The 57671-nt window shown below is 70.6% G+C and carries 49 protein-coding genes and 1 pseudogene (2 of these 50 cut by a window edge); 25 read left to right on the top strand and 25 right to left on the bottom strand.

The window, feature by feature from the left end:
* On the top strand, window positions 1-358 hold the final stretch of the coding sequence (locus BW982_RS09260; protein ID WP_076492546.1) for a lactonase family protein. It extends 842 nt beyond the left edge of the window; only the last 358 of its 1200 coding nucleotides appear in the window; the start codon falls outside the window, past its left edge; its stop codon occupies window positions 356-358.
* Between the two features lie 46 nt (window positions 359-404).
* Here BW982_RS09260 and BW982_RS09255 read toward each other — a convergent pair whose 3' ends face one another.
* Genes BW982_RS09255 through BW982_RS09240 form a run of 4 tightly spaced genes read right to left on the bottom strand, consistent with a single transcriptional unit; the run spans window position 405 to window position 5527 of the window.
* On the bottom strand, window positions 405-2357 hold the full coding sequence (locus BW982_RS09255; protein WP_076492543.1) for a glycoside hydrolase family 127 protein: 1953 nt from the start codon (window positions 2355-2357) through the stop codon (window positions 405-407).
* Window positions 2358-2359: 2 nt separating this feature from the next.
* Window positions 2360-3265, bottom strand: a complete 906-nt coding sequence (locus BW982_RS09250) for a carbohydrate ABC transporter permease (protein WP_217693676.1) — start codon at window positions 3263-3265, stop codon at window positions 2360-2362.
* A gap of 1 nt (window position 3266) precedes the next feature.
* Entirely contained in the window at window positions 3267-4172 is a 906-nt protein-coding gene (locus tag BW982_RS09245) for a carbohydrate ABC transporter permease (protein ID WP_076492540.1), read from the bottom strand.
* Window positions 4173-4231: 59 nt separating this feature from the next.
* Window positions 4232-5527: an ABC transporter substrate-binding protein gene (locus BW982_RS09240; protein WP_076492537.1), complete on the bottom strand. Its 1296-nt coding sequence runs from the start codon at window positions 5525-5527 to the stop codon at window positions 4232-4234.
* A 160-nt stretch (window positions 5528-5687) separates the two neighbouring features.
* Here BW982_RS09240 and BW982_RS09235 point away from each other — a divergent pair, with 160 nt between their 5' ends.
* The 3 genes from BW982_RS09235 to BW982_RS18205 all read left to right on the top strand — a co-directional run bounded on the left by BW982_RS09235 (window position 5688) and on the right by BW982_RS18205 (window position 17050).
* Window positions 5688-6710 (top strand): LacI family DNA-binding transcriptional regulator, encoded by a 1023-nt coding sequence (locus BW982_RS09235; RefSeq protein WP_076492535.1) that lies wholly within the window; start codon window positions 5688-5690, stop codon window positions 6708-6710.
* A 114-nt stretch (window positions 6711-6824) separates the two neighbouring features.
* Window positions 6825-13022 carry an OmpL47-type beta-barrel domain-containing protein gene (locus tag BW982_RS09230; protein ID WP_076492532.1) on the top strand — a complete coding sequence of 2066 codons (6198 nt, stop codon included), beginning with the start codon at window positions 6825-6827 and terminating at the stop codon, window positions 13020-13022.
* Between the two features lie 68 nt (window positions 13023-13090).
* On the top strand, window positions 13091-17050 hold the full coding sequence (locus BW982_RS18205; RefSeq protein WP_076492529.1) for an OmpL47-type beta-barrel domain-containing protein: 3960 nt from the start codon (window positions 13091-13093) through the stop codon (window positions 17048-17050).
* Between the two features lie 136 nt (window positions 17051-17186).
* On the opposite strand, the gene BW982_RS09220 is transcribed toward BW982_RS18205, so the two are convergent.
* Complete coding sequence (locus BW982_RS09220; RefSeq protein ID WP_076492526.1) at window positions 17187-17702, bottom strand: NYN domain-containing protein; 516 nt, start codon at window positions 17700-17702, stop codon at window positions 17187-17189.
* 73 nt (window positions 17703-17775) lie between these two features.
* The gene (locus BW982_RS09215) at window positions 17776-18900 is read right to left on the bottom strand and encodes an AI-2E family transporter (RefSeq protein WP_083696673.1); all 1125 of its coding nucleotides are present in this window, start codon (window positions 18898-18900) and stop codon (window positions 17776-17778) included.
* A 65-nt stretch (window positions 18901-18965) separates the two neighbouring features.
* Between BW982_RS09215 and BW982_RS09210 the strand changes: the two genes are divergently transcribed.
* The 4 genes from BW982_RS09210 to BW982_RS09195 all read left to right on the top strand — a co-directional run bounded on the left by BW982_RS09210 (window position 18966) and on the right by BW982_RS09195 (window position 22843).
* Window positions 18966-19271 (top strand): chorismate mutase, encoded by a 306-nt coding sequence (locus tag BW982_RS09210; protein WP_076492524.1) that lies wholly within the window; start codon window positions 18966-18968, stop codon window positions 19269-19271.
* Window positions 19272-19608: 337 nt separating this feature from the next.
* Window positions 19609-20913, top strand: coding sequence for a quaternary amine ABC transporter ATP-binding protein (locus BW982_RS09205; RefSeq protein WP_254845566.1), 1305 nt, complete (start codon window positions 19609-19611; stop codon window positions 20911-20913).
* The gene (locus BW982_RS09200; RefSeq protein WP_076492519.1) at window positions 20913-21884 is read left to right on the top strand and encodes an ABC transporter permease; all 972 of its coding nucleotides are present in this window, start codon (window positions 20913-20915) and stop codon (window positions 21882-21884) included. Before BW982_RS09205 ends, BW982_RS09200 begins: the two co-directional genes overlap by 1 nt.
* Window positions 21885-21937: 53 nt before the next feature.
* Window positions 21938-22843 (top strand): glycine betaine ABC transporter substrate-binding protein, encoded by a 906-nt coding sequence (locus tag BW982_RS09195; RefSeq protein ID WP_076492516.1) that lies wholly within the window; start codon window positions 21938-21940, stop codon window positions 22841-22843.
* Between the two features lie 26 nt (window positions 22844-22869).
* Here BW982_RS09195 and BW982_RS09190 read toward each other — a convergent pair whose 3' ends face one another.
* The gene (locus tag BW982_RS09190) at window positions 22870-23616 is read right to left on the bottom strand and encodes a YqjF family protein (protein WP_254845565.1); all 747 of its coding nucleotides are present in this window, start codon (window positions 23614-23616) and stop codon (window positions 22870-22872) included.
* A 47-nt stretch (window positions 23617-23663) separates the two neighbouring features.
* Between BW982_RS09190 and BW982_RS09185 the strand changes: the two genes are divergently transcribed.
* Window positions 23664-23924, top strand: a complete 261-nt coding sequence (locus tag BW982_RS09185) for a DUF3253 domain-containing protein (RefSeq protein WP_076492514.1) — start codon at window positions 23664-23666, stop codon at window positions 23922-23924.
* Between the two features lie 9 nt (window positions 23925-23933).
* Here BW982_RS09185 and BW982_RS09180 read toward each other — a convergent pair whose 3' ends face one another.
* Both BW982_RS09180 and BW982_RS09175 read right to left on the bottom strand, forming a co-directional pair.
* Window positions 23934-24638: a hypothetical protein gene (locus tag BW982_RS09180; protein ID WP_368483028.1), complete on the bottom strand. Its 705-nt coding sequence runs from the start codon at window positions 24636-24638 to the stop codon at window positions 23934-23936.
* Between the two features lie 18 nt (window positions 24639-24656).
* Entirely contained in the window at window positions 24657-25577 is a 921-nt protein-coding gene (locus BW982_RS09175) for a hypothetical protein (RefSeq protein ID WP_076492510.1), read from the bottom strand.
* A 195-nt stretch (window positions 25578-25772) separates the two neighbouring features.
* Here BW982_RS09175 and BW982_RS09170 point away from each other — a divergent pair, with 195 nt between their 5' ends.
* Both BW982_RS09170 and BW982_RS09165 read left to right on the top strand, forming a co-directional pair.
* Window positions 25773-27047 (top strand): TrkH family potassium uptake protein, encoded by a 1275-nt coding sequence (locus tag BW982_RS09170; RefSeq protein ID WP_368483026.1) that lies wholly within the window; start codon window positions 25773-25775, stop codon window positions 27045-27047.
* Window positions 27040-27735 (top strand): potassium channel family protein, encoded by a 696-nt coding sequence (locus BW982_RS09165; protein ID WP_368483025.1) that lies wholly within the window; start codon window positions 27040-27042, stop codon window positions 27733-27735. Before BW982_RS09170 ends, BW982_RS09165 begins: the two co-directional genes overlap by 8 nt.
* 52 nt (window positions 27736-27787) lie before the next feature.
* Here BW982_RS09165 and BW982_RS18200 read toward each other — a convergent pair whose 3' ends face one another.
* The 3 genes from BW982_RS18200 to BW982_RS09155 form a co-directional block, all read right to left on the bottom strand.
* Window positions 27788-27925 (bottom strand): hypothetical protein, encoded by a 138-nt coding sequence (locus BW982_RS18200; RefSeq protein ID WP_175611072.1) that lies wholly within the window; start codon window positions 27923-27925, stop codon window positions 27788-27790.
* 38 nt (window positions 27926-27963) lie between these two features.
* Window positions 27964-30303 (bottom strand): phosphoribosylformylglycinamidine synthase subunit PurL, encoded by a 2340-nt coding sequence (gene purL, locus BW982_RS09160; protein WP_076492504.1) that lies wholly within the window; start codon window positions 30301-30303, stop codon window positions 27964-27966.
* A 265-nt stretch (window positions 30304-30568) separates the two neighbouring features.
* Complete coding sequence (locus tag BW982_RS09155) at window positions 30569-31582, bottom strand: hypothetical protein (protein WP_139327387.1); 1014 nt, start codon at window positions 31580-31582, stop codon at window positions 30569-30571.
* A 62-nt stretch (window positions 31583-31644) separates the two neighbouring features.
* On the opposite strand from BW982_RS09155, the gene BW982_RS09150 reads away from it, so the two are divergent.
* Window positions 31645-32220 (top strand): TetR/AcrR family transcriptional regulator, encoded by a 576-nt coding sequence (locus BW982_RS09150; protein ID WP_076492500.1) that lies wholly within the window; start codon window positions 31645-31647, stop codon window positions 32218-32220.
* A gap of 37 nt (window positions 32221-32257) precedes the next feature.
* On the opposite strand, the gene BW982_RS09145 is transcribed toward BW982_RS09150, so the two are convergent.
* Window positions 32258-34579: an FdhF/YdeP family oxidoreductase gene (locus BW982_RS09145; protein WP_139327436.1), complete on the bottom strand. Its 2322-nt coding sequence runs from the start codon at window positions 34577-34579 to the stop codon at window positions 32258-32260.
* 60 nt (window positions 34580-34639) lie between these two features.
* Entirely contained in the window at window positions 34640-35518 is an 879-nt protein-coding gene (fdhD, locus tag BW982_RS09140) for a formate dehydrogenase accessory sulfurtransferase FdhD (protein ID WP_076492498.1), read from the bottom strand.
* A 159-nt stretch (window positions 35519-35677) separates the two neighbouring features.
* On the opposite strand from fdhD, the gene BW982_RS09135 reads away from it, so the two are divergent.
* From BW982_RS09135 to BW982_RS18195, 3 genes are all read left to right on the top strand, one after another.
* Window positions 35678-36271, top strand: coding sequence for a hypothetical protein (locus BW982_RS09135; protein WP_076492496.1), 594 nt, complete (start codon window positions 35678-35680; stop codon window positions 36269-36271).
* A 71-nt stretch (window positions 36272-36342) separates the two neighbouring features.
* On the top strand, window positions 36343-37083 hold the full coding sequence (locus BW982_RS09130) for a YcnI family copper-binding membrane protein (protein ID WP_076492494.1): 741 nt from the start codon (window positions 36343-36345) through the stop codon (window positions 37081-37083).
* A 2-nt stretch (window positions 37084-37085) separates the two neighbouring features.
* On the top strand, window positions 37086-37697 hold the full coding sequence (locus BW982_RS18195) for a copper resistance CopC family protein (protein WP_175611071.1): 612 nt from the start codon (window positions 37086-37088) through the stop codon (window positions 37695-37697).
* Between the two features lie 142 nt (window positions 37698-37839).
* On the opposite strand, the gene BW982_RS09120 is transcribed toward BW982_RS18195, so the two are convergent.
* Window positions 37840-38328 (bottom strand): DUF1990 domain-containing protein, encoded by a 489-nt coding sequence (locus BW982_RS09120; protein ID WP_076492491.1) that lies wholly within the window; start codon window positions 38326-38328, stop codon window positions 37840-37842.
* A gap of 140 nt (window positions 38329-38468) precedes the next feature.
* Between BW982_RS09120 and glp the strand changes: the two genes are divergently transcribed.
* The 3 genes from glp to BW982_RS17720 are packed head-to-tail and all read left to right on the top strand — an operon-like array spanning window position 38469 to window position 40536.
* Window positions 38469-39689: a molybdopterin molybdotransferase MoeA gene (glp, locus tag BW982_RS09115; RefSeq protein WP_076492488.1), complete on the top strand. Its 1221-nt coding sequence runs from the start codon at window positions 38469-38471 to the stop codon at window positions 39687-39689.
* Entirely contained in the window at window positions 39686-40270 is a 585-nt protein-coding gene (locus tag BW982_RS09110) for a molybdenum cofactor guanylyltransferase (protein WP_076492486.1), read from the top strand. Before glp ends, BW982_RS09110 begins: the two co-directional genes overlap by 4 nt.
* On the top strand, window positions 40267-40536 hold the full coding sequence (locus BW982_RS17720; RefSeq protein ID WP_076492484.1) for a DUF6457 domain-containing protein: 270 nt from the start codon (window positions 40267-40269) through the stop codon (window positions 40534-40536). The genes BW982_RS09110 and BW982_RS17720 overlap by 4 nt, the downstream gene beginning before the upstream one ends.
* A 13-nt stretch (window positions 40537-40549) precedes the next feature.
* Here BW982_RS17720 and BW982_RS09100 read toward each other — a convergent pair whose 3' ends face one another.
* From BW982_RS09100 to BW982_RS09090, 3 genes are all read right to left on the bottom strand, one after another.
* On the bottom strand, window positions 40550-40945 hold the full coding sequence (locus BW982_RS09100) for a type II toxin-antitoxin system VapC family toxin (protein ID WP_076492481.1): 396 nt from the start codon (window positions 40943-40945) through the stop codon (window positions 40550-40552).
* A complete protein-coding gene (locus BW982_RS09095) occupies window positions 40942-41184 on the bottom strand; it encodes a type II toxin-antitoxin system Phd/YefM family antitoxin (RefSeq protein ID WP_076492479.1) in 243 nt (80 codons plus the stop codon). Before BW982_RS09095 ends, BW982_RS09100 begins: the two co-directional genes overlap by 4 nt.
* Window positions 41185-41257: 73 nt before the next feature.
* Window positions 41258-42436 (bottom strand): citrate/2-methylcitrate synthase, encoded by a 1179-nt coding sequence (locus tag BW982_RS09090; RefSeq protein ID WP_254845564.1) that lies wholly within the window; start codon window positions 42434-42436, stop codon window positions 41258-41260.
* A gap of 52 nt (window positions 42437-42488) precedes the next feature.
* Between BW982_RS09090 and BW982_RS09085 the strand changes: the two genes are divergently transcribed.
* Together BW982_RS09085 and BW982_RS09080 are read left to right on the top strand one after the other, a co-directional pair.
* Window positions 42489-43583 (top strand): citrate synthase, encoded by a 1095-nt coding sequence (locus tag BW982_RS09085; RefSeq protein ID WP_076492473.1) that lies wholly within the window; start codon window positions 42489-42491, stop codon window positions 43581-43583.
* A gap of 209 nt (window positions 43584-43792) precedes the next feature.
* On the top strand, window positions 43793-44992 hold the full coding sequence (locus tag BW982_RS09080; protein WP_076493609.1) for an MFS transporter: 1200 nt from the start codon (window positions 43793-43795) through the stop codon (window positions 44990-44992).
* A 74-nt stretch (window positions 44993-45066) separates the two neighbouring features.
* Here BW982_RS09080 and BW982_RS17450 read toward each other — a convergent pair whose 3' ends face one another.
* Together BW982_RS17450 and BW982_RS09070 are read right to left on the bottom strand one after the other, a co-directional pair.
* Window positions 45067-45933 (bottom strand): helix-turn-helix domain-containing protein, encoded by an 867-nt coding sequence (locus BW982_RS17450; protein ID WP_083696607.1) that lies wholly within the window; start codon window positions 45931-45933, stop codon window positions 45067-45069.
* Window positions 45934-46090: 157 nt separating this feature from the next.
* Window positions 46091-46465: a hypothetical protein gene (locus BW982_RS09070; protein ID WP_076492470.1), complete on the bottom strand. Its 375-nt coding sequence runs from the start codon at window positions 46463-46465 to the stop codon at window positions 46091-46093.
* Window positions 46466-46531: 66 nt separating this feature from the next.
* Between BW982_RS09070 and BW982_RS09065 the strand changes: the two genes are divergently transcribed.
* Complete coding sequence (locus tag BW982_RS09065) at window positions 46532-47278, top strand: DUF429 domain-containing protein (RefSeq protein WP_076492467.1); 747 nt, start codon at window positions 46532-46534, stop codon at window positions 47276-47278.
* Window positions 47279-47313: 35 nt separating this feature from the next.
* Here the strand turns inward: BW982_RS09065 and BW982_RS09060 are convergent, their stop codons facing one another.
* Complete coding sequence (locus tag BW982_RS09060; protein ID WP_076492464.1) at window positions 47314-48066, bottom strand: SDR family NAD(P)-dependent oxidoreductase; 753 nt, start codon at window positions 48064-48066, stop codon at window positions 47314-47316.
* A 234-nt stretch (window positions 48067-48300) separates the two neighbouring features.
* Between BW982_RS09060 and BW982_RS09055 the strand changes: the two genes are divergently transcribed.
* Together BW982_RS09055 and BW982_RS09050 are read left to right on the top strand one after the other, a co-directional pair.
* On the top strand, window positions 48301-48666 hold the full coding sequence (locus BW982_RS09055) for a cupin domain-containing protein (protein ID WP_076492461.1): 366 nt from the start codon (window positions 48301-48303) through the stop codon (window positions 48664-48666).
* A 257-nt stretch (window positions 48667-48923) separates the two neighbouring features.
* On the top strand, window positions 48924-52697 hold the full coding sequence (locus tag BW982_RS09050) for a YobI family P-loop NTPase (RefSeq protein ID WP_076492458.1): 3774 nt from the start codon (window positions 48924-48926) through the stop codon (window positions 52695-52697).
* A gap of 150 nt (window positions 52698-52847) precedes the next feature.
* Here BW982_RS09050 and BW982_RS09045 read toward each other — a convergent pair.
* Window positions 52848-54005, bottom strand: a pseudogene (locus BW982_RS09045) (IS3 family transposase).
* Window positions 54006-54055: 50 nt separating this feature from the next.
* Window positions 54056-54184, bottom strand: coding sequence for a hypothetical protein (locus BW982_RS18590; protein WP_303046678.1), 129 nt, complete (start codon window positions 54182-54184; stop codon window positions 54056-54058).
* A 447-nt stretch (window positions 54185-54631) separates the two neighbouring features.
* Here BW982_RS18590 and BW982_RS09035 point away from each other — a divergent pair, with 447 nt between their 5' ends.
* Together BW982_RS09035 and BW982_RS09030 are read left to right on the top strand one after the other, a co-directional pair.
* Window positions 54632-54997, top strand: coding sequence for an ArsR/SmtB family transcription factor (locus tag BW982_RS09035; RefSeq protein ID WP_076492455.1), 366 nt, complete (start codon window positions 54632-54634; stop codon window positions 54995-54997).
* 18 nt (window positions 54998-55015) lie between these two features.
* Window positions 55016-55993: an SRPBCC family protein gene (locus tag BW982_RS09030; RefSeq protein ID WP_076492453.1), complete on the top strand. Its 978-nt coding sequence runs from the start codon at window positions 55016-55018 to the stop codon at window positions 55991-55993.
* Window positions 55994-56038: 45 nt separating this feature from the next.
* Here the strand turns inward: BW982_RS09030 and fdhA are convergent, their stop codons facing one another.
* Both fdhA and BW982_RS09020 read right to left on the bottom strand, forming a co-directional pair.
* A complete protein-coding gene (fdhA, locus tag BW982_RS09025) occupies window positions 56039-57256 on the bottom strand; it encodes a formaldehyde dehydrogenase, glutathione-independent (RefSeq protein ID WP_076492450.1) in 1218 nt (405 codons plus the stop codon).
* 231 nt (window positions 57257-57487) lie between these two features.
* Window positions 57488-57671 carry the final stretch of a hypothetical protein gene (locus BW982_RS09020; protein ID WP_076492448.1) on the bottom strand. The gene runs 254 nt beyond the window's last position, so 184 of the gene's 438 nt are visible here — the last part of the coding sequence; the start codon falls outside the window, past its right edge — the gene reads right to left on this strand; it ends in the stop codon at window positions 57488-57490.

Here is a 57671-nt window from a genome sequence, read left to right as displayed (position 1 = left end):
GGGGCGGTGGCGTGTCCTGTCGGGCGAGCCTCTGCTCGGCACCCTCGACGGAGACACCGCCGCCGAACTGTGCACGAGTCGTGACGGTGCGACGCTCTACGCCGGAGTGCGCGGCAGCGACACGATCGGCGTCCTGTCGGTCCGTGGCGCGGGCGAGGCGCTGCAGCTGACCGCGCTCGCCGAGGCCGGAACGCATTGGCCGCGACACCACGTCGTGGTGAACGACACGCTGCTGGTGGCCGGTCAGCTCGCCGACGAGATCGTGTCGCTCCCGCTCGACGCCCGCACGGGTGTGCCGGGCCGCGTGCGCCACCGCACGGCGTCCCCTTCGCCGACGCGCCTGCTGCCGATGCGCTGAGACCGACGACGGCGCCCCACCCGAAGGTGAGGCGCCGTCATGCGGGTCACGACGTGGGGATCCACACCCGCATCGTGGAGGGGCCGCGGTTGCCCCAGTCGTGATAGGCCACGAGCGGGACGGCATCGGCGTCCGCGACCTCGGGTGCGGTCGACTCCCGGTAGGGCCAGGTCTCCGACGGGACGACGCGATGGCCGACACGGATCCACACCCGCCCGTCGCGCTCGAACGGAGCGGGCTCCCCGACGAGGCACACGTCGCCGACGTCGTCGATCCCCGAGACGTCCGCGGACTCCAGTGCCAGCACCTCGGGGCCGCGTTCGACGGCGATGCACCCGCGCACCGCGTCGATCCGCGGATCGGGGGCGACGACGCGCGGCGCCATGGGCAGTTCCAGTTCGACGACGTCCCCCGTCCGGAACGCCCGTCGCACGCGGGCGATCCCCGGCGCCACGGCATGCGTGTCGATCAGCTCTCCGCCCGAACGGATGGCGACGTGCGCGCCCTCCGCCCACTGCGGCACACGGAGCGACAGCGTCCACTCGCCCGCCGAATCGTCGTTCACCGTGACGCGGATCGTGCCGTCCGCGGGGTACACGGTCTCGACGTCGAGCGAGACCGGCCTGCCGTCGTCGAGCACCGTCCGGATCTCCGCGGGCGCGTACTGGTGGAGCTGGATGCCGTCGGCATCCGCCGTCGCGATGTACGCGTCGAGGCTCGCGAGGGTGCGCGCGAGGTTCGGCGGGCAGCACGACACCTCGAACCACGGCGCCCGCAGCGACGACGACGCGCGCGGGGAGGTGCCGTCGGGGTCGGCGACCACGCCGGGCACCCGCTGGTGCAGGGTGTTGGCGTAGAAGAAGCTGCGCCCGTCCGCGGCGGGCGAGGTCGCGATCACGTTGTAGAGGGTGCGCTCGATGAGGTCGGCGTACGACGCGTCGCCGTCGTTGAGCAGCAGGCGCCACGAGAACATCACCGAGGCGATCCCCGCACAGGTCTCGGAGTAGGCGCGGTCCGGCGGCAGCTCCCAGTCGACGCCGAACGCCTCGTCCTGGTGGTGCGAGCCCTGACCGCCCGTGATGTACGTCCGGCGGCCGCGCGTCCGCCCCCACTGACGGCGGAGGGACTCGAGCAGCGCGTCGTCGCCGCTGTCGACGGCGACATCCACGGCACCCGCGGCGAGGTAGTTGGCCCGCACCGCGTGGCCGCTGAGCGCCTCGGCGTCGCGCACCGGCACGTCGTCCTGGAAGTAGGTGCGACCCCACTCGATGTCGCGGAGCGTCTCGTGACCGCGGCGCGAGACGAACAGCGCCGCCTGCCGGCCGTAGCGCGGTTCGCCGGTGAGGCGGGAGAGCTCGGCCAGGGCGGTCTCGATCTCGGGGTGGCCGCAGAAGGCCGGGATGCCGTCGGGCCCGAAGACGTCGCACACGAGGTCGGCGGCGCGGCGGGCGATCGTCAGCAGCCCGTCGTCGGCGCCCGGCCGTGTCCGCTCGCGGGCCACGGCCGCCTGGAACAGATGCCCGAGGCAGTACAGCTCGTGCCCCCATTCCAGGTCGGACCAACGGGGTTGCTGACCGGGGCGGCCGAACTCGGTGTTCAGGTACCCGTCGTCCTCCTGCGCGGCGGCCACGCGGGCGACGACGGCGCGGAATGTGCGCTCCAGGTCGGCATCGTCGGAGCGGCCGATCTCCCACGCGGCGGCCTCGAGGAACTTGTAGATCTCGGAGTCCGAGAACTCGCGCCCGCGGCGCCCCTCCGGCAGGCCGCCCGCGGCGGCCAGGTCGAAGTTCGGCAGCCATCCCTCGGATTCGAGCCGGTCGAGGATGTGGGCGAGGGTGTGGGCGGCGTTCACGCGCTGGCGCTCACCCCAGAACCCGCCGGTGATACGGACCTCGCCGAGTCCGAGGGGACGCAGGGCGGAGCGGGGAGGGACGACGGGGGCGATCACGGTGGACGGCGGGGCGACGTCGAGCGGACGGGAGGGGAGGGTGGTGGACATGGTCATCCCTTGAAGGCGCCGGACATGAAGCCGCGCACGTAGTGGCGTTGGAGGATCAGGAACAGGACGATGCACGGCAGCGCGAGGACGACGACGCCGGCTTCGGTGACGCCGTAGTCGATGACGCCCATCGTCTGGCCGCGGAGGTTGGCGACCGCCAACGGCAGCGTGATCTTCGACTGGTCGTTGATGAGGATCAGGGGGGCGATGAAGTCGTTCCACGCGGTGAGGAAGGCGAACAGACCCACCGTGATCAGGCCGGGCTTGACCGCGGGGAGCAGCACGCGGCGCAGGGCGGAGAAGCTCGTGCAGCCGTCGACGAGGGCCGCCTCGTCGAGTTCGCGCGGAACGGACTCGAACGAGATGCGCATCATGAACATCGAGAACGGGAGCTGGAACATCGTCAGCACCAGCGCGACGCCCACGAGCGAGTTCTGCAGTCCCACCGCGTTCAGGATCACGTAGAGCGGGATGAGCAGTGTCGCGTACGGCACCATCAGGATCGCCAGCACCAGCAGGAACAGCAGGTTCTTGCCCGGGAACGAGAAGCGCGCGAACGCGTACCCGCCGAAGAACGAGACCAGCAGGGTGAGCGCGACCGTCAGCAGGGACACGAAGAGCGAGTTGCCGAGGTACACCCAGATACCGGACTGGAAGTTGGCGAGGGTGGCGTAGTTGCCGAAGCCCCAGCCGTCGTTCTGGCTCGTGCCCGCCTGGGGGCTGACGGATGCCACACCCGTCCACACGAGCGGGTACAGGAAGATGATGGCCAGCGCGCCGGTGAAGATCTTCGAGGGCAGCCCCCAGAGCAGGGGTCCCCGCGAGCGGCGACGCCCGGTGGATCCCGGCGCGACGATCGCGCGGGTGCTCAGGGTCGCGGGGCGGGCCGGGGTGTCTGTCAGAGCCACGTCAGGCCTCCTCGGGGCGACGGAACGCGCGCAGCTGCACGACGTTGATGACCACCAGGGCGATCAGGATGATCACCGACAGCGCGGCGGCGATGCCGAGGCTGTTCTGGCCCTGGAAGGCGATGTTGTAGATGAGCTGGACGACCGTCATCGTGCTGTTGTCGGGTCCGCCCTTGGTCAGGATGTAGAACTGGTCGAACGCCAGCAGCGAGCCGGTCACGCACATGACGGTCGTGAGGGCGAAGGTGGGGCGCAGCAGCGGCACCGTGATGTCGCGGAAGATCTGTCCGCGCGACGCTCCGTCGATCCGCGCCGCCTCGTAGAGCTCCTCCGGGATGCCCTGGAGGCCGACGAGCAGCAGGAGCATGTAGAAGCCGGCGAAGCGCCACACGATGAGGAACACCGTCGACCACAGGGCGCCCTCGGGCGAGCCGAGGAAGGTGATCCCCCACGACTGCATGAGACCCGCGAAGGGGCCGGCGATGGGGGAGTAGAGCACGTAGAAGAGCAGGGATGCCGAGGCCAGGCCGAGGGCGCTCGGGAGGAGGAAGGCGGTGCGGAGGAACCCCTTCCAGCGGCTGGATTCCTGGACGAGCAGCGCAAGCCCCAGGCCGAGCCCGATCAACAGGACCGTCGTGATCACCGTGTACAGCAGCGTGAAGCGGATCGACTCCCAGAAGAGTCGGTGGTTCACGGCATCCACGAAGTTCTCGGGGAAGTTCGGGCCCATGTTCCCGCGCAGCAGCGGCCACTCCGAGCCCGACATCTGCAGTACCAGCAGCAGGGGGATGATGAACAGCGCGACGACGAACAGCGCCGTCGGGGCGGCGTAGAGCCAGCCCTGGAGCGGGCCGCCGAGGGCGGAGCGTGCGTAACGCTTCCGCCGGAGGGGTGTGGAGAGGGCCACGTCATTCCTTCCGAAGGGGGGTGTGGGGCGTCGCCGCGTGGACGACGCCCCACCGGGACTCACTGGGCCAGGACCGCAGTGATCTCGTCGTTGTCGGCGTCGACGGTGTTCGTGCCGTTGAGCACGGCGTTGCGCACCAGCGTCAGCCACGGGCTGCCGGGCGCGTTGAACGCCTGCTGGAAGTTGAGCGCGACGGGCGTCTTGCCCTTGCCCGCGACCTCGTTGATCGCGACCTGACGCGGGTCCTTCGCGGAGTACTCGTTGTTCGCGAGGTCGGAGCGTGCGACCGTGCTGCCGCCCTTGGCGAGGACGCCGACCTGAGCGTCCTCGGACGTCAGCCACGACAGGAAGTTCCAGGCCTGTGCGGACTGCTTCGAGTCCTTGGAGATGCCGATGCCGTCACCGCCGACGAACGTGGACTCACCGCCCTCGACGCCCGGGATGCCCGAGACGCCGGCGTCGAACTTCAGGCCCGAGAGGAGCGTGGCGGGGAAGGGCATGATGCCGACCTTGCCCTCCTGGAAGCCCGCGACCCAGGTGGCGCCGGTCTCGTCGGCCGAACCGGGAGCGACGGCGCCCGCGGCGTCGAGGTCCTTCCAGGTGGAGTAGACCTCCTTGGCGGCGTCGTTGTTCAGCAGCGAGGCCGTGCCGTCGGCGTTGAGGACCTCTTCGCCCGAGGCCCAGATCGACGGGAACCAGGTGAAGAGGAGGCAGCCGCCGCAGTTCAGGCCCGTCGACGTGCCGGACACGCCGGGCTTGTTCAGCGCCTGCACGGCCTTGGCGGTCTTGGCGAAGTCGGCGATGGTCGCGGGGGCCTTCTCGGGATCGAGACCGGCCTCCTTCACGAGGTCCTTGTTCCACATCATCACGGACAGGTCGAGCACGAACGGCAGGACGTACTCCTTGCCGTCGAGGGTGCCGGCATCCAGGTGGCCCTTGTTGATCGTGTCCTTGTAGGAGAGGCCGTCGATCTGGGTGGAGATGTCCTGGAACAGCCCTTGCTGCACCCAGTTGGGCACGTAGACGATGTCGGCGGCGAAGAGGTCGGGGAGCCCGCCCGAGCCGGCGGCGGCGCCGACCTTGGCGACGTAGTCGTCGTTGGGGACGACGGTGAGCTCGACCTGGTTCTTGTGGGTGCTGTTGTAGGCCGCCACGAGGTCCTTGGCCTGCTTCTCCAGGGGCGCGCGCGTCCACAGGGTCAGCGTCGCGCCGTCATCCGTGCCGGTGGCCGGAATGTCCTGCGGGGCTGCGGTCGAGCCGCCCCCGGAACAGGCGGCGAGCGAACCCACCAGGACGCCGGCCGCGAGCGCGGCCGTCAGCGTCCGCACCGCGGTGCGGCTTCGGGAAAGCTTCATCGGTTCTCCTCTTGCTCTTCATCGAGTAAGCGCTGCGGCGGGCGCCGCTGTCGCACATGTGATCGGGTCGGGTTCGAAAAGCCGAAACCCATTTCGGGACACTATCCGGCGAAGGCGCTATGGTCAACACATCTCGATAAGGTTTTCGGAAGGGGCGAGCGTGAACGGCAACGGGGCGAACCGCGCGGTGACGCTCGGCGATGTGGCCAAGCGCGCCCAGGTCTCGATCGCGACGGCGTCCAAGGCGCTCAACGGGCGAGAGGATGTGGCCGACGCGACGCGGCGACGTGTGCTCCTCGCCGCGGACGAGCTGTCCTTCACCCCGAACGCGATGGCGCGGGGGCTGGTCGCCGGGCGGACGGGGACGGTGGGCCTGCTCACGAGCGACCTCGAAGGTCGTTTCGTCCTGCCGATCCTGATGGGCGCCGAGGACGCGTTCGGCGCGGGCCAGGTCAACGTCTTCCTATGCGACGCCCGCGGGGACGCCATCCGCGAGCAGCATCACCTGCGCGCGCTGCTGAGTCGGCGCGTCGACGGGATCATCGTGGTCGGCCGCGCGACGGATCCGCGGCCGTCGCTCGGACCCGACATCCCCGTGCCCGTCGTATACGCGTACTCGCCGTCCGACGATCCGCGCGACATGTCCCTCGTGCCGGACAACCGCGCGGGCGGCCGGTTGGCCGTCGAGCACCTCGTCTCGTGCGGGCGCACCCGCATCGCCCACGTGTCCGGAGACCCCACGTACGCGGCCGCGAAGGACCGCCTCGCCGGCGCCCGGGAGGGGCTCGCCGCGGCCGGCCTCGAGCTGGTCGGCGAACCGATGTTCTCGGAGTGGACCGAGAACTGGGGGCGCGACGCGGCGGCGATGCTGTTGTCGCAGCACCCCGACATCGACGGGATCTTCGCGGGTTCCGACCAGATCGCCCGCGGCGTGCTCGACACGGCGCGCGAGCTCGGGCGGACGGTCCCCGACGACCTCGCCGTGGTCGGCTACGACAACTGGGAGATCCTCGCGACGAACTCCCGTCCGGCGCTCACGACGGTGGATGCCAACCTGCAGCGTCTCGGTCGGCTCGCCGCGCAGCGCGTGTTCGAGGCGATCGACGGCGCGCGGCTGGAGTCGGGGACGAGTCAGTTGCCGGTGCGGTTGATCATCCGCGGATCGACCATCGCGCGGCGCTGAGTTTTCGCGTCCTTCGAAATCTTCGAAAAGGATTGAGAAAACGTAAGCGTTTCCTTAGCGTTTCATCCCGCATGTCTCTCTCGGTGAGGAGAGAGACCGAGAGGATGAGACATCGTGGACTCCCCACACCGCACGAGCCGTCGCACCTGCCGCACGGCCATCGGGACGATCGCTTCCGCAGCCGTCGTCGCGACCCTGGTCGCCGCGGCCCCCGCACAGGCGGCCAACACCGACATCGGCTACCCGACGTTCTCGGGCAGCCCCACCCCCGTCCCCGCGACGGGGGTGACCTACACCCCCGGTAACCAACTCCAGAAGATCTTCGACGCCGACGTGGCCGCCGGGGCGGGCACCAGCGTCGACAAGGACTTCTGGATGGACCGGATGCTCGCCCGCACGGGCGACGCCGGCAGCTTCGGCGACAACAACCAGTGGCTGTTCACGCGCGGGCGGGCGGCCTTCATGAAGGAGCACGACCCGTCCGCCCTCGGCTTCGGCGGGCAGCTCGCCTACTGGGAATCGATCGACGGCCGCTCCGGCTACACCATCGCGGCGCGCGTGAACGGCGCCGACGTGCCGCTGACCGAAGACATTGCCCAGCGCAAGCAGACCCCGAGCTACTGGCGCAGCGTGCACCGCGGCGGCGGGCTCGAGATCGTGCAGACGAAGTTCATCACCGACGCCAACGTGCTGGTGACGAACCTCGACGTGCGCTCCACCGGCGGTGCGGTCGACGTCGAGCTCGTGGCATCCTCCCCGTACGCGGTGTCCGCGGAGGGCGACGAGCTGGTCGGTCACGTCGAGGCGCTCAACAACCTCACCAAGATCTCGCCGCGTTTCTCGGGAGACGGCTTCGCGCCCGCGGGCCAGACCCTCACGCGCACGCTGTCGGTGCCCGCCGGCGGCAGCGCGACCGCCAAGGTGCAGCTCGGCCTCGTCACCGACGAGATCGCCGAGTCCCGCAGCGAGTACGACGCCACGCGGGCGCAGTCGCCCGCCGAGGCGTACACCGGCCACGTCACCGCCTACAACCGGTGGTGGGCCCAGAACGTGCCGTACCTGGACACCCCCGAGGACAACATCGACAAGTCGTTGTTCTACCGGTGGTGGCTCATGCGGTTCAACTTCCTCGACGCCGACATGCCCGGCAACACCTACCAGTTCCCGGTCGCCATGGAAGGCGTGCTCGGGTACAACAACTCGATCGTGCTCACCACGGGCATGTTCATCGACGACCTGAAGTACTTCCGCGACCCGATCTACTCGTACGGCCCCTGGGTGTCGACGGGGGAGACGAGCAAGAGCTACAAGTTCGTCGACAACCCGGGCGACCCGGCCAACTGGTCGAACAGCTACACCCAGTACATCTCCGAGGCCGCGTGGCGCTCCTACGAGCTGCACGGCGGACCCAGCGCCATCGCCGGGAACCTCGCCAAGTACGCCGAGGACGACGTCAAGGGCCTGCAGGACGCCTACGACTTCAACAAGAACGGCCTCATCGAATACAACTGGGGCGCGATGACGGGCAACGACGCCGATGCCGTGTCGTTCCACTGGAAGGCCGGCTACCAGGACCGCGCCGAGAACGCCTACCTGTACTCCAACGCGCTCGCCTCGGCCGAGGCCTACCGCACCGCCGGTGACACCGCGAAGGCCGCCGAGATGGAGGCGTTCGCGCAGAACATCAAGGCGCAGGTCATGAAGGTGCTGTGGAACCCCGACCGCAAGCTCCTCGAGCACGCCATGGCGAACAACGGCGAGCACGTGCCGTGGAAGGAGATCAACAACTACTACCCCTTCTCCGTCGGCCTCGTGCCCAAGCCCGGCGACGCCGACTACAACGATGACTACGTCCAGGCGCTGCGGCTCTTCGCGGACGACAAGCAGTACCCGATCTTCCCCTTCTACACCGCGAACCAGGCCGACCAGGCGGCGTACAACGCCACCGGCGGCCAGGGCAGCAACAACTTCTCGGTCATCAACTCCACTGTGATGTTCCGGATGATGTCGAAGGTCCTGCGCGACTACCCGACGGATGCCATCACCGCGGAGTCGTACAAGAAGCTCCTGTACTGGAACGCGTGGGCCCACTATCAGAACGGCGGCGACAACCGTCTGCCCGACCAGAACGAGTTCTGGGCCAACGGCTCGGCGAACCCGCAGAAGATCGACTACCGCTCCTGGATCCACCACACGATCCTCGGCGCGACGAACTTCACGATGATCGAGGACGCGATGGGCGTGCGCACCCGCGACGACGCCAAGATCGAACTCGACCCGATCAACATCGGGTGGGACCACTTCACCGCGAACAACATCCGGTACCGCGATCGTGACCTGACCGTCACGTGGGACGCTCCGGGCGGGACGCGGTACTACGGCGATGACGTGCCCGAGGGCTACTCGGTGTTCCTCGACGGCAAGCTCGCCTTCACCGTCGACAAGCTGTCGCACGTCATCTACGACCCGGCCACCGGAACGGTGCAGGTCGTCAAGGGCGACGCGAAGGTCACCACCGCGACGACCTCGTCGGTCCAGGCGCCGCAGGACGTGCGCTTCGCCGACGACGCCCGCGTGGTCGACCTGTTCGCCAAGGCCGGTGCCGACGTCCGCACCGCCAGCACGGGCAGTGCGAACCTCGCCGCCTCGGCGACGGCCACGTTCTCGGCCGCGGGCCGCGACCCGAAGGGCGCGGTCGACGGCACGACCATCAACGAGCCCTTCTGGGGGACCGCCGGATCGCCGAACGCCAAGGACTCCCTCACCGTCGAGCTCGGCAGCGAGAAGACCTTCGACGACATCCGTCCCTACTTCTACGACAGCTCGTCGTCGGCGACCGCGCCGGGGTACGCCGAGCCGTCGGTCTACACGCTCGAGGTGCGCCGGGGCGGGCAGTGGTCGGTGATCCCGCAGCAGGCCCGCACACCCGCGTACCCCCGCGCGAACTACAACCACGTCCAGTTCCCCGAGGTGACCGGTGACGCCGTGCGCCTGACGGTGACCCACGCCAGCGGCATGAAGACCGGTGTCAAGGAACTGCAGGTGTTCGACACGGGCGTCGCCGCCCCGGCATCCACGAACCAGGCTCCTCTGGTCACGGCGTGGCAGAACCTCCCGGCGTCGGTCGGCGGCGCGGCCGCGCTCGTCGGCACGGTCAAGGACGACGGGCTGCCCGCGGGCACCGTGTCGTCGACCTGGTCGGTGGTGAGCGCGCCCGAGGGGGCGACGGTGCTGTTCGACGACGCCGCGTCCGCCTCGACCACCGCCCGCTTCTCGGACAAGGGGCAGTACGTGCTGCGCCTGACCGCCGACGACGGGGAGAAGACGTCGCAGACCGACGTCACCGTGCAGGGCGAGCCGGTCACCGCCGGCACCAACGTCGCCCCCGAGGCGACCCCGACCGCGGAGTACACCGCGGGCTGGAACAACGTCAAGGCGGTCAACGACGGAAAGGTGTTCTTCACCGGCGGCAGCCAGAGCGACATCTGGGGCACGTGGTCGGGCAACCACCCGGCGACCCGCTGGCTCCAGTACGAGTGGAAGACGCCGCAGCGCATCGCGGGGGCCGAGATCGGCTTCTGGAGCGACCAGACCGACCCGAACTCCAGCAACGGCGTCAACGTCCCGAAGGGGTGGAAGGCGCAGTACTGGACCGGTTCCGACTGGGCCGACGTGGGAAACCCGTCGGACTACACGGTGAAGCGCGACGCGACCAACTCCGTCACCTTCGACGCCGTGACCACCACGCGGCTCCGCGTCGTGCTGCAGGCCGCGGGCAACGGACCGTACGCGGCCGTCGCCGTCAGCGAGCTGAAGGTGTTCGCCGACGCGCCCACCTCGATCGAGCCGATCGACGTGCGCACGGCCGTGGGCACGAAGCCGACGCTCCCCGCGACGGTGGATGCCACGTACTCGGACGGCAGCCACGCCGACCTCCCCGTGACGTGGGCCGCGGTCACCGACGCGCAGGTTGCCGGTGAGGGCAGCTTCCCCGTGTCGGGCATCGTCCCCGGCTCGCCCGTCTCGGCCAAGGCGACCGTGTGGGTCCGCGCGACCGCTCCCGGTCAGATCAACCAGGTGGATGCCGTGACCAGCCGCACCCAGCCGGGTGTCGCGCCGGTGCTGCCGAAGACCGTGGGCGTGCTGTTCAACGACGGCTCGCGCCAGGACCTCCCGGTCACCTGGGACGCGGTCGCCGCGGACTCCTACGCCGCGCCGGGACAGTTCACGGTCGCGGGCACGGTGCAGAGCGACCTGCCCGGCACCACGGCCGCGTCGGCCGCGGTGACGGTCGGGTCCGGCGGTGACGACACGAAGGCGCCCACGGTGGCCTTCCAGGTGTCGCCGGCGGCTCCCGGCTCGGGCTGGTACACGCAGGCGGTCGCCGTCGACGTGACGGCGCGCGACGATCAGGACGCGGCCCCGCGCATCGAGGTGCGCGTGGATGCGGGCGCCTGGGCGGCCTACACCGGCACCGTCTCGGTGACCGGCGACGGAGCCCACGTCGTGCAGGCCCGGGCGACCGACGCGGCGGGCAACACGTCGCCGGTGGCCGAGCAGACCGTGCGCATCGACACGACGGCTCCGGCCGTCGAGGTGACCACCGACGCGGTCTCGCGCACGGTCAAGGCCACCGCGACGGACTCCGGCTCGGGCGTGGCCGCGATCGAGTACCGCCTGGGCGACTCCGGCGAGTGGAAGGCGCTGACGGGCTCCGTGCTCGTCGGAATCGACGAGACGAAGGTGCAGGTGCGCTCGACGGACACGGCGGGCAACGTCTCGCCGGTGGTCGAGCGCACGGTGCCGAAGGCCGACGGGTCGCAGAAGCGCAACGTCGCCCTGCTCGCCACGCCCACGGCATCCGGAACCGCCGCCTGGAACAAGGTCACGGGTCTGAACGACAACGTCCAGCCCACGTCCTCCGGCGACGTCGCCCCCAACGACAACGCGAACGTGTGGGGCGTCTGGCCCGCGGTGACCGACCAGTGGGTGCAGTACGACTGGACCGAGCCGGTGACGGTCGGCGAACTGGGCGTGTACTTCGTGTCGAACATCGATGCGCAGGGACTCGGCATCGACGTCCCCGCGAAGTGGGAGGCCGAGTACTGGGATGCCACGACCAGCGCGTGGGTGCCGGTGAAGAACGCCGGCGCGTACGGCACGGCGAAGGACACCTACAACACGGTGTCGTTCGATCCGGTGACCACGACGAAGCTCCGCCTGACGCTCGACCCCGTCGGGACCGAGCAGGGCAAGGGCAGCGTGGGCATCAAGGAATGGCAGGTGTGGGAGCAGCCGGAGACGCCGGTCCCCGACACGCAGGCGCCTGTCGTCACCCCCTCGGTCGACCCGGTCGCTCCCGCGAGCGGCTGGTACACCGGCACGGTGAAGGTCTCGGCGACCGCCATCGACGACCGTGACGACACTCCCGTCGTCGAGGTCCGCGTGGGCGGCGGCGAGTGGTCGCGGTACACCGCGCCGGTCGAGGTCACGACCGACGGTGCGACCACGGTCTCCTTCCGGGCGAAGGATGCCGCCGGCAACACCTCCGAGCCCGCGGGCGTCGAGGTGAAGCGGGATGCCACCAAGCCGGTCGCCGACGCGGGCTGGAACGCCCCGTCGCGCACCGTGACCCCCGCCGGTACGGATGCCGGTTCGGGCGTGGCCGTCGTGGAGTACCAGCTCGGGGGCGGGGCGTGGACCGCCGCGACCGGCGTCACCGCCGTCGGCGACGCCGCCACGACGGTGCGCGTGCGGGTGACCGACGTCGCGGGCAACGTGTCGGATGTCGTGGAGGTCGCCGTGCCGGCGAAGACCACGGATCCGGGCACCGACCCGGGCACGAACCCCGGCGGGGGTGGCACCGATCCCGGCGCCGAGCCCAGCGGCTCGCTCACCGGCAACGAGGTCATCCGGATCGGCGTCGCGCAGGTGGCGCCGGGCGGGCAGCTGCCCGTCTCGGTCAGCGGGGCAGCGCCGGGCACGGTGTTCGCGGTGGAGTTCCGCTCCACCCCGGCCCGCCTGGGCACCCTGACGGTCGGGGCCGACGGCACCGCGAACGGAGTGTTCACCGTCCCGGCGTACGCCGAGTCGGGGGTGCACACCGTGGCCCTCCTGGTGCCCGGCGGCGAGCTCACCGCGCAGGTGACCGTGGTCGCTCCCGGCGCGACGTCGTCGCAGACGCCGCCGCTGGCGGTCACCGGACAGGATGCCGCGTCGACGCAGGTCGCGATCGGCATCGGCGTGAGCGTGCTGCTGCTCGGGCTGATCGTCCTGGCGATCGCGTACCACCGTCGGCGCCGCTCGGCCTGACGAACCGGGGCCGGGGGCGTTTCGCCCCCGGCCCCTTCCGCACGTCCCCCCGGTCGAAGGAGACCACCGTGATCCGTCCTGCCCCGCGGCGCCTGTGGGCCGCCGCGACCGTCCTGGGCCTCGTGGGAGGAGTGCTGGCGCTGACGCCGGCGAGCCCCGCCGCTGCCCTCCCCAACCCCCTGATCGGCGACGGGTCGGTGTACTCCGCCGATCCGGCCACCCTCGTCGCCGACGACACGCTGTACGTCTACGCGGGCCGTGACGAGGCCGACGCGACGACGAACGACTTCGTCATGAACGAATGGCAGGCGTTCTCGACCACCGACGTCCAGGGCGGCTCCTGGGAGCACCACCCGTCGCTCATGCGCCCCGAGCAGGTCTTCTCCTGGGCGACGCCGGGCCGCGCCTACGCCGGTCAGGTCGTGCAGGGCGGCGACGGCCGCTACTACTGGTACGTGCCCGTGCACGAGGCCGGCAGCAGTTCGCCCGATCCGTTCGGCATCGGCGTCGCGGTCTCCGACACCCCGCTGGGCCCGTGGAAGGACTACGCCGGCGGTCCGATCGTGTCGCAGAAGATCCTGGGCAACAACGCCCACAACATCGATCCCACCGTCTACGTCACCGACGACGGCCGCGTGTGGATGTACTGGGGCAGCTTCGGTCGCCTGCTCGGTGTCGAGCTGGCATCCGACATGAAGACGATGATCGGCACCCCCACCGAGTTCCGCAGCGGGGTCGACGGCTTCTTCGAGGCCGCGTGGCTGTTCGAGCGGAAGGGCACCTACTACCTCGCCTACGCCGCCAACACGGCCGGGCCCGACAGCTGGTGCACCCCCGCGGTCTACCACGCGTGCATCGCCTACTCGACCGCGCCGACCCCGATGGGTCCGTGGACCTCGCAGGGCCGGGTGCTCGCGCCCATCTCGTCGACCACCAGCCACCCCGCCATCACCGAGTACCACGGCGCCTGGTACATGGCGTATCACACGGCGGATGCCGTCGGCGGGAACCACTTTCGGCGCTCGGTGGCCGTGGACGAGGTGCAGTGGGACGACTCCGTGACCCCGGCGCGCATGAAGCCCGTGGTCACCACCCCGGCGCACGACATCAGAACGACCCCCTCGGCGAACGTGGCTCCGTGGGCCACGGTCTCGGCGTCGAACGAACCTGTGCCCGTGCAGTATTGGAAGGCGGCGCTGAACGACGGCATCGTGCGCCCGAACCCGCTTCCGCCGGACATGTGGGGCTCCTACGGCGCCGACCGACCGGCCTCCCAGTGGATCCAGTACGACTGGCCCGAACCCGTGCGCCTCGACCGCTCGTCGATCCAGTTCTGGAGCGACCGCGAGCCGGGCAGCGGCGACGGCGTCTCGGCCCCGTCGTCGTGGAAGCTGCAGTACTGGGCGGGCGGCCGCTGGAACGACGTCGAGAACCCGAGCGGGTATCCGACCTCGACGCGCGAGCTGCACGAGGTGTCGTTCACGCCCGTGACCACGACCCGGCTGCGGGCGACGCTGAACGCCTCCCCGGGCACCGGGGCGTCGTCGAGCTACTCGGCCCTCGCGGTGGAGGAGTGGACCGCGGGTGCCGTCGCTCCGACCGATGTGGAACCGGCCGCCACCAGCACGCTCGTCGGAGAGGTTCCCGAGCTCCCCGACACCGTGGCGCTCGCGTACGGCGACGACCGCGTGGCCGCGCCCGTGACCTGGGATGCCGTCGACCCGGCCTCCTACGCGGCGCCCGGCACCTTCACGGTGAGCGGAACGGCACAGGGATACGCCGCCGGTCGCGTGCAGGCCACCGTCACGGTGATCGGCGCGGACGCCTGGCGCACCAACCTGGCGAAGACCGGCACACCGGTCGCCGACTTCACCGCCGGCTGGAACTCGCTCGCCTCGATCAACGACGGGACCATCGTCTACCAGGGCGGGTCGGCGTCGCAGACGTGGGCCACGTGGGACGGCGTGCGCCCCGCGAGCCGGAACGTCGGCTACACGTGGGAGACGCCCGTCACCGTCGACGCGGTCACGGCGCACTTCTGGAGCGACGTGGCGGGAGCCTCGGGCGCGGGCGACGGCATCGCCGTGCCGGCCTCGTGGCACGTCGAGACGCTCGTCGACGGCGTCTGGACCGAGGTCGCGGGAGCCGGCGGCTACCCGGTCGAGGCGTCGGCACCCAGCCGCGTGTCGTTCACGCCCGTGACGACCACCGGCATCCGTGCCGTGCTCGACGCGCAATCCGACGGCACCACGAACGCCGCCGTCGGCGTCTCCGAACTCGAGGTGCTCGGGCAGACGGCGGATGCCACGGCCCCCGAGGTGTCGCTCGAGGCGCGCGGCCCGCAGGGCGCCGACGGATGGTTCGTCGGACCGGTGACCGCGCGTGCCGATGCGACCGACGACCGCGACGTGCGCGTCGCCCTCTCGGTGGCGGTGGACGGCGCGGCGGCCACGACGACTCCCGACGTGCGCCGCGTCGACACCCTGGTGCGTGAGGACGGCTCGCACACGGTCACCGCCCGCGCCACGGACGCCGCCGGCAACGTCTCGACCGAGGCGACGGCATCCTTCCGCATCGACGCCACCGCTCCTTCGGTCACGGCGACGCTGGACGCGGGCGCCCGGTCGGTCTCGGCGACCGCGACGGATGCCGGCTCGGGCCTGGTCGGCATGGAGTACGCGCTGGACGACCCGCTCACGTGGAAGCCGTACACGGCGGCCGTCGCGGCGCCCGATCTGGAGCGGCACGTGATGTACGTGCGCGCGACGGACGCCGCGGGCAACGTCTCGACCGCGACCGCGGTGACCGTTCCACGGTCGCCCGATGCGCCGCTGACCGGCAACATCGCGCTGTACGCGACCCCGACGGCATCGTCGGCCTCCGGCTGGGCGCCCGTCGGCGGCGTGAACGACGGCAGCGTCACGGGCAGCGCGTGGGGTACCTGGCCGCGCGTCGGCGAGCAGTGGGTGCAGCTGACCTGGGATCGCCCGGTGACGGTGGACCGTGCGAGCGTGCTGTTCGCGCGCGACGCGGCCGACGAGGCCGATGCCGGACTGATCCCTCCACGGTCGTGGGTGCTGCAGTACCGCGACGACGCGGGCGCGTGGGAGGACGTCGCGACCTCGGACACGTACGGCCGGTCGTCGGATGCCGCGAACGAGGTGCACTTCACCGCGGTCGAGACCACGGCGGTGCGCGCGCTGATGCAGTCGTGGGGCGCCGCCGAGGGTCAGGGGTCGGCCGCCATCTCGGAGTTCGAGGTGTGGGCCGCCGCAGATCAGCCGCCGGTCGACACCACGGCGCCGACGCTGGAGTTCCCGGCGGCATCGCCCGTCCCCGCCTCGGGCTGGTACCGCGACGCGGTGCCGGTCACCGCGACCGTCACCGACGACACCGATCCCTCTCCGACCGTGCGCGTGCGCGTGGACGGTGGCGCGTGGGCTGCACTGACCGACGACTTCCGGGTCACCGGTGACGGCACGCACCTCGTCGAGGCCGAGGCGGTCGACGCCGCGGGCAACGTGTCGTCGCGCGTCGCGCTGACGGTGAAGATCGACGGCGTCGCGCCGACGCTGACGACGGCCGTGACGCACGAGGCCTCGGAGCACGTGGTCGAGGTCACCGCCTCGGATGCCCTGTCGGGTGTCGGCACGGTCGAGCGCCGAGTCGACGGCACCTGGATCGCCGTGGTCGATGGGCAGGTGACGCTCGCCTCGGGCGGAGGAACGGTTCCCGTCGTGCTGCGGGCGACCGATCTCGCCGGAAACACCTCCGACGCGCAGACCGTCACGGTCGACACGGGCACGACCGGACCGGTCGACCCGACGCCGACTCCGACGCCGACTCCCTCGCCGTCCTCCTCCGGGGCGAACGCGTCGGTCGACGGATCGACGACGGCCGGAGTCACGGGGTCCGCGACGCTTGCTCGCACCGGCACGGTGTGGCCGCTCTCCGCGCTCGCGCTCGCCGTCGTCCTGCTCTTCGTCGGCACGGTGGTGGCGCGTCGCCCCCGTCGGGATCGCCGGTAGAGGGGCGGTGCGGGGGCTCTCACCGACGCATCTGCTGACTACGTGGCGCGTCCTTGGGCGGCCCTGCAGTTGGTGAATGCAGTGACGGCTGCGGCGTCGCGCTGCTAAACTGACGCGACACCCCCGGACGCTTCGGCTACCGGTTAGAAAGCCCCGCTCCGGCGGGGCTTTCGGTTTTCGGCCGCCATCGCTCGGGCCGACGGAGGGTCTGCCGCCCAGATCGGACCTCTTCGGGCAGTTGGCTCGCCATCAGAGCTTCGGGGGTTACACAGCAGACCAGCGCGGGCCCGGTCTGCTTCAACGCTTTGCTTTGACGCAGAGTCGGCATCGGGCTGATCCAGCCGACCGAGACGCCCACTTCCGCCTGAAGCGTGCGGATCGTCGTCACCTGGTCGGAGTCGTTGGTCAGGAGGCAGTACAGGTCGGCCTCACCTCGGTGAGCGTCGAGCAGCATTCGAACGGCGAGGTTGACGTCCGATCCCTTCTCCTCGGTCTTCCTCACCGAGACACGAACGAGGGAGCCGTCGGCATCGAATTCGGCGGGATGCTTCGGCATGAGCCTTTTCGCCTCCGGGTACTGCTCGAGGCAGCGCCGATAGAGATTGAACCCGTCGACGTAGACGATGGCGGTCGGACGCGCGGGTTCTCGCATGCGGCGCAGTCTACGAGCGGGTGAGGAGGGGCTCGGGCCTCTGTGGAGAACTCGAGGCGCTCGGCGCTGAGCGCTACTTCTTCGCGTCCTGGCGCGGAATGATGATCTGCTTGACGATCAGCAGCAGCGAGGCGGTGACCGGGATCGCGACCAGGGCGCCGAGCAGCCCGAGCAGCGTGCCGCCGACGAGCGCGCCGATGACGACGAGCGATCCCGGGACCGAGATGGTCCGGCTCATCACGCGCGGCGTCAGCACATATGCCTCGACCTGCATGTACACGAGGTAGACCACGGCGAAGATCAGTCCGGCCGTCGGATTCACGATGAGTGTGAACACCGTGGCGGTGCCCCAGAAGAGCACCGACCCGACGAGCGGGATGAGGGTGATCCCGAACGCGAAGGCCGCCAGCAGCGCCGCGAAAGGCTGCCCGACGATCGTCAGCACGATGAAGGCGAACACCGCGTTGATCAGCGCCAGCACGACCATGCCCGACAGGTAGCCACCGACCGAGTCGGTGATCTGGCCCGTCATCTCCGACACCGTCTCGCGGTTGCGCGCCGGGCTGAGGCGCACGAGCGAGTTCTTCATCGACGGGAGGGATGCCAGGAAGTACAGGCTCAGCACGAGCACGATGATCGCGCCGGAGATGCCGGTGGCGATGGTCACGCCGGCCTGCAGCAGACCGCCGCCGATGGCGGTGAGGTTCGCCGGGTTCGTGAAGAACTTCTGCACCTCGTTGAAGATGTCGCCCACGCTGTCGCCGAAGTTCGACTCGATCCACAGCACGAAATCGCTGGTGCGGAGGTCCGAGACGAAGGTCGGGACGTCCTCGATGAACTGCGAGATCTGGCGCACCACCGGCGGGATCAGAAGCCACAGGGCGGCGGCGAGGATGACCGCGAGTCCGCCGAACACGATGACGATGGCCCACGCCCGCGAGATGCCGCGGCGCACCAGACTCCGCACGAGCGGATCGAGCGCGAGCGCGATGAACAGGGCGATCGCGATGTAGATGAGGACCGTGGAGAGGTTCGACAGCGACAGGCCGAGGAGCAGCGCTGTGAGCCCGCCCAGGGTGAGGAAGAAGCCCGCGGCGTAGGGCCGCGCGATCGCCGACCACACGGGCCGGTCGCGCGAGGTGACCTCCCCGGCGTTGGCGCCCTCGGCGGAAGGATCGGGGTGCGACGATCGGCTCATGGTCACACTGTAGGGCTCGCCGCGGCGGACCGCGGGTGCGCGATAGGGTCGGGTCCGGAGGACCCATGACCGACGCCGACCCCACGACGATCCTGCAGGGCCTGCGCGGCAGCATCGACAACATCGACGCCGCGCTCATCTTCCTGCTCGCCGAGCGATTCCGCTGCACCAAGCAGGTCGGTGTGCTCAAGGCGCAGCACGGGATGCCGGCATCCGACCCCTCTCGTGAAGAGCAGCAGATCGCCCGGTTGAAGCGTCTGGCCGCCGAGGCCGACCTCGATCCGGAGTTCGCGGAGAAGTGGTTCAACTTCGTCGTCGCCGAGGTCATCCGTCACCACCGGTCGGCCGCCGGCGCCCCCGCGGACGACTGACCGACACGCCCGGGCGTGCCCCGGGCGACGGGACCGCGCACCTCATCCGCTACGCGCCCGCGTGTGCCACGGTCGTCCCGGAAACGCAAGCCGGCGGTCGGTTTGCCAGCCGATCCATCAGCGTGAAACGGTAGAGGAGGCCCCCAGCGGGCCGCCCACCCGACCAGTCCGCGGTCGCCGGTGCCGGCTCGGGGGAGTCGCGCCGCGAGCGTACGGTCGGCGGCCAGGACCCGGATCCGACATCCGGCGTCGGAGCGTTCGCACCCCCGGTGAACGCCGAGCGGCTGCCACCCGGGCGTGACCGATGCGGCCACCCGAGGCCGCGCAGGTGCACACAGTGACCACTCCGCATGCCATCGCGGCCAGGAACCTCTTCAAGGTCTTCGGCCGCTCCCCGCAGTCCGCCGTCGAGAAGCTCCGCGCCGGTGCCCGGCGCGACCAGCTCGGCGACGCCGGAACCGCCGCCGTCATCGACGCGAGCTTCGACGTCGAACCCGGCGAGATCTTCGTCATCATGGGCCTCTCCGGCTCCGGCAAGTCCACCATCATCCGCATGCTCAACGGCCTGCACGACGCCACGGCCGGCACCGTCGAGGTGCAGGGCGACCCGCTCACGGGTGTGAGCACCGCGCGGCTGCGGAGCCTGCGCCGCGAGCGCATCGCGATGGTGTTCCAGCACTTCGCCCTCCTGCCGCACCGCACGGTTGCCGCGAACGTGGCGTACCCGCTCGAGATCCGCGGCGTCGGCAAGGCCGAACGCCTCGCGAAGGCGGACGAGATCCTCGCCCTGGTGGGCCTCGAGGGGTGGGGCGACAAGCTCCCCTCGGCCCTCTCCGGCGGTATGCAGCAGCGCGTCGGCATCGCCCGCGCCCTCGCCGCCGACACCGACATCCTGCTCATGGACGAGGCGTTCAGTGCGCTCGATCCGCTCATCCGCCGCGAAATGCAGGAGCAGCTGCTCGAACTGCAGCGGACGCTGAAGAAGACGATCGTGTTCATCACCCACGACCTCAACGAGGCGATGTTCCTCGGTGACCGCATCGCGGTCATGCGCGACGGCCGTATCGTCCAGATCGGAACGCCGGAGGACATCCTCACCGACCCCGCGAACGACTACGTCGAGCAGTTCGTGCAGGACGTCGACCGCGCCCGGGTGCTCACGGCGGCGAACGTCATGGAACGTCCCCGCCCCCGCGTGGATGCCGGCGCGGGCCCGCGCACGGCCCTCCGCCAGATGCGCGACGCCTACATGTCGGCCGTGTACGTCACCGATCGCGACCGCAAGCTCCTCGGGATCGTCACCGACCGGGATGCCGTGAAGCTCGTCCGCGCGGGGGAGAGCTCGCTGCTCGGGCGGCTGAAGCCCGTGCCGCACAGCGTCCGCGAGGACGAGGTGCTCATGAACCTGTTCGTGCCCGCCGTCGAGTCGCCGCTGCCGCTGGCGGTCCTGGATGCCGAGGGACGCCTCACCGGCGTCATCCCGCGCGTCACTCTGCTCGCCGCGCTCGGTCCCGGGCCCACCGCCACCGAGGAGATCACCGTGCTCCCGCAGCCCGTGCCCTCGGCCGAGATCGACGCCGTGCTGGCGGACGCGGGTGACGCGCCGGAAGCCGTGGCATCCGGAATCGAGGGGGTGCGCTGATGGACGGGTTCCGTATTCCGGTCGGGACATGGGTCGACGCGGGCGTGGACTGGCTCCGCGACAACCTGTCGGGCCTGTTCGACGTGATCGCCGTGGTGGTCCGCTTCCTCGTCGGGGGACTCAGCGACGTCCTGCTGGCCGCACCGATCATCGTCGTGATCGTCGTCGCCGCCCTGCTGGCGTGGCTCGTGCGTTCGTGGAAGCTCGCGATCGGCACCGTCGTCGGCTTCGCGCTGATCCTCGCCATGGGGCAGTGGGTGACCGCGATGCAGACGCTCGCGCTCGTCGTCGTCGCGGCGGCCGTCGCCGTGGCGATCTCGGTGCCGCTGGGCATCTGGTCGGCGCGCAACCCCGCGGTCCGCGCCGTGATGAAGCCGGTCCTGGACTTCATGCAGACGATGCCGGCGTTCGTGTACCTCATCCCCGCGATCACCTTCTTCAGCATCGGCGTCGTCCCCGGCGTCGTCGCGACGGTGATCTTCGCCCTGCCTCCGGGCGTGCGCCTGACCGAACTCGGCATCCGGGGAGTGGATGCCGAGACCGTCGAGGCCGGACACGCGTTCGGCGCGACGCCCGGGCAGATCCTCCGTGGCATCCAGCTCCCGCTCGCGATGCCGACGATCATGGCGGGCGTCAACCAGGTCATCATGCTCGCGCTGTCGATGGCGGTCGTGGCGGGCATGGTCGGTGCCGACGGTCTCGGCAAGGAGGTCGTGCAGTCGATCTCGACGGTCAACCTCCCCAAGGGCGTCGAGGCGGGGCTCAGCGTGGTCATCCTCGCGGTGTACCTCGACCGCCTGACCGCAGCCCTCGGTACCCGCGCCGCGAACACGTCGTCGCTGCTGGCGGTGCTGGGCCGCCGCCGCGGTCCCGGCGCCCCCGCCTCCGGCGGCCCGGCCGCCGATGCCGCAGGCGAGGCCGAGCGCCAGGTCGCCTCCCCGCGCCGCGCCCCCATCACGACGGGCGCCTGAATCCGCTGCGTCCCCCCTGCACTACGGAAATCACATACGGAACGGAAGATCACATGAACAAGCGACACCTCACCGCAGCACTCGCCCTCGGCACCGTGGCGGCCCTCGGGCTCGCCGGATGCGCGAGCGGCAACCAGGCCGAGGGCGGCGCCGGCGACGGCGGCGACAAGGGCACGATCACGCTGGGCTTCCTGCCCTCGTGGACCGACGGCCTCAGCACCGCCTACCTCCTCGAGGACCAGCTCGGCAAGCTCGGCTACACCGTCAAGATGCAGACGCTGACCGAGGCGGGGCCGCTGTACGCCGGGCTCGCGCAGGGCGACGTCGACATCTACCCGTCGGCCTGGCCCGAGCTGACCCACAAGTCGTACATGGACACCTACGGCGACGCGATCGAAGACCTCGGCGCGTACTACGACAACGCCAAGCTCACGATCGCCGTGCCCAGCTACGTCGACATCGACTCGATCGACCAGCTGCAGGCGAACGCCGCCCGGTTCGACGGCAAGATCTACGGCATCGAGCCCGGGGCGGGCCTGACGAAGCAGACGCAGGAGGTCGCGATGCCCGGCTACGGCCTCGACGGCGGCTTCGAGCTGGTGACCTCGTCGACCGCGGCCATGCTCACCGAGCTCGACAACGCCATCGCGGCGCAGAAGGACATCGCGGTGACGCTGTGGCGTCCGTTCTGGGCGAACGACGCTTACGACGTGAAGGACCTCGCCGACCCGCAGGGCCTGATGGGCGACCCCGAGAAGCTGCACTTCCTGGGCACGGCCGGTTTCGCGGACAAGTATCCGGATGCCGCTGAGCTCATCGCCGGCATCCAGCTCGACGACGCGCAGTACGGCTCGCTCGAAGACCTCGTCGTCAACGAGTACGGCGAGGGCCGTGAGGCCGAGGCCGTCGACGCGTGGCTCGAGCAGAACCCCACCGCGTTCCCGACGCAGCGCGACTGACGCCGCACCCGCGAGCCCCCTCCGTGTCAGGCGGAGGGGGCTTTCGCGATGCTGCGTGCGGGGGTGAAGCGGGTGCGGAACCCGGGATGTCCCGCGGGCATCGCGAGCACCGAGTCGGGCGTGCGTCCGCGCAGCTGCGGGAAGCCGGCATCCACGACGAGGTCGTCGTCGAGGGTCTCGAGCTCGGCGGTCACCAGCGGCCACGGCTCGTGGCTGTTCGCGGCCCAGATCGTGCGACCGAGGTGCCGTTCGTGGAACCCCCAGCGCGCGGTGAGGAACCGCGACAGCGGGGTGTCGACGGGGGCGGTGCCGAGGTGCGCCCGGAGGCGGGTGCCGGCATGCCGTCCGCCGTGCCGCCGCGACCGGTACTCGATGAGCGGCCCGTCGGTGCGCACCCCCGCCCGCGCCCAGCGGTACGGCAGCCCGAACAGCGCGCGCGCCGCGAGCACCGGCGCGAGGTGTTCGGCCTCGAGCGTCCGGAAGACGACCCCGCGGCGACCGGCATCGTCCACGGCGTACGTGCGGACGTTGATCTCGGTGAAGGTGCCGACGAACGGCACCGGCGGCAGCGGGAGGAAGCGGAACTCGCTCAGCACGAACGGCACGAGCCCGACCCACGCCGCGCCGTCGTGCACGTCGGGACGCGTCCCGGCGGGGAGCAGCGGCGCGACCTCGTCGGGATCGACGCGCCAGTGCACGAACACGGCGCGGTTCCACCGCTGCTGGATGACGGCGCGGCCGGGGAGGGCGGGGGCGTGACGTTCCAGGGGCACGGCCCGATTCTCGCCCCGACGCCGTCGTGCGGGGGGACACTGGACACATGCCCCCGTCATCTGCTGCGGATCCCCGGCTCGTGGCATCCATCCGCGAACTCCTCGCGCAGCGGGCCGAGGGCGCGACGATCTGCCCCTCCGAGGCCGCCCGCGCCGTCGGCGGCGACGAGTGGCGCGACCTCATGCAACCGGCGCGGGACGCCGCGCGACACCTCGTCGACGCGGGGGAGGTCGAGGTCACGCAGCGCGGCGAGGCCGTCGACGTGACGACCGCGCGGGGGCCCGTGCGGATCCGCCGCGCGCGCTGAGGCGATGCGTCAGGCGGCCGGCTCCGGCGGCGTGGAAGACGGCAACTCGAGCGCGACCTTCTTCTCGAGGTTCTCGACCGCCTCGTCGCTCAACCAGATGAGGCCGTCGAGCTCCTGCCGCACACGGCGGTAGGCGACCTGCCGCTCGTTCGGCGTCGCGGCCTGGTCGACGGCGACGCCGAGGAGCTGCTGCGCCGTCTCGAGGCGCTTGCGCTCCTCGGGCGTGAACGCGGCCGCCTTGACGCGGCGCGCGTCGCGTTCGGCGAGCTCGAACGCGACCTCGTAGTCGGTCACGGCGTCGCGGTACTCCCTCAGGCGCTCGGGAGTCGGAGTCTCGCCCACAGCCGGGCGCAGCGTGTCGGCGACCTTCTTCGCGCGCAGGAACGCGGCGGTCAGAGGCTGCCGCCCGTCGCTCATCGCCGGGTACGAGATGAGCTTCGACACATCGAGCTCGTAGTCCAGCCAACGGTGCGTGATGTCGTCGTGCCGGGCTTCCACGCGCCCGAGGTCGTCGCCCGCGGCGGGCGTCGCGGCGACCGGGGCGGGGGTGGATGCCACGGCCCCGCCGCCCTGCACGCGGAGCAGTTCGAGCTGCTCGCGGTGGCGCCGGCGGGCCGTGAGCTCCCGCTGCTTCGAGATGCGGCCGACCGCGGCCATCGTCATGCCGAAGAGCGGGAAGACGAGCCACCAGTAGTTTCCGGCGAACTCCATCATGTTGTTCACGGGGACACGCTACGCGCCCGGGTCGCTCTTTCGCCCGCGCTTGGCCTGGCGCTCGGTCCACGACTTGGATGCCGCCCGCCCCATGTTCTCCACGGACCAGGCCAGTGCACGCTGCGCCTGCTCGGCCCAGTCCGACGCGACCCGCCCCCAGGCGTCGGTCGGATCGGTATCGGTGCGATCGTCGCGGCCGTGGCGCGCGGCGCGTTCGGCCCGTTCGAACGCGTGGTGCAGAGCGCGGACGGCATCGCGATACGCGAGGAAGTCGGCGGGCTCGAGTCGCGCGGTCGTCGACGAGGGACGCAGCCATTGCGCCCGCTCCTGCGCACGGAGGAACTCGGCCAGTAGGGGCGAGCGCGGGTCGCTCATGGCCGGGTAGTCGATGCGCAGCGCGGGGTCGGTCTCGTACGCCATCCAGCGCTGCAGGATCGCGTCGTGCTCGGCGAACAACCGGGCCACGGGGAGCGGGGCGCTGCCGGCGCGAATGGCGGGCAGCATGCTCTTCGCCGCCCGCACGGCGGCACGTCGGGCGCGGATCTCCGCCGAGGCCGCGCGCAGTTCGCGCTGGGCCGCGGTGAGGCGGGCCCGTGCCGCCGAGACGGCATCGGATGAGACACGGGATGCCGCCCGCTCCGCCTGAGCGCGCATCACTTCGGCATCCGCGATCTTCACCTCGGCACGACCGCGCGTGACCGCGTGTCGCGCGTTCTGCTGGTCGAGCAGCGCGGCATCCAGCTCCAGGCGACGAGCGGCCGCCTTGCTCATCGGTCGGTTCGCCCACGTGCGAGCGGCGCGCTCGGTGGTGGTCGACGCGCCGGCGGGCAGCGCGCGGTGGCGCGTGCGTCGCACGCCGATCCAGCCGACGGTGCCGGCGCCGGCCGCGGCCGGAGCGATCCACCACCATTCGGCCATCAGCGCGAGGAGCGGTTCCACGCCTTCATGCTACGTCGGCCGTCCGGGAGTGCGGTGGGGATCTCGCGCATCGGGGCGCCCGGGAGGGGGTCGTGGCGCGGGGTGTGAGATCGTTGCGGGGTGAGAACCCGGCGATCCGCGATGCGAAGGGGCATCGGCCCTCGCACATCGCTCAGGCTCACCCCGGGACGGGCGATCATCCTTGCGTTCGGTGCCGTGCTCGCGGTGGGGACGGGTCTGCTCAGTCTTCCGATGGCGACCCAGGGGCGCAGTGCGACGTTCCTGGAGGCCCTGTTCACGGCCACCAGCGCCCTGTGCGTGACCGGGCACGTCGTGGTGGACACGCCGACGTTCTGGTCGCCCTTCGGTCAGGTCGTCATCATGGTGCTCATCCAGATCGGCGGCTTCGGCGTGATGTCGCTCGCGACCCTCCTCGGGCTGCTCGTCGCACGGCGACTGGGCCTGCGCACGCGTCTGACGGCGGTCAGCGAGACGCACACGGTCGCCGTCGGCGACGTGCGCCGTGTCCTGCTCGGCGTCGCCGCGATCACCGTGGTGATCGAGGTCTGCGTCGCGCTCCTGCTCGCGGCGCGGTTCGGCCTGGCGTACGGCGAACCGTTCGCCCGGGCGCTCTGGCTCGGCGCGTTCCACGCCGTCTCCGCGTTCAACAACGCCGGCTTCGCCCTGTTCAGCGACAACCTGATGTCGTTCGCGACCGACCCCTGGATCATCCTGCCGATCTGCGGCGCGATCATCCTCGGAGGCCTCGGCTTCCCCGTGATCATGGAACTGCGTCGCCGCATCCGTTTCCCGCGGCGGTGGACGCTGAACACCGTGACGGTCGTCTCCGGCACGCTCTTCCTTCTCGTGGCCGGCGCCGTCGTGCTGACGGTGCTGGAATGGTCCAATCCGGCGACCCTGGGATCGATGGACCCGGCCGGCCGTCTCCTCGCCGGCTTCTCGATGTCGGTGATGCCGCGCACCGCCGGGTTCAACGCCATCGACGTCTCCCAGATGCACGGGGCGAGCTGGTACGTGACCGACATCCTCATGTTCATCGGCGGCGGACCCGCGGGAACGGCCGGCGGGCTGAAGATCACGACGTTCGCGGTGCTGCTGTTCATCATCGTGGCCGAACTCCGCGGCGACACCGCGGTGAACATGTTCGGCAAGAGACTTCCGCGTTCGACCCACCGCGAGGCCCTCACGGTGGCGCTGCTCTCGCTGGCCCTGGTGGTGGGATCGACCCTCGCGATCATGGTGATGAGTCCGTTCGGCCTCGATCGGGTCCTGTTCGAGGTGATCTCGGCATTCGCCACGGTCGGCCTGTCGACGGGGATCACCGCCGACCTCCCGGCGGCCGCGCAGCTCCTCCTCATCCTCTTGATGTTCATCGGCCGTCTCGGCCCCGTCCTTCTCGGCACCGCTCTGGCGCTGGCCCGAGAGAAACGCATGTACGAACTCCCGAAGGAGCGTCCGATCATTGGATAACGCAGCCCCCTTCTTCCGTCGTCGGAGGATGCGCGAGAACGCGTCCGCCATCGCCGTCATCGGACTCGGACGCTTCGGCGGCTCCCTCGCCGTCGAACTGGCCCGTTCGGGAACCGAGGTGCTCGGTATCGACACCGACGAGGACATCGTGCAGTCGATGAACGGCGTGCTCACCCACGTCGTCCGGGCGGACTCCACCAAGCAGGTGGCTCTGGAGCAGCTCGGCGTCCTGGACTTCGACCGGGTCGTGGTCGGCATCGGCACCGACATCCAGGCCAGCATCCTCACGACCTCGCTGCTGAAGCGCATGGGCGTGCGATCGATCTGGGCGAAGGCGATCAGCGAGCAGCATGGCCTGATCCTCGAGCAGCTCGGCATCGAGCACGTGGTCTACCCCGAGGCCGACATGGGGCGTCGCATCGCGCACCTCGTGCGCGGGGCGATGCTCGACTACGTCGAGTTCGACAAGGACCTCGTGGTCGCGAAGACCGTCGCTCCGGAGGAGCTCGTCGGGATGACGCTGCAGCAGGCCGCGGTGCGCCGCCGCCACGGCGTGACGATCGTGAAGATCAAGGGAGCCGATGGCGAGTGGCGACCGGCGGGTGCGGATTCGGTGATCGCCGCGGGCGACCTGCTCATCGTGATCGGACCCGTGGAACGCACCGAGCGTTTCGCCGCCCTGGTCTGATCGGCGACGCCGGGCGGCGCGGGCCGTCGGCGGCCCGGACGCCTCGGACGGGTCAGCCGAAGATCAGCGACAGCACCGTCGCGCCGCCGCCGGTGAGGACGAGGGCGCCGATCACGACCCACGCGGTGATCTTGACGCGGCGCTGTCGGCGCGCGTCGAAGCCCGCCATGTCATCGTCGTGATCGGTCATCGGCGACTCCTTTCGTGGGGCGGGTGACCCGGAACGGCTCAGGCGACGGGCTCGGTGACCGTCGGGCCGAAGACGCCCGGAAGCGTCTCGGTCGACAGGCGGCGCAGCTCCGACACGGGGACGGTGAACACGTCCTGGATCTCCAGCGTCGCCTCGGCGCCCGGCTCGACGTCGGTCACGCCGATGCGCAGCACCGGGTAGCCGCGACCGTCGCAGAGGCCGCGGAACTTCACGTCCTCTTCGCGCGGCACGCTCACGAGCACGCGACCGGTCGACTCGCTGAACAGGGCGGCGGTGGCATCCACTCCGTCACGTTCCATGAGCTCGGTCAGCCACACGCGCGCGCCGACGCCGAAGCGCATCACGCCTTCGGCGAGGGCCTGGGCGAGGCCGCCCGACGAGAGGTCGTGCGCGCTCGAGACGAGCGACTGCGATCCCGCGGCCTGCAGCAGTTCGGCGAGCTTGCGCTCCTGCGCGAGGTCGACCTTCGGCGGACGACCGCCGAGGTGGTCGTGGATGGTGCCGGCCCACTGCGAGCCGTCGAGCTCGTCGGCGGTGACGCCCAGCAGATACAGGTTCTCGCCGGCATCCTGCCACCCGCTGGGGATGCGCGCGGCGACGTCGTCGATGATGCCCAGGACACCCACGACGGGGGTCGGGTGGATCGGCTGGTCGCCGGTCTGGTTGTAGAACGACACGTTGCCGCCCGTGACCGGGATGCCGAGCTCGAGGCATCCATCGGAGAGACCCTCGACGGCCTGGCTGAACTGCCACATGACCTCGGGGTTCTCGGGGCTGCCGAAGTTGAGGCAGTCGGTGACGGCGGTGGGCACCGCTCCGGTGACCGCGACGTTGCGGTACGCCTCGGCCAGGGCAAGCTTGGCGCCGTTGTACGGGTCGAGCTGGTTGTAGCGGCCGTTGCAGTCGGTCGCGATCGCGAAGCCGAGCCCGGTCTCCTCGTCGACGCGGATCATGCCGGCGTCGTCGGGGAAGCTCAGCGCCGTGTTGCCGAGCACGTAGTAGTCGTACTGGTTCGTGATCCACGAGGTGTCGGCGAGGTTGGGGCTCGCGACCAGCGTGGTGAACTGCTCGCGGAGCGTGTCGTTGTCGGTCGCGCGGGGCAGCGTCGCGGCCGAGTCTTCGTTCAGCGCGTCGATCCACGTCGGGTACGCGACGGGACGCTCGTACACCGGGCCGTCGACCGCGACGGTCGAGGGGTCGACGTCGACGATGCGTTCGCCGTACCAGTCGATGACGAGCCGGCCGTCGCCGGTGACCTCGCCGAGCACGCTCGTCTCGACGTCCCACTTGCCGACGACGGCGAGGAACGCGTCGAGCTTCTCGGGCGCGACGATCGCCATCATGCGCTCCTGCGACTCCGACATGAGGATCTCTTCGGGCGTGAGCGACGGGTCGCGCAGCAGCACCTTCGACAGCTCGACCTTCATGCCGCTGTCGCCGTTGGCGGCCAGCTCGCTCGTGGCGCACGAGATGCCCGCGGCCCCGAGGTCTTGAATCGCCTCGACCAGGTCGTCGCGGTACAGCTCGAGGCAGCACTCGATGAGCACCTTCTCGGCGAAGGGGTCGCCCACCTGCACCGCGGGACGCTTGGTGGGTCCGCCGTCGGCGAAGGTGTCGGATGCCAGGATGCTCGCGCCGCCGATGCCGTCGCCGCCCGTGCGGGCGCCGAACAGCACGACCTTGTTGCCCACGCCCGTGGCGTTGGCGAGCTTGATGTCTTCGTGGCGCATGACGCCGACCGCGAGGGCGTTGACGAGCGGGTTGCCCTGGTAGACGGCGTCGAACACCGTCTCGCCGCCGATGTTGGGCAGGCCCAGGCAGTTGCCGTAGAACGAGATGCCGCTCGTGACGCCGTGCACGACGCGCGGGGTGTCCGGGTGGTCGATGGCACCGAAGCGCAGCTGGTCCATCACCGCGACGGGGCGGGCGCCCATCGAGATGATGTCGCGGACGATGCCGCCGACGCCGGTGGCCGCACCCTGGAACGGCTCGATGTAGCTCGGGTGGTTGTGCGACTCGACCTTGAACGTGACCGCCCAGCCGTCGCCCACGTCGACGACGCCGGCGTTCTGGCCCATGCCCACCATGAGGCGGGTCTTCATCTCGTCGCTGACCTTCTGGCCGAACTGGCGCAGGTAGATCTTGCTGGACTTGTAGGAGCAGTGCTCGCTCCACATGACCGAGTACATCGCCAGCTCGCCGCTGGTGGGGCGGCGGCCGAGGATCTCGCGGATCTTCGCGTACTCGTCGTCCTTGAGGCCGAGCGCGCCGTACGGCTGGTCCTTCTCGGGGGTCGCGATCGCGTTCTCGACGGTGTCGGCGAGAGCGGTACGGGCGGCGGGGTTCGGGGTGGTCACGCGGCTGAGCTCCAAGAATCGCAGGGGCCGGACGGGGACAGTCTAGTTGGGCGTGTCGCCGGGCGCGGCGGGGCGGAGCGGCGGCCCCGGCTGCGGCGGGGCGCTCGGGTGCGGAGTGACCGCCGGGTGGCGTGCCGTCGTGCGGAGTCGGTGGACGACACGCCGGTGTGGGGCGGTGTGGGGCGGCGTGTCTCGCGAGATCTCCGCTGCACGGCCCGGCCACGTCCGCGGCGCGGATGGCGGAGTGCTCGCTGTGACCCGTCCCTCACTCCGCGAGGTGGACGACCTCCCGGTTCCGCCAGTGACCGATCGCGCTCAGCACGACACCGACGAGCGCCCACGCGGCCAGGACGAGCCAGGGCTGTGTCGTGTCCGCCGCGGGGAAGTAGCCGAGGCCGCGGATGAGCGTCGCGGAGGCCCCCGGGACGAAGAACTGTCCGACTCCGCCCCACGGCGCCGCGAGGAACTGGACGGGCATGCTGGTCGCCGACAGCGGGTTGCCGATCAGCATCGTCGTCACGGCGCCGACCGCGATGCCGGGAGGGCCGATGAGCGCGTTGAGACCCACGATGAACGACGCGGTGCCGAGCATGGCGAGGGCGTTGCCCGCGATGAGGGGGAGGGCATCGCCGGGCAGGATGCCGAACCACGTGTGCGCGATGAGGGTGACGGCGGTTCCCGCGACGGCCGCGTAGACGACGAGCGCCGTGATCCGTCGGGCGACCCCGGTCACGAGCATGGAGATCAGGATGCCACCCGCGAGGCCCCCCAGGACGAGAGGGAAGCCGATCGCGACGATTCCTGCACCGTTGGGGTCGGCGTCGATCAGGGGCACGACGTCGGTGACGGTGACCGTGACGGCCGTGGGGTTCTGGCCGGCCGAGGCGAGGCGCGCGGACACCTGTGCCTGCAGACCCTGTGCCACCCCCCGGAGTGCCGTCGCCACCGCGGGGCTGGCCGCCGTCGCGAGGAGGACCTCGGGCTGCTGCCCGGTGACGACGGCGCCGTAGACCTCTCGTCGCTCGATCGCGTCGACCGCGGCGTCCCGGCTGTCGGAGGTCGTCGGGGCGAACACGCCGTCGGCCTTCTCGGTGAGCCCGGTTTCGACCTGCGCGACCGCGATCGGATCGCCGACGATGGCGAGCGGGATGTCTTTCGCGGATGCCGTGGCCACCGGCCACAGGAAGGCGAGGACGATCAGCGTGACGACGGCCGCCGCGCCGACGGCGATGGCGAGGGAGCGGGCCCAGTGGGTGGGCGGATCGGTGGGCGTGGCCACGAAGACCTCCAAAAAGAATGCGCGTTCTGTGTGTGACTATACAGAACGGGTACTCTGTTTGCATGCCGAGACTCACCGAAGCGTCCTCGCAGGCCCGCCGCGATGAGATCGTCGCCGCCGCGATCCGGGTGATGGAGCGCAAGGGACTCACGCGCACGGCGATCGCCGACATCTCCGCCGAGTCCGGGCTCTCGACGGGGTCGATCTACTCGCACTTCGAGAGCAAGGCGCAGATCGCGCTCTACGCCGCGAACACCGTGATCGGGGCTCGGGAGGCGAACATCGCCGCCTCCGATGCGGCGCCGCGCTCGCCGCTGGATCTCGTGGCCGGCTTCCTCCGCGGATTCGACGACGGAACCCCCGCCTCCGTCGTCCTGCAGATGTGGGCGGAAGCCGCGATCGACCCCGAGATGAGGCAGCTGATCACCCACATCGTGGGACGCATCCGCCGTGCCTACGAGGAGGCCCTCGGCCCGTGGGTGGCCGAGCATCCCGGCACGGATGCCGCCGACCTGAGCCTCCACATGGTCGCGCTCGCGCAGGGGTACATCGTCCAGCGGGCGTTCGGGGTGAGAGTGACGTTTGAGGAGTACTCCGCCGGTCTGCGCGCGGTGCTCGGGGCCGCACCCACGGCGTGAACCGGCGACGGCGCTCGCGCCGCGCGGCGGCATCCGGTCAGGCGGTCTTCGCCACCCGCACGCGCAGGCTCTTCATCAGCGGCTGGTCGCTCTGACGGCTGTAGTCGTCGGGGCCGAGCAGCACGTTCATCTCGGGGAAGTACCCGGCGGCGCTCCCGCGCGGGGTGTCGTACTCGAGCGCGCGGAACGCCGTGATGCTCCGCACCGACCCGTCTCGCGAGGTCGCCACGATGTCGACGAGGTCGCCCTCGGCGATGCCGCGGTCGCGCATGTCCTTGCGGTTCATGAAGATGAGCTCGCGGATGTTGCGGACCCCGCGGTAGCGGTCGTCGGCCGAGTAGATCGTGGTGTTCCACTGGTCGTGCGAGCGCATGGTCTGCAGCACCAGCACATCGGAGTCGGCGGGGATCACGTCGGGCAGCTCGGCGGTGGAGAACTCCGCCTTGCCCGAAGGCGTGCGGAAGTCGCGCTCGCGCGCGGGCTGCGGGATGCGGAAGCCCCAGTGCTGTCGGACGAGTTCGTTGAAGCCCTCGAACCCGGGCAGCACCTTCGCCATGGTGTCGCGGATGCGGTCGTAATCGCCGACGTACCACTCCCACGGCGTCGCCGACTCGGGCATCGCCGCGCGCGCCATGCGGGCGATGATCGCCGGCTCGCTGAGCAGGTGCGGCGACGCGGGCTTGCGCGACCCGAGCGAGAGCATGACGGAGCTCATGGCATCCTCGGTCGAGATCGACTGCGGACCGGATTCCTGCTCGTCGCGTTCGGTGCGACCGAGGCACGGGAGGATCAGCGCCGCCTTGCCGTGCGTGAGGTGGCTGCGGTTGAGCTTCGTGCTCACGTGCACCGTGAGTTCGCAGCGGCTCATGCCCTCGGCCGTGAGCTTCGTGTCGGGAGCGGCCCGCACGAAGTTGCCGCCCATCCCGACGAAGACCTTGAGGTCGCCGCGGTGGAGGGCGGCGACTGTGTGCACGGTGTCGAGTCCGGGATCGCGGGGCGAGCGGATGCCGCACACCTCGTCGAGCTTCGCGAGCCACTCCTCCGTCGGCTTGTGGTTGATGCCGCACGTGCGGTTGCCCTGCACGTTGCTGTGGCCGCGCACCGGCGACGGCCCCGTGCCGAGCCGGCCGACGTTGCCGCGCAGGAGCAGCAGGTTGACGATCTCGCGCACGGTGTCGACGCCGTGCTCGTGCTGGCTGACGCCGAGGCACCAGCTGATCACGGTGCGCTCCGACGCGAGGTAGATGTCGGCCGCGGCGCGGATCTCGGTCTCGGTCAGCCCCGCCTGCGTGACCAGGGCGTCCCACGGGGTCGCCTCGACGAGCGCGCGGTACGCCTCGTAGTCGTGGGTGTAACCGTCGATGAAGGCCTGGTCGAGCACCGAGGGGTCGCGCTCGGCGGCCTCGAACACGACCTTCGCCATGCCGCGGATCAGCGCCAGGTCGCCGCCCGGGCGCACCTGCAGGTTGAGCGTGCTCGTCGGGTGGTCGTGGAACGTCGCCATGTCGACGATCTCGTGCGGCACGATCGTGCGCGTGGCGGCGACCTCGCGGAGCGGGTTCACGTGCACGACCTGCGCACCGCGCTCGACCGCTTCGGCGAGGCTCGTGAGCATGCGCGGCGCGTTCGAGGCTGCGTTGACCCCCAGCACGAACAGGGCGTCGCAGTTCTGCCAGTCCTCGAGGTCGGCGGTGCCCTTGCCGGTGGCGAGGGATGCCGTGAGCCCCCGGCCCGAGCCCTCGTGGCACATGTTCGAGCAGTCGGGGAGGTTGTTCGTGCCGAGTTCGCGCGCGAACAGCTGGTACAGGAACGACGCCTCGTTGCTCAGGCGACCCGAGGTGTAGAACGCGGCCTGGTCGGGGCTGTCGAGCCCTCGCAGGTGATCGGCGATCAACCGGAACGCGTCGTTCCACGAGATGGGGACGTAGTGATCGGTCGCGGCGTCGTACGCCATCGGTCCGACGAGTCGCCCGGCATCCTCGAGGGCGAAATCGGTCCACTCGGCGAGCTCGGAGACGGAGTGCGCGGCGAAGAACTCCTTGCCGACGCGCTTGTGGGTCATCTCCCACGTGACGTGCTTGATGCCGTTCTCGCAGATGTCGAGGGTCACACCCTTGTCGTCGGGCCACGCGCACCCGGGGCAGTCGAAACCGCTCTTCGGGTGGTTCATCGTGAACATCGCCTTGGTGCCGGCGATCGGCTGACGCTGCTCGAGCAGGACCTTGCCGACCGTGAGCGCGGCACCCCATCCGGCGGCCGGGTGCTCGTACTCGCCGGTACTCGCCCAGTCGCCCGTGACGGCGGGTCCGAGCCCGCCCTGACGCGGTGCGTCCTTCATCAGCCCGAACGCGTCACCCATGTTCACCCTCCGATGGTTTCGGCGCGGGAGCGGTGGCATCCACACACCGTGCGCCTTCGGTCAGCGTACGCCGGAGGTCTCGGCGAGTGCGGGGGTTGTGGACGGAACGATGATGCGATCCGGGCGTGTGTAGAGGTTCATGCTGCCGCCGCGGACGAATCCTGCGACGGTGAGTCCCGCGCGCTCGGCCAGTTCGATCGCGAGCGACGACGGTGCGGAGACGGCGGACAGGATCGGGATGCCGGCCATCACGGCCTTCTGCACGAGCTCGAAGCTCACGCGGCCGGACACCTGCAGCACGGTCCCGCGCAGGGGCAGGCGGTCGTTGAGCAGCGCCCACCCGACGACCTTGTCGACGGCGTTGTGCCGCCCGACGTCTTCCCGCACCACGAGCAGTTCGCCGGACGCGACGTCGAAGAGCGCCGCCGCGTGCAGCCCGCCCGTCTTCTCGAACACCTTCTGGCCCTCGCGGAGCCGATCGGGCAAGCCCGCCAGATCGACGGCGTCGACCCGGATGCCATCCCCCGACACGTCGTACGACGACACCTTCTCGACGGCCTCGATGGATGCCGTGCCGCACACGCCGCACGAACTCGTGGTGTAGAAGTTGCGGGCGATGTCGGGGGAGGGAAGCGTCACGCCGGGGGCCAGCGTGAGATCGAGGACGTTGTAGGTGTTGCCGTCGGCGCCGCCGGTGCCCGGCCCTCCGCAGTGGATCGCCCGCGCGAACTGGTCTCCGCGGTGGATGACGCCCTCGGACACGAGGAACCCGGCGGCGAGCTCGACGTCGTGGCCGGGCGTGCGCATCGTCACCGACAGCGGTGACCCGGCGACTCGGATCTCGAGCGGCTCCTCGACGGCGACGGCATCCGGCCGCTGTCTGTTCACGCCGTCGAGCGTGATGCGGGTGACGCGACGCGAGGCGGTCAGGCGTCCCATCTCAGGACCGGCCGTGCAACGAGGGGGACATGGGTCGAGCGTACGCCCGGGGTGCGACATCGGGGCGGGTGGGTGGGGCGCCGTCGGGGCCGGGTTCCCGGGCGCCGCGGTGTCCGACCCGTGTGGTGGAATGGCAGGGAACGGAGACGGAGGATCGGCATGTCGGCGAGAGCGGGGCGCGCACGCCGCGCGGCACGCGGGGTCTCCGCCGCCGTGCTCGCGACCTTCGTCGCGACCCTGTCGCACACCGTCGCCGCCGGTGAGCTGCCCGCCGTCCTGAACGTCGTCCTGGCCCTCAGCCTCGCGTCGCCCCTGTGCATCGCCCTCGTCGGACGCACCGTGTCGTGGTGGCGGTTGACGGCCGCGATCGCCGCCAGCCAGTTGCTGTTCCATTCGTTGCTGGCGCTCGACCTCAGCGGGGGCATCGCCGCGACCGGGCATCACACCGGTGCGACCGCGCTCGCCGAGGTGGCGGCATCCGGTCACTCGCACGGCCTCACGGGCACCGAATCGCCGTGGATGTGGGTCGCGCACGCGCTCGCCGCCGCCGTCACGGTGGTCGCGCTCGGCTCCGGTGAGCGGGCGCTGCGCGCGGTCGCCGGACTTCTGTCCGACACGTTCCGCGCCCTCGCGCCCGTCACGGCGCCGCGCCCCCGCGTCGCGCCGCGGATGCGTCCGGAGGCGCCGCTGCTCACGGTCCGCATGACCGTGCTGTCGGTGATGAGGCACCGGGGTCCGCCGCTCGCGGCGTAGTCCCCCTTCCTCTTCACCTCTTCGCGCTTCGGCGTGCGATCACGCCTGCGCACATCCAGAAAGCAGCCTTCATGTCCCGTTCCCTTTCGCGCGCCCTCGTGGGCGCGGCCGCCGGCCTCGCCCTCGCTCTGGGCGTGCCCCTCGCGGCATCCGCACACGTCACCGTCAACCCGAACACCGCCACGCCGGGCAGCTACGCCACGGTGAACTTCCGCGTCCCGACCGAGTCGGAGACGGCGTCGACCGTCAAGGTCGAGGTCACCCTCCCGACCGACACCCCGTTCACGGCGGTCCTCGTGCAGCCCGTTCCCGGCTGGACCGCGACCGTCGAGAGGGGCGCCCTGCCGGCGCCCGTCGAGATCGACGGCAACACCGTCACCGACGCCCCGCTGAAGATCGTGTGGCAGGCCGACCCCGGCGTGGGCATCGGTCAGGACCAGTTCCAGATGTTCTCGGCCGTGCTCGGACCCGTGCCCGACGCCGGACACGTCGTCCTCCCCGCGGTGCAGACGTACTCCGACGGCGAGGTCGTGAACTGGTCGGCCACGCCCGACGAGGTCGCCGCCGACGACACGCTCGAGCCCGCTCCGGTGCTCTACATCAACGACACGCCGCCGACCACGGGTCACGGGGCGAGCCACGGCTCCGCGACCGCCGCGCCCGCTGCCGACGACCACGACATGACCGCGGCGGCGTCCACGGACGGCTCCGCGGGCGCTGCGCTCGGGCTCAGCATCGCCGCGCTCGTGATCGCCGTCGGTGGCGCGGTGCTCGGCGCGGTGGCGTTCGCCCGTCGTTCGAAGAAGGCCTGATCGTGCGCGCGCTCACGGCGCCTCGGCGTCGAGCCGGCGTCCTCGGCCTCATCGTCGCCGCGGCCGCCGTGGGCGCCGCGTTCGGTGCAGCCCCGGCCGCGTCGGCGCACGACAGCCTCGTCTCGGCCACGCCGGCGGCGGACACGACGGTCTCGACCGCCGCGGACGTCACGCTCACCTTCAGCGCCAACCTCCTCGGCGCCGACGGCGGGAACGAGGTCATCGTGGTGGGGCCCGACGCCCGGCACTACGAGACCGACTGCACCGCGCTCGCCGGCCCGACGCTCACCACCCCGGTCGAGCTCGGGAATGCCGGCGAGTATCAGGTGACGTGGCGGGCGGTGTCGTCCGACGGCCACCCCGTCTCGGGCACCTACACGTTCTCGTACGCGCCCGCGGCGGGGGAGCCGGTCGGCACCGGCTCCGACGCGTCCCCGTGTGCGAACGTGGCGTCGCAGCAGGAGGAGGCGGCCCCGGATGCCTCGGCCCCCGCGGCCGCGCCGTCGGGCCTGGTGATCGGCCTGTCGGTCGGCGGCGTCGCGGTCATCGTCGTGGGCGTCGTCGTGGTGCTGCTCGTCCGGCCTCGCCGGAAAGGCGAGTCGGACTCCGAGTGACACGGGCGGGGAGGGGCTGCGGCTCCTCCCCGTTTCCGTCGGGACGTGGCATCCGGTGTGCACGACTCCGGCGGATCGGCGCGGGCCGGGGGTGGTTGTGCCGGAGTTGTGCGCGGCTCCGCCCGTTCCCGGGCGCGGAGGGTCAGCGCGTCGGCGAATCCAAGGTGCAGAGGTAGCGCTGGGTCATGCGGCGCTGGATCGCGCGGTTCACCGGCCACGCGAGGCGCGTGAACCAGCGGCCGGGGCGCGAGAACGCCGTGATCCTGAAGGTCACCTCGCCCGAGGGCGCCAGCGTCAGCTCGAAGCGTTCCTCGCCGCTCTCGGGGTGCCCGGGCAGCGATCCGTAGGCGAATCCGGCGTGCTCCTCGTCGCGCTCCGCCCACACGACCAGGCACGGGATGCCGAACGGCCCGAGCCGCATGTCGATGCGGGTCCCCACGCGTAGGGGCGTCTCGGACAGGCGCACGGTCGCGCCCGCCCGCCGTTGCACGTTCCCGCACAGCAGCGCGTCGGCGGCCTGCTCGAACGCGACCCGCCCGCGCCCGATCACGCGTTCCGCGCGGACGTGGTGGTACCCCGGCGGCAGCCGCCCTGCCGTCGCCCCGATCTCGGGGTAGGTCAGGTCGCTCATGCCGCACACGGTACTCGCGCCGCGGTCGAGTCGGGGAGCACCGACGCCGCCGTGGGCATTCTCCGCCCGTCCCGGACCCCTCGCTCGCCACGGCGACACGACCGGACCGGATGCCGAGACCCGACGCCTACGCTGAGGGGATGCCCCCGTCCGTGATCGCGGTGTCCGCGCACCTGGCCGCGATCCTGTCGGTCGTGGAGCCCTTCGCGCCGGAGGTCCGTCCGCTCGATCGGGCCCGTGGCCGGGTGCTGCGGCATCCCGTGCGCGCGGCGGTCGACGTGCCCGGCTTCGACAACTCCGCGATGGACGGCTTCGCCGTGCGGGTCGACGACGTCGCGACCGTCCCCGCGACGCTGCGGGTCGTCGCCGACCTCCCGGCCGGAACATCGCGGGATCCCGTGCTCCAGCCGGGCGAAGCGGCCCGGATCATGACCGGAGCGCCGGTCCCCACGGATGCCACGGCGGTCGTTCCGTTCGAGGACACCCGAGACGGACTCGACGGGTCGCTGTCCGGGACCGACGTGATCGTCGCGCCCCGCGGGCCCGGGGCGCACATCCGCCGCCGGGGGTCGGACACGCCGGCGGGCGAGCTCGTCGTCCCCGCGGGGGTGCGGCTGAACGCGGCGCGGATCGCCGCGATCGCGGCATCCGGGGTCGCCTCCGTCGTGGTTGCCCGGGCGCCGAAGGTGGCGGTGATCTCGACGGGGTCCGAACTCGTCGCGCCCGGAGTGCCGCTGCGGCACGGGCAGATCCCCGAGTCGAACAGCTTCCTGCTCGCCGGGCTCGCCGAGGAGGCGGGTGCCGAGGTCGTGCTCCGCGCGAGCGTCGGCGACGAAGGCGACGGGCCGCGTGCCTCGATCGCCGAGGCCGAGCGGCTCGGTGCCGACGTCGTCGTCTTCTCGGGTGGTGTGAGCGCGGGCGCGTACGAGGTCGTGAAGAACAGCCTCGGCGATCTGCTGTCGTTCGTGCAGGTGGCGATGCAGCCCGCCCGGCCACAGGGCTTCGGGCGGACTCCGGCGGGAACCCTGGTGTTCGGCCTGCCGGGCAATCCGGTCAGCGCGGCGGTGTCGTTCGAGGTGTTCGTGCGCCCAGCGCTGCGGGCGCTGGAGGGTGCGCCCGATGACGATCGCACGGTCGTCCGCGTGCCGCTCGCCGAGGGATGGCGCGTGCGCGCCGACCGCCTGCAGTACGTCCCCGTGCGGCTCGACCGGACAGATCCCGCCGCCTGGCGCGCCGTCCCGCCCGCGCCCGGAACCCGCGGCTCCACCCGCGGCCTCGGCGACGCGGACGGCTACGCCGTGATCCCGCCGGGCGAGCGCGACCTCGACCCCGGCGACCTCGTCGAGGTGAGGCTCGCGTGAGCCTCGACGCGATCCTGCTCGCGGGAGGCCGCGCCGCCCGCGTCGGCGGGGCGTCCAAGCCGCTGTTCCGTCTCGCCGGGGAAACGCTCCTCGGGCGTGCGGTCGAGGCCGCGCGCGGCGCGGGGGCGGCGCGGATCGTCGTGGCCGCCCCGATCCTCGACCCCGGGCTCGACGTGACCTGGGTGCGCGAGGAGCCGCCGTTCGGCGGACCCGTCGCCGCGACCGTCGCCGCGCTCGCCGCGGTCGACGCCGACGCGGTGCTTCTCCTCGCGTGCGATCTCGTCGATCCCGCCGCGGCGGTCACAACGTTGCCGCCGATCCCCGCCGACGTCCACGGGGTGTGCCTCGCCGATAACGGCCGACCCCAGTGGCTCACCGGCCGCTACCGGACTGCGGCGCTGCGGGAGGTGGCATCCGGAGTTCCGGACGGAGGACGGGATGCCGCGATGCGGACGCTGCTCGGGGCCTTGAGGGTCGCGTTCGTCGACGCGCCCGCGGCACTGTCGCGCGACATCGACACGTGGGACGATCTGACGGCGGCCGGGGGCTCGGCCGCGAGCAGCCCCGAGGAGGAGCCGTGACCGAGACCCGCACCCTGCCGCCCGAAGCGTTGAACGAGTGGAGCGCGGCGCTGGCCGAACGGTTCGGCCTCGCCGAGGGCGATGTGCCCATCGCGCTGATCCTGGACCTCGCGCGCGACGTCGCGAACGGTGTGGCCCGGCCCGCCGCTCCGCTCAGCGCCTTCGTCGCCGGCCTCGTCGCGGGGCGGGCCGGGGGGACGCCCGCCGACACCGAGGCCGCGGTCGCCGCGGTCGTGGAGCTCGCGAAGGGGTGGAACGCGGGCTGAACGGCCGGCGCCGTCATCCGGCGCCGATCACGTCGACCGCCATTCCGCCCGAAGCAGCCGTCAGGCGCGCATCGTTCGTCCAGAACGCCGTGCATCCTGCGCGCCGGGCGACGGCGAGGTGCAGCGCGTCCGCCGTCCGCAGCCCGCGGTGCCGCGCCCGGAGCCTTGCGGCGTCGAGATAGTCGTCATCGTGGATGCGGAGGAGCTCGAAGCGATCGAGGGCGCTCCACATGTCCGACTGCGACAGCGCATCCCTCTCTCGCATCGGGCCGACGAGGGCCTCGAGCATCACCAGCGGACTCGTCGCGAGCGGCTGGTCGGAGCCCGCGAGGGCGTCGCGGGCACGGCTGCCGATGCTGTCGTCGCGTTCGACGGCGTAGATCACGAGACAGCTGTCGACGTAGATCACGCCCTGTTCTCGGCGATGAGCGCCTCGATCTCGTCGACCGGCCGCGCTCGCTGGGGTGTCAGCGGGTTCTCCTCCAGCCACCGCGCGAACGCGTTCGTCGCCCGCGAAGGCGCGTCGTCGATGCGCACGATCCGGGCGACGGGGGTTCCGCGCCGCGCGATCGTGACTTCGATCCCGGACTCGGCATCGGCGATGAGCTGTGAGAGGCGGTTTCGTGCCTCCAGGACGTTGTACATCATGCGGGCAAGCTAGCCAGATTCCTGGCTAGGACGGAGGTTCAGGTGGATGCTTTCACCCGCACCCGCCGGAACTTCACGGCCCGACGTACTCGCCGCGGGGTCGAAGCCGCATCGCGGGCTCGGCGTACTCGGCGGCGATGTGCGCGATCCACCCGGCCGTCCGGCCCACGACGAACACGGTGGCGGGGGCGTCCTCGGGCAGCCGCGCGGCCGAGGCGAGGGCGGCCAGCGCGAAGTCGACGTTCGGCGCGAGGCGTGCACGGTCAGCGACGGCCGTGCGGAGCCGGCGCACGGCATCCATCGTCCCCTCCCCGTCCGGCAGGTCGGTGAGGAGCGGGAACAGGGCGTCGGCGCGATCGTCGACGCCACGGTAAAGCGGGTGACCGAAGCCCGGGATGCCGCTGCCGTCCTGCAGCGCCTCGGCCAGTGCCCGTTCGGGTTCCATGCCCCGGCGCACCCGGGTGAGGAGGCGCGCCGTGCGGGTGGCCGCGGAGATGTGCAGCGGGGAGTCGGCCGCACCGAGCGCGGCGCTGACGGCGGCGTACGCGTCCGCGCGGGCGGATGCCGCGGCTCGGGCCGCGAACGTCGACACCGCCAGATCATGGTCGATGAGCAGCACGAGCGCGGCGTTGACGGCCGTGACGACGGCGTCCGTCGGAGCGGGTGTCCAGGCGCCGACGAGCGCGCGGGCGAGATCGGTGTGGGGGTGACCACCCAGGGCGACGGGGAGTCCGGTGAGCAGCGTCCAGCCGATGCGGTGGGCGGTCTCCGCGGTCGCATCCCGGCGGAGCGGATCGTCGGCGGCGAACCCCGTCAGCGCCGCACGCAGACGGTCCATCGCCCCGGCGTGCAGCGGGAGCGCCTGCACCATCGCCCGGGCGCTGCCGATCGCGGTGTCGGGGGCGTCGACTCGCGCGTCGTCCCACAGCCACGCGACGACCTCGGCGAACGGCCGGTCGATCAGGTCGCGCGCACGCCGCCCCCGGTAGAGCAGCTCGTCGTCCTCGATGTCGGCGATGTCGGTGCGGATGACGCCCAGCGGCATCCCGGTCGTCGGACGTGTCGGCTGTGCGGCCGTGCGGCGACGCGCGGCGGCGAACGCCTCGACCTCGAGCGCGTCGAACGTCGACCCGCTCGCGTCGCGGGTGCGCGCGAGCAGCCCCCGCGAGACGTAGGCGTACAGCGTCGCCGGCTTGACGCCGAGGCGCGCGGCGGCTTGGACGGCGGTGAGACGGGGGAGGGAGGCAAGCACATTGATCCGATCAACGTTGACGGTGTGTTCGTCATGTTCGCACACTGAGCGCATGAGCGAGCTGATCGATGTCCCCCGCGGCCTGACCGGGGTCGTCGCGGCCGAAACCGCCATCGGCGACGTCGACGGCGAGGCCGGGATGTACCACTACCGCGGAATCCCCGCGGTCGACCTCGCGCGCGACCGCACGTTCGAAGACGTCTGGCAGCTGCTGGTCGTCGGGGAGCTTCCGGATGCCACCACCCGGGCCTCCTTCCTCGACCGCGTCGCCGCGGCCGCCGCGCATCCCGCGGTCGACGCCGTCGTCGACGCCGTCGTGGCCCGCACCGACGATCCGCTCACCGCGCTGCGCGCGGCGTGGCCGCTGCTGGCATCCGCCCGGGGCACGCGTCCGCTGTACGACCTCGATGAGGACGCGCGCCTCGACGACGCGATCGCGTTCGCGGCGGTCGCACCGCGCGTGATCGCCGCCGTCGCCCGCGGCGAGGATCCCGGGCCGACGGGGCCGGTCGTGTCCGGCTACCTCGCCGCGCTCACCGGCATCCATCCCGATCCCGCGCACGAACGGGCGCTCACGGCGTACCTCATCGCCGCGATGGACCACGGTTTCAACGCCTCGACGTTCACCGCGCGGGTCATCGCCTCGACCGGTGCCGACATGGCCGCGTGCCTCACCGGCGCGCTCGGCGCCCTGTCCGGACCGCTGCACGGCGGAGCGCCCGCGCGGGCGCTGGAGAGCCTCGATCGCGCGGGCGACGACCCCGAGGCGTGGATCGGCGCGGAGCTCACCGCCGGCCGTCGGCTGATGGGTTTCGGTCACGCGGTGTACCGCACGACCGACCCGCGGTCCGCGCTGCTTCGCGAGGTCGCGGAGGGCTTCGGGGGCCCGCGGGTCGCGCAGGCGCTGGCGTTCCAGGGCACGGCCGAACGGCTCCTCGCCCGGCACAAGCCCGACCGCCCGCTGCACGCCAACGTGGAGTTCTACGCCGCCGTCGTGATGGAGGAGTGCGGCATCCCGCCCGAGATGTTCACGCCCACCTTCGCCCTGGCCCGGACCGTGGGCTGGACCGCGCACGTGCTCGAGCAGGCCCGCGACCCGAAGATCATCCGCCCGTCCGCGCGGTACGTCGGGCGGCCGCTCGCGTAGGTCGCTGCGGTGAGTGCGGTTCGCGCGCCCCATGACATTGAGTGTCCAAGACACGCCGTATCTGCACCGCGCCACACGGCGTGTCTTGGACACTCGACGGCTCGCGCAGCCGCAGAATCGCCGCGCGCGACGGCAACCCCCGGACGATCGGTGGGATGCCGCGGACGATCGGTCGGGCGCCGGAACCCACCGCCCGCGAGCATCGGAGCATGACCACCACTGCCCCGGTCCCCGTGACCGCACCGTCGCCCACGAGGTACGGCGGACTCGTCGTCCTCATGCTCCTGAGCTTCCTGCTCGTCACCGCCGAGTTCCTGCCGAACGGCGTGCTCACCGAGATGGCCGCGAGCCTCGGGATCAGCCCGGGCCAAGCGGGACAGACGGTGACCGTCACGGCGTTGGCCGGGCTCCTGGTCGCCCCGACGATCGGCATCCTGGTGCCCCGCCTCGACCGGCGCCTGCTGCTGACCGGTGCGGCGGCGGCCGCCGCGGTCTCCAGCGTCGTCGTCGCCCTCGCGCCGAGCTTGGCCGCGATCCTCGTGGCGCGGTTCCTGCTCGGCGCGGCGATCAGTACGTTCTGGTCGATGTCGATCCTCGCGGCGGCGACGCTGGCCGCCCCGGGACGTATCGGCCGGGCCGTGATGTTCACGTCGGCGGGTCTGTCGCTGGCCACGGTCGCGGGTGTGCCGCTCGGCGTCGCCCTCAGCGAGCTGCTCGACTGGCGGGTGACGTTCCTCGTCGTCGGCGTCGCCACCGCGGTCGTGGGCGTCGCGGTCCGCGCGGTGCTGCCTCCGGTACCGGCGGTGACGGTGTCGAGCCTCCGGATCCTCGGCGACACCCTGCTCCGGCCCGGCACTCTCGTCGGGATGGTCGGCCACGTGCTGGTGGTCCTCGGCCACTTCCTCGCCTACACGTACGTGCGTCTCTCGCTCGAACGGATGCCCGACATCGAACCCGGAACCGTCGTGCTGCTCCTCGCCGCCTTCGGTGTCGGCGGGTTCGTCGGCAACATCGTGGTCGGCATGGTCGTCGATCGGGCGTTCGGGCGGCTCGCGGTCGCCGGTCCGGTGGTGATCGCCGCCGCGATCGCGGTCGTCCTTCTCCTGCCCGGTACGCTCGCGGCGGTCGCCGTCGCCGTCGTGATCTGGGGCTTCTTCTTCTCCTCGTGGCTGATCATCGTGAACACGTGGGTCGGCAAGCGCATGCCCGACCGTCTCGAGGCCGGCGGGAGCCTCGTGGTCACGGGTTTCCAGCTCGCGATCGCGATCGCCGCGGGCGTCGGAGGGCTCCTCGTCGACACGGCCGGGATCGAGACGGTGGATGCCATCGGCATCCTGCTGCTCCTCGTCGGCGCCGCGCTGTTCGGGCTGTCGATGCGGCGCCGGGGTGCCGCCGGTATCCCTCGCTGAGTGCCCAGGACACGCGGATGCGGCGGTTCCCGGTCCGCGTGTCCTGAACACCGAATCGGGCGCGTCGGGTGGGCCTACGCCGTGACCGCGTGCGCTCGCCAGGCCGACGGTGCGACGCCGGTGCGGCGGCGGAACGCGCGGCGGAACCCCTCGTCGCTGGCGTAACCGAGGGCGCGCGAGACCTCCGACACGGAGGCTCCCGCCTCGAGCCGCCGCTGGGCTTCGCGGACGCGGACTTCGGTCACGTACCCCGCGGGTGAGCTTCCCATCGCTTCACGGAAACGCTCGGCAAACACGGTCCGCGACATCGCGGCCAGGGATGCCAGGTGGTCGATCGTCCAGTCGCGGCCCGGGTCGGCTTCGACTGCGGCAGCGACGCGCGCGAGGAACCGATCGGCGATCGGTGCCGGCCAGGTACCCGACGAGGCCCATGCCCGAACGGCTGACAGCAGCACCGAGCGGATCATGGACCGGCAGACGACCGAGTCGCCGGGCCGTTCGCACGACAGCGCGCCCGGGTGAGGGCCGAGGTTCCCGGCCAGCGCCGCGGCCGCGGGTTCGAGGCCGGCGAATCCGGTGACCAGCACGGTACCGGGGAGGGATGCCACCACCTCGGACGGCGTGATCTCGGCGGTGACGACGACCACCTCGGCGCCGGACTGCGACGAGAGCACGAGCGCGCGGCATCCGAGGGACATCACCGCATCACCCGCGAGGAGCGTGCGTCGCCCGCGGACGCGGCGTCCGTCGCCGGTCGGGGCGTCGACTTCGCAGCCGGCCCCGCCGGAGAGATCGCCCGTGATCTCTCCCGACACCAGATAGACCAGCGTCGCCGCACCGGTCGGCAGAACGATGTCGCCGCCCGCGGAGAGGGTGTGGCGCCGGGTCGAGCCGGTGCGCACGTCGAGGGAGGCGAGGGCGCGCTCGAGGGCGTCGGTCATGCTCTCCCGAACCGTCGCGCACCCTCGCGCATTCCGCGGGCGTGCGGGTGCCGGCGGTTGAGTGTCCAGGACACGCCGCATCGACGCTGCGCCATGCGGCGTGTCTTGGACACTCGATCGGAGGGGGGAGGAGGCGCGGGCGCGGCCGGCCGCGACGTCAGTTCAGGAAGAGCGCTCCGCCGAGCAGACCGATCGAGATCGACAGCAGGAACGCCGCGACGCCCGAGATGAAGCCGGCGGCGGCCAGTTCACGCGCCATGCGCGCGTTCAGACTCAGGATGCCGAGCACGAACGACACCAGTGCCAGGACCCAGATGCCCAGCTGGATCCAGAGGAACTGGTCGAGTTCGGCGACAGCGCTGACCGACACCAGGAAGATGTGCCAGCCGACCACGATCACGCCCGTGACGATCGCGATGATCGACACGGCGCGCAGGTCGCCCTTCGGCGTCGGGGGTGCGGGGGGCTGATCCCGCGGCGGCACGTTCAGCCCCGGCTCGAGGGAGTCGGGGAGTTCGTCGTCGGCCGGCATGGGTCGATCCTCGCAGGTTCGCGGGGCGGGGGCCACGATGTCGGGCGCCCCGCGTAGCTTGCGGGGATGAGAACGATCGGCGTCGACCTGGCCGCCGGGGTGCCCGGCACCGCCCTCGCCGAGATCGTCTGGTCGGGCGGCGGCGCCCGCCTCGCGCGGCTCGAGGTGGGCGTCGACGACGTCACGATCGTGGCATCCCTCGGCGACGACGGGTGGCTGGGGCTGGACTGTCCGCTCGGCTGGCCCGACGCGTTCGTCGACTTCGTGCGCGCGCATCACGTCGCCGGCGAGCCCGAGCTCGGCCCCGTCGACGGGGGCGCCGACTGGCGCCGCGGCCTGGTCTACCGGCGCACCGACGTCGTGGTGCGCGAACGGATCGGACGCTGGCCGCTGAGCGTCTCGACCGACCGCCTCGGCGTGACGGCGCTGCGCGGCGCGGGACTGCTGCGCCGACTCGCGGTCGGCGGCTTCCCCGTCGACCGTGCGGGGGAGGGGCGCCTGTTCGAGGTGTACCCCGGCGGCGCGCTCCGGATCTGGGGTTTCGACACCGCGAAATACCGCGTGGATGCCACCCGCCGGGCGGTTCTGCTCGCCGCGCTCCAGCGGCGCGCGCCGTGGTTCGACGCCGGTCCGTTCGCGGAGGTCGCGGTGGCATCCGCCGATGCGTTCGACGCGATGATCGCCGCACTGGCGACCCGGGCGGCGGCCCTCGGCCGCGTTTCCCGGCCGACGGCGGAGGATCTCGAGATCGCGCGCCGTGAGGGCTGGGTGGCGCTTCCCGACGGGGAGTTCGAGGAGCTCGCGCGGCCCTGACCCCACCCGAGGGTCGGGCCGCGCGGCATCCCGTGTCAGAGGGCGGTGTAGCCGCCGTCGACGAGGTGGTAGCTGCCGGTGACGAAGCTCGCGGCGTCGCTGGCGAGGAAGGCGATGAGGTGCGCGACCTCGTCGGGCTTGCCGAGGCGGCCGATCGGGTGCTTGCTGACCAGGAACTCCTTGACGTCGTCACCGACGGCGTCGAGAAGCGGGGTGTCGATGAAGCCGGGGCCGACGGAGTTCACGCGGACGCCCTGCGCCGAGTACTCCAGCGCGGCGGTCTTCGTCATGCCGACGACGGCGTGCTTCGCGGCGACGTACGCCGGCGACGTGGCGAAGCCGACGCTGCCGAGGATCGAGGCGATGTTGACGACCGAACCGCCGCCGTTCGCGAGGATCGAGGGGATCTGCGCCTTCATGTTGCGGAACACCGCGTTCAGGTTGATCGCGATGACCTTGTCCCAGGCCTCGTCGGTGTACTCCGCGGTCGGGGCGGCCGCGCCGCCGATGCCGGCGTTGTTGACGCCGATGCGCAGGGGCGCGAGGGTGTTCGCGAGCTCGACCGACGACGCGATCCAGGCGCTGTCGGTGGCGTCGCCGACCGAGGCCTCGGCCGTGCCGCCGGCCGCGCGGATCTCTTCGACGACCTTGTGCGCGTTGTCGGCGTTGAGGTCGTTCACGACCACGGCGGCGCCGTTGTGAGCCAGGAGGAGCGCGGTCGAGCGGCCGATTCCGCTGCCCGCTCCCGTCACGATCGCCGAGCGGTTCGCTACGTCGTACTGGGCCATGGGTGGCCTTCTTCCCGGGCGGGCGCGGTGCCGGGAGATCTTCTCGGACGGTCCGTCCTTGTGCTTCGAGCCTACGCCCGTGCGCGGGTGATGGATGCGCGTGAATGGATATTGGGCGGGGTTCAAAAATGCCCCGCGGCGGGGCAGGACCGGATGCCGCGCGGCCGCGTGACGATTCGGGATGCGGCGACCCGCGCGATGAACTTGGTGGGGAGCGTGGCTACGCTCGGAGGTATGGCTGACGACGTTCGCAACATCCACGACGCGCTGTCGACGATCTCGGAGCACTGGCAGCCGCACCGTCTGACCAGCGTCAACGACTACGACGTCAAGGTCGTCAAGCTGCAGGGGGAATTCGTGTGGCACACGCACCCCGACACCGACGAGCTCTTCCTGGTCATCTCCGGTGAGCTCACCATCCAGCTCCGCGATCGCGACGTCGTTCTCGGCCCGAACGACGTCTTCGTCGTTCCCCGCGGCGTCGAGCACTGCCCGAAAGCCGCGGACGAAGTCCAGGCTCTGCTATTCGAGCCGACGGGCACGATCAACACGGGGGATGCGGGTGGAGAGATGACGTCGGAGTTGCAGGAGCTGGGCTGACCGCGGTCCGGCCACAGCTTCCCTGCTCTCCGCTGTCGGAAACGCGGCGAGATGACACCTGATGTCACGCCTGGCGGCGTTCAGCAGAGCGATCGGCACCACTTTGTCGTGACCATTTCCCGCCGTCCCGGCGGCGTTCTCGCCATGAGACGGGGATTGGTCGTTATGACGCTCGGCGCTGGCGCCTACCTCAGGGATCCGGCAATCCAAGTCACGCGCGATCCCGGCGTGTCTACCTCCTCGAATAGCATCACGCTATGCCCGATGCGCCCGAGCCCGCTGCCAAAGACTCGATCTCGCTCAGGAGCCTCGCACCGAGCTACGACGAGGAGCGACACGGCGTGTACCTGCGCGCGCTCGTGCGTGCGCTCCGTGAGCAGGACGATGTCCGGAACATCGCACTGACCGGCGCCTACGGCACAGGCAAGAGCAGCGTGCTACAGCATCTCGGCGAGCTGGACGAGTTCAAGGACCGTGTGCTGGAGTTGTCGCTCTCGACAGTTGGGGTGGCGGAGGAGCAGCCCGATGGGTCGACGCAGACGAACCCGGCGGCGTGGACGAAGACAAATCTGATCCAGAAGGAGATCGTCAAGCAGATCCTCTATCGGGATGCGCCCGAGCGTACTCGCGGTTCCCGGTTCCGCCGGCTGTCGCGGTTCCGAGTATGGCGGGAAGCGGGCGTCGCGATGGGGCTGGGGGTGTTGGTCCTGGCTGTCCTGTGGCTGTCCGGCCTCGCAGCGCCGCTCTTGACGTTCCTCGGCGATGACCCGGCGTTGGGGTGGGTCGTGCTGGCAGGACTTGGCCTGCTGGCAATTCTGTCGGGAGTGATCTACGCGATCCGGTGGCTCACGCACAATCGGGTCTTCTTGGAGAAGCTCAGCGCCGGGCCCGCGACGGTCTCGCTCGCTGCGACATCGTCCAGCTACTTCGACCAGTACATGGATGAGATCGTGTACTTCTTCGAGCGGAGCGGTCGCGACATTGTCATCTTCGAGGACATCGACCGTTTCGAGGACCCGCATATCTTCGAGACGCTGCGCGCCCTGAACACCCTCCTGAACGGGACGGAGCAGGTCCGTGGGCGCCGACGCATTCGCACGGTGACGAAGACGACGATGACGGAGGCTCAGGCCGACCGTGCGTTTCGGAAGAGCGATTCGCTGCCGGAGGTGAAGTTCATCTATGCGCTGCGCGACAGCGTCTTCGAAAAGCTCGGCGACGACACGGCAACCGATGATTCGGATACGTCCGAGCCGGCGCGCAGTGGCGCGCGAGCGGACGCCGCCGACGATGAGGTACGGCGAGCCAACCGCACCAAGTTCTTCGACATCGTCATCCCGATCGTGCCGTTCATCACCCACCGCAACGCTCGTGACCTGATGCTCGACGCCATGGACGGCACCGAGGTGTCCCCCGACCTCATCAATGTGGTCGCCCGGTTTGTCGCGGACATGCGGCTCATCACCGACATGCGCAACGAGTACGACATCTACGCCGACCGGCTGCTTGGCACGCCGAACCAAATGCCTGGGATCGATGCCGACCGGCTGTTCGCGTTGATCGTCTATAAGTGCGTCCACATGGCCGACTTCGAAGCCATTCGTTTCGGCAGCAGCGACCTTGACCGCCTCCACGATGCGTGGCGCGGCATCGTGAAGGCGGCAGTGGTCACAGCGCAGGCCCGTGAGCGCGCGGCAGCCGAGCAGTTGGCGATCGAGAGGACGCTGGACAACCGGGCGAGACAGCTCGGAGATCGCCTCGAGCTCGTGATGAGGGCCACGCCCGTTGGCCAGCACTACTCCGAGTACGTGCAACTGCGTGTGGGGAACACTCCGCACGAGGGCCCGCAACTGCGATCACCCGCGCTTTGGACCCAGCTGTCCAATGAGCGCCCGGCACTAGCCTTCACCAACCGTCAGACCGGTCATCATATGAGCCTGTCCACCGATCAGCTGCAGACGCTAATGGGAACCCCGATCGACGCAGCGCAGTGGGCGAAGGTGGATCGTGCGGCACAGATCGAGGTCCAGCGCCAGGCCCAGGTTGACATCGCCTTCCTCCGGCACCACGCGTGGAGCGAGATCTGTGAGCGGAGCGAGTTCCAATCCAGTGCTGAAGGCGGAAAGGTGGCCGAGACGTTCGAACAGGCGGTGGCACGGATACTGAAGTCGCGGCTAGCCCGCGCACTCGTGGCGTCTGGCTACCTCAACGAGTACTTCGCACTGTACGTCTCTATCTACTACGGGCAGCACTTGCGCCCGCGGGCCCTCAACTACATCGTGCATGCTCTCGACCGCGGCGCTGCTGACATCCATGCGGAGTTGGACCCCGAGGATGTCGAGGCGATCATCGGAGACAAAGGCACAGACATCTTCCGGGACCGCGCTGCCTACAACATTCGAGTCCTCGATCATCTGTTGGTGAGCCGCCCTGGTGAGGCGGAGATGATCGTTCGGCACGTCGCCGCCTGGGGCCGGGACGACCGCGACTTCGCGGAGGCTTATCTACAGGCCGGCACCTCGCGGGCGCGGTTCGTGCGCATCCTCGCGCGGCTCCTGCCGACAAAGATCGCAGACATCGTCATTGGCGCCCCCGGCGAGGTACTTGGCGAGCTCATCGACGTCGCGCTCGCATCCGCGGGCGCAGAGATTGGCGAGCCGTCGACCGGCGAGTTCGCCGATCTCGTGATCGAGCACTACGCGAAGTTCCCCTCGATCAGCACACCCGCGCCCACCAGCACGAAGGTAATGGTCGTCCCGAAACCAGCAGCCGTGGACGCGATCGCGAAGCTCGGGATCCAGCTGCCCGCGACGGCGCCGTTGAACAGCATCGCCCGGTCGCGCGTCATCGAGCTGGGCGCGTACGAGCTCAACGCGGTCAACATCGAGAACCTGACCGGGCAGCCATCGCTCGCTCTGGACGCCATCCGCGCAAACAGCGAGGCCGTATACGCCGCGGCGCTGGGGCGGATGACCAAGTATCTTGCGATTATCGCCGGCCAGCAGGGTGCTGTTACGGTCGATGATCCTCACCAGTTCCTCCCGGTATTGGCCAGCGCACATGATGCGGCGGTCGCCGACGAAGACCTCCAGCGGATCGTTGAAGCGGCGTCCGCGCACTGCCACGTGGATGCGATCGCCGACGCCCCGGAGGGCGCGTGGCGCGCTCTTGCGGCTACCCGGCGGGTCACGGTTTCCGCCGCGAATCTGCTGGCGTATCTCGACCGCGTCGGCGCGCTCGACGAGAGCATCGGCCTACTCCTCGGTGACGTTGAGGCGGTTGAGCTGCCCGGCGAAGTCGCGGACGCGGAGCGTAACCGACTCGCCGTCGCGATCATCAGCGCACGGCAGGTGATCCCTTCCGCCGTGCACCGTGTGATGCTCGCCGCGAGCCTCGAACTTGCGGAACCGATCCCGCCGGCATCGCTGACGCCCGAGAGAGGTGAGATCGTAGGGCTGATGATCGCGGCAGGTCTGCTGGCGGACGAGGAGGCGACTTTCTCGAGCTCGCTTGTTCCTGATTGGCCGACTCGTGAGGCGGCCCTGATCAGGTCGAGTGACGTGCCCGTATTCATCTCCCCGGCTGTCCTCCCGGAAGCCGACATCCCGGCCTTCCTACGGAGCACCGTCGTCTCGACACGACTGAAGGACGCAGTCCTGTCGAATCTCGCGGTCTTCATCCCCGGGGCGAGCCGTACCTCAATTCGCGCACTCGGCTCGACCGCGGCGGCCTCGGGCACTGACGCGCCCTTCGCCGTGATCGATCAGCTCAGGGCCGCAGGCGCTCCGGACGAGAGCGTCGTGGCACTCCTCGCGGCTTCCACCACGGTTACTCTCGACGAACTGCGGGCGGAGCTGCGCGCGCTCGGCGACCCTTACCCTTCGATCGCCGACCGGGGGTCCGGGCGGCCGCTCGTCCCGGACGACGTAGCCCACCGGAAAGTGCTCGACCGGCTGAAGGCGGCCGGCATCGTCAGCGACCACAAGCCGGAACGCGAACGACGGCGTGTGTCCCTCCGCCGCCAGGCATGAAGCTTCGGTCGATATCCGCTGAAAATTTGGCGGCCATCATTGCCGGGATCCGCCGCACGGAGTCCGGCCGGGAATGGCGCTGTCGGTTCGGCAAGCCGATCTGCCGACGTCACAGGCGGGCCTGCTGCACCGGTAGGTGACGGTTTGTAGTCACGCCGCGAGGGCGAGGTCGGTGCTCATGATTGCTTCGTACTCGATGGGGGTCAATCCGTGGAGTCGTTTCTGGCGGCGGTGGCGTGGGTGGTAGGTGCGTTCGATTCACGTGACGATCGCGATGCGGATTCGCTCCCTCGAATCCCAGGACCGCCGGTTGAGAACGTTCTTTCCGGAGCAGGCTGAAGAACTATTCCATCGCGGCGAAATCGCCTGCCGCGCCGACTCGAACCATCGATCCGAGCATCCCGTAGCGGTGCAGAGTTCGCACGAGCTTCCGGGCACGAAACTGAGATCCTCTGTCGGTGTGGAGCATGCAGCCAGCGACGTTCCCGCGCCGCGCGACGGCGTTCGCGACCACGTCGACCGCGACACGAGCTTTCATCCGGTCGCTGATCGAAGACCCTACGATCCGGTTCGAGAACACGTCTTTGATCGCGCAAAGGTAGAGCGTGCCTTCACCGGTCCTGTGTTCCGTGATGTCGCTGAGCCAGAGCCGGTTCGGCGCATCCGCGGTGAACTCCCGGCGCACGAGATCATCGTGAACCGGTGGGCCGGGACGCCGCCCCTTCCCGCGGCGACGCTTCCCGAATGCGGACCACCAGCCGTTGTCGCGACAAATCCGCCACGCCGTCCGCTCCGCCACGACCTCACCCGCGTCGCGGGCCTCATCCAGAAGGAATCGGTGGCCGAACGCGGGATCGTCGCAGTGCGCGTTCGCACGATAAGCCCCGACGAGTTCGGCATCCGTGATCGGGTTCGCCAGCCACCGGTAGTAGGGCTGGCGAGTCAGCTTGAGCACACGGCACGTCACCGCAACGGGAACACCGTCAGCGGCGAGCTCGGTCACGAGCGGGTAGAGCCTTTTCCCGGCAGGTTCGTCTGAGACAGATACGCCGCCGCCCGCCGCAGCACCTCGACCTCTTGCTCCAGTAACCGGATCCGCTTCCGCGCCTCCCGCAGCTCGGCACCCTCGGACCGCGTTACACCGGGCTTCGCGCCCTCCTCGACCGCGGCACGTCGCATCCGTTGCGTGAGGGTCATCGGATGGACACCGAAGCCAGCCGCGATCTGCTTGAGCGTCACACCGGGCTAGCGACTCCTGGCGACACGCACAACGTCGTCACGGAACTCGCTCGGATAGGGCTTGGGCACAATGCCATCCTTCCAGGGCACCCTCCCGGGCAACCCAACTCAGATGTCACCTACCAGTGCAGCAGACCCGATCCGTGCCCGAAGGTGGTCGCTACCGGCTGCGCCCACAGCTTTTCGACCTGTCCGCTGAACTCCAACCAGAGGACCTCCCAGCGCTCTTCCTGAGACTCGTACCACACGTGTGTCCCGGCCGGTTGCCGGAATATAGGTTGGACGTGAATCTGAAGCGGACGCCTTTCGACTTACGCAAGGGCTGAGGATCGATCGTCACCCAGTGTCGATCGCCGAGATCCCGTCCGACGACAGCCCATCCGTGGCCGGACTTCTGATGCGCGCGGTCGTCCGGACGCGAGATTCAATGAAGCTCAGTCGACGATGTGCGGCGTCGGGGGACGATCTGCGAGGTCCAGCTGCTGAGAGCACTCGCATCACCTCTCGCAAGCGAAGTCGCTGTCTGACGTTGGGAGGACGATGGGCCGATCGGAGCCCCAACACTCGGCGTGTCGTGTCACTCGATGTCATTCGACCGCCCGCCTACGTCACACATGGCCGGTTTGTGTCACCCGAACGCGTTCCTGACATCTCTGTCTTGCGCCGGAGCGCCGTGACCGCTAACTTGCAACCAAATGGTTGAACGAATCACACCCACCGACGCCGACATCGACCGCGTGTTCCACGCGCTGGCCGATGCGACTCGGCGTGACATCGTCCGGCGCACGCTCGTCGCCGAGCAGTCGGTGTCGGCGCTCGCCGCGGGATACGCGATGTCGTTCGCGGCGGTCTCGAAGCACATCGGCGTGCTCGTCGAGGCCGGACTCGTCCGCAAGCGCGCCGAGGGGAGGGAGCGTCTCGTGAGTGCCGAACCCGAGGCCATCGCCCGCGTGCAGCGGCTCCTCCGCTCGTACGAAGACCTCTGGCGAGGACGCATCGACCGCCTCGACGCCCTCCTCGCCGAAGACCCGGATGCCACGGCATCCCCCCGACCGAACTGAGAAACGAAGGAGTCCCTCATGCCCGTCACCTCCGTCGAGACCGACGCCGAAGCGCTCACCCTGACCCTTGTCGCCGACTTCCCGGTCGGGCCCGAACGGCTGTGGGCGGTGTTCACCGACCCGCGCCAGCTCGAGCGGGTGTGGGGTCCTCCCGGGTGGCCGTCGACCTTCGACACGTTCGACTTCGCCCCCGGCGGTCGCGCGAAGTACCGCATGACGTCGCCGACCGGCGAGAGCGCCAATGGCACCTGGGAGTTCCTCTCGATCGACCCGCCGCGGGGGTACGAGGTCATCGACTCCTTCGCCGACGACGACGGCGAACCCCTCGAGACGATGCCGGCGATGCGCATGGCGCTGACGTTCGCGGCGACCCCCGAGGGCTCCCGGCTCACCAGCGTGTCGCGTTTCGCGTCGGCCGAGGCGCTCGAGCAGGTCGTGGCGATGGGTGTCGTCGAGGGCTCGACCCTCGCGATGAACCAGCTCGACATCGTGTTGCAGGACCTCCGCGCCTACGCGCAGGGCAAGGGCACGCAGCTCGAGGTGCTGAGCGATCAGCACGTGCGCATCACGCGGCTCATCGACGGCCCGCGCGACCTGGTGTGGCGCGCCCACACCGACCCCGAGCTGATGAAGCGCTGGCTGCTCGGCCCCGACGGGTGGCGCATGACGGAGTGCGAGATCGGCGACACCGTCGGCGCGGCCTACCGCACCGCGTGGGCCCCCGAACCCGGCACCGAGGGCGAGGCGTTCGGCTTCGACGGCGAGGTTCTCTACATCGAGGCACCGCGCCGCGTCGTGCAGACCGAGCACATGACCGGCACCGACTTCCCCTCCACGACGAACGATCTGTCCCTCTACGAAGAGGACGGCGCGACGCTCCTCACGCTGCTGATCGAGTACCCGGATGCCGCGACCCGCGACATGGTCCTCGCCACCGGCATGGTCGACGGCATGGAGACGAGCTACGCGCGCCTGGAGCGCGAGCTCGTCGGATGACAAAGGGATGCCGCGGCCTCGACGCCGCGGCATCCCCCTCGTCGGTCAGGCCGCGATGTACCCGTTCGGGTTCAGCACGTACTTGCGCGGCGCGCCCTTGTCGAAGTCGGCGTAGCCCTGGGGAGCCTCGTCGAGGCTGATCGGCGTCGCGTTGACCGCCTTCGCGATCTGCACCTTGTCGTGCAAGATCGCCATCATCAGCTGCCGGTTGTACTTCATCACCGGGCACTGGCCCGTGGTGAACGACAGCGACTTGGCCCAGCCGAGACCCAACCGCAGCGACAGCGAACCGACCTTGGCCGCCTCGTCGACACCGCCCGGGTCGCCGGTGACGTACAGACCCGGGATGCCGAGGGCACCACCTGCCGCCGTCACCTGGAACAGCGAGTTCAGCACCGTCGCCGGTGCCTCGTGTCCGGCATCGGCACCGTGGCCGCGGGCCTCGAAGCCGACCGCGTCCACCGCGGCATCCACTTCGGGCACACCGAGGATCTGCTCGATCTGCTCTCCCGGATCGCCCTTCGACACGTCGACGCTCTCGAAGCCCAGCGACCGCACCTGCGCGAGCCGCTCGGCGTTGAGGTCGCCGACGAGCACCGCCGCGGCACCCAGCAGCTGCGCGCCGACCGCCGCGGCGATGCCCACCGGTCCGGCACCGGCGATGTACACCGTCGATCCGGGGCGGACGCCCGCGGTGTACGCGCCGTGGAAGCCTGTGGGGAAGATGTCGGACAGCATCGTCAGGTCCAGGATCTTCTCCAGCGCCTGGTCGCGGTCGGGGAACACCAGCAGGTTCCAATCGGCGTACGGCACGAGGACGTACTCGGCCTGACCACCGACCCAGCCGCCCATGTCGACGTAGCCGTAGGCGCTTCCGGGGCGGTCGGGGTTCACGTTCAGGCAGATGCCGGTCTTGCCCTCCTTGCAGTTCCGGCAGCGGCCGCAAGCGATGTTGAACGGGACCGAGACGATGTCGCCGACCTTGACGAACTCGACATCGGGTCCGACCTCGACGACCTCGCCGGTGATCTCGTGCCCGAGCACGAGCCCCGCGGGTGCGGTGGTGCGACCGCGCACCATGTGCTGGTCGGAGCCGCAGATGTTCGTCGACACCGTGCGCAGAATCGCGCCGTGCGGCACCTTGCGGCCGACGTTGGCCGGGTTGACCCCCGGTCCGTCCTTCAGCTCGAACTCCGGATAGTCGGTGTCGACGACCTCGACGACCCCGGGCTCCTTGTATGCGACTGCTCTGTTCCCTGACATCTTCGTCCTCTCCGGCCGGTCGCCCGACCGATCGTGTCGTGCAGGCAGGGTCCGTAGACCCCCCGCCGCGCGGCATCCGGTGGGGATGTGCCGACGCGGCGGATGCCTCCACGAAACGACGACGGGAGGGGAGGGGCAAGGCGGGTGCGCGTTCGCGCTCCGAGGCGTAGGGTGGGGCGTCGCCCGGGGCAGCCCACCGCGTCGGGTGGGGTCCGTCGCGGGCCGACCGCGTCAGGCCGGCGCCGGGGCCGCCCGCCGCACCAGCTCGCGGATCTTCTGCTCCACCTCGGGCGTGACCTCGATCACCGCGTACGACACCGACCACATCGGGCCGTCGTCGAGCTGCGCGGAGTCGTCGAAGCTCACCGTGCCGTAGCGCGTCTTGAACTTCGAGGCCGGCTGGTAGAACACCACG

Source organism: Microbacterium sp. RURRCA19A, assembly GCF_900156455.1.
GTDB lineage: Bacteria > Actinomycetota > Actinomycetes > Actinomycetales > Microbacteriaceae > Microbacterium.
This window is presented reverse-complemented; position numbering and strand designations above follow the sequence as displayed.

What these genes read in the sequence shown, in the direction of transcription:
- BW982_RS09255 (WP_076492543.1), bottom strand. Translation starts at nt 2,357, where the DNA reads ATGTCCACCACCCTCCCCTCCCGTCCGCTCGACGTCGCCCCGCCGTCC.
- BW982_RS09240 (WP_076492537.1), bottom strand. Translation starts at nt 5,527, where the DNA reads ATGAAGCTTTCCCGAAGCCGCACCGCGGTGCGGACGCTGACGGCCGCG.
- BW982_RS09220 (WP_076492526.1), bottom strand. Translation starts at nt 17,702, where the DNA reads ATGCGAGAACCCGCGCGTCCGACCGCCATCGTCTACGTCGACGGGTTC.
- BW982_RS09215 (WP_083696673.1), bottom strand. Translation starts at nt 18,900, where the DNA reads ATGAGCCGATCGTCGCACCCCGATCCTTCCGCCGAGGGCGCCAACGCC.
- BW982_RS09210 (WP_076492524.1), top strand. Translation starts at nt 18,966, where the DNA reads ATGACCGACGCCGACCCCACGACGATCCTGCAGGGCCTGCGCGGCAGC.
- BW982_RS09200 (WP_076492519.1), top strand. Translation starts at nt 20,913, where the DNA reads ATGGACGGGTTCCGTATTCCGGTCGGGACATGGGTCGACGCGGGCGTG.
- BW982_RS09195 (WP_076492516.1), top strand. Translation starts at nt 21,938, where the DNA reads ATGAACAAGCGACACCTCACCGCAGCACTCGCCCTCGGCACCGTGGCG.
- BW982_RS09185 (WP_076492514.1), top strand. Translation starts at nt 23,664, where the DNA reads ATGCCCCCGTCATCTGCTGCGGATCCCCGGCTCGTGGCATCCATCCGC.
- BW982_RS09180 (WP_368483028.1), bottom strand. Translation starts at nt 24,638, where the DNA reads ATGATGGAGTTCGCCGGAAACTACTGGTGGCTCGTCTTCCCGCTCTTC.
- BW982_RS18200 (WP_175611072.1), bottom strand. Translation starts at nt 27,925, where the DNA reads ATGACCGATCACGACGATGACATGGCGGGCTTCGACGCGCGCCGACAG.
- BW982_RS09150 (WP_076492500.1), top strand. Translation starts at nt 31,645, where the DNA reads ATGCCGAGACTCACCGAAGCGTCCTCGCAGGCCCGCCGCGATGAGATC.
- BW982_RS09145 (WP_139327436.1), bottom strand. Translation starts at nt 34,579, where the DNA reads ATGGGTGACGCGTTCGGGCTGATGAAGGACGCACCGCGTCAGGGCGGG.
- fdhD (WP_076492498.1), bottom strand. Translation starts at nt 35,518, where the DNA reads ATGGGACGCCTGACCGCCTCGCGTCGCGTCACCCGCATCACGCTCGAC.
- BW982_RS09135 (WP_076492496.1), top strand. Translation starts at nt 35,678, where the DNA reads ATGTCGGCGAGAGCGGGGCGCGCACGCCGCGCGGCACGCGGGGTCTCC.
- BW982_RS09130 (WP_076492494.1), top strand. Translation starts at nt 36,343, where the DNA reads ATGTCCCGTTCCCTTTCGCGCGCCCTCGTGGGCGCGGCCGCCGGCCTC.
- BW982_RS09120 (WP_076492491.1), bottom strand. Translation starts at nt 38,328, where the DNA reads ATGAGCGACCTGACCTACCCCGAGATCGGGGCGACGGCAGGGCGGCTG.
- glp (WP_076492488.1), top strand. Translation starts at nt 38,469, where the DNA reads ATGCCCCCGTCCGTGATCGCGGTGTCCGCGCACCTGGCCGCGATCCTG.
- BW982_RS09095 (WP_076492479.1), bottom strand. Translation starts at nt 41,184, where the DNA reads ATGATGTACAACGTCCTGGAGGCACGAAACCGCCTCTCACAGCTCATC.
- BW982_RS09085 (WP_076492473.1), top strand. Translation starts at nt 42,489, where the DNA reads ATGAGCGAGCTGATCGATGTCCCCCGCGGCCTGACCGGGGTCGTCGCG.
- BW982_RS09080 (WP_076493609.1), top strand. Translation starts at nt 43,793, where the DNA reads ATGACCACCACTGCCCCGGTCCCCGTGACCGCACCGTCGCCCACGAGG.
- BW982_RS17450 (WP_083696607.1), bottom strand. Translation starts at nt 45,933, where the DNA reads ATGACCGACGCCCTCGAGCGCGCCCTCGCCTCCCTCGACGTGCGCACC.
- BW982_RS09070 (WP_076492470.1), bottom strand. Translation starts at nt 46,465, where the DNA reads ATGCCGGCCGACGACGAACTCCCCGACTCCCTCGAGCCGGGGCTGAAC.
- BW982_RS09065 (WP_076492467.1), top strand. Translation starts at nt 46,532, where the DNA reads ATGAGAACGATCGGCGTCGACCTGGCCGCCGGGGTGCCCGGCACCGCC.
- BW982_RS09060 (WP_076492464.1), bottom strand. Translation starts at nt 48,066, where the DNA reads ATGGCCCAGTACGACGTAGCGAACCGCTCGGCGATCGTGACGGGAGCG.
- BW982_RS09055 (WP_076492461.1), top strand. Translation starts at nt 48,301, where the DNA reads ATGGCTGACGACGTTCGCAACATCCACGACGCGCTGTCGACGATCTCG.
- BW982_RS09050 (WP_076492458.1), top strand. Translation starts at nt 48,924, where the DNA reads ATGCCCGATGCGCCCGAGCCCGCTGCCAAAGACTCGATCTCGCTCAGG.
- BW982_RS09035 (WP_076492455.1), top strand. Translation starts at nt 54,632, where the DNA reads ATGGTTGAACGAATCACACCCACCGACGCCGACATCGACCGCGTGTTC.
- BW982_RS09030 (WP_076492453.1), top strand. Translation starts at nt 55,016, where the DNA reads ATGCCCGTCACCTCCGTCGAGACCGACGCCGAAGCGCTCACCCTGACC.
- fdhA (WP_076492450.1), bottom strand. Translation starts at nt 57,256, where the DNA reads ATGTCAGGGAACAGAGCAGTCGCATACAAGGAGCCCGGGGTCGTCGAG.